The organism is Fischerella sp. JS2, from assembly GCF_032393985.1.
Taxonomy (GTDB): Bacteria; Cyanobacteriota; Cyanobacteriia; order Cyanobacteriales; family Nostocaceae; genus Fischerella.
In genome coordinates this window covers 6,805,244-6,862,914 of record NZ_CP135918.1, presented here as the reverse complement: position 1 = coordinate 6,862,914, position 57,671 = coordinate 6,805,244, and the positions used below count along the sequence as shown (strand labels likewise).

At 37.9% G+C, this 57,671-nt stretch carries 49 protein-coding genes (1 of these 49 cut by a window edge); 9 read left to right on the top strand and 40 right to left on the bottom strand.

The window, feature by feature from the left end; translation table 11 throughout:
- Positions 1–44: 44 nt before the first annotated feature.
- The 27 genes from RS893_RS29405 to RS893_RS29275 all read right to left on the bottom strand — a co-directional run bounded on the left by RS893_RS29405 (position 45) and on the right by RS893_RS29275 (position 32,393).
- Entirely contained in the window at positions 45–1,256 is a 1,212-nt protein-coding gene (locus RS893_RS29405) for a glycosyltransferase (RefSeq protein ID WP_315789087.1), read from the bottom strand.
- Between the two features lie 25 nt (positions 1,257–1,281).
- Positions 1,282–2,448, bottom strand: coding sequence for a glycosyltransferase family 4 protein (locus RS893_RS29400; protein ID WP_315789086.1), 1,167 nt, complete (start codon positions 2,446–2,448; stop codon positions 1,282–1,284).
- An 11-nt stretch (positions 2,449–2,459) separates the two neighbouring features.
- On the bottom strand, positions 2,460–3,614 hold the full coding sequence (locus RS893_RS29395; protein WP_315789085.1) for a glycosyltransferase family 4 protein: 1,155 nt from the start codon (positions 3,612–3,614) through the stop codon (positions 2,460–2,462).
- A 27-nt stretch (positions 3,615–3,641) separates the two neighbouring features.
- Complete coding sequence (locus RS893_RS29390; protein WP_315789084.1) at positions 3,642–4,376, bottom strand: class I SAM-dependent methyltransferase; 735 nt, start codon at positions 4,374–4,376, stop codon at positions 3,642–3,644.
- 83 nt (positions 4,377–4,459) lie between these two features.
- Positions 4,460–5,728 carry a hypothetical protein gene (locus tag RS893_RS29385; RefSeq protein WP_315789083.1) on the bottom strand — a complete coding sequence of 423 codons (1,269 nt, stop codon included), beginning with the start codon at positions 5,726–5,728 and terminating at the stop codon, positions 4,460–4,462.
- Positions 5,729–5,880: 152 nt separating this feature from the next.
- Positions 5,881–7,125 carry a glycosyltransferase family 4 protein gene (locus RS893_RS29380; protein WP_315789082.1) on the bottom strand — a complete coding sequence of 415 codons (1,245 nt, stop codon included), beginning with the start codon at positions 7,123–7,125 and terminating at the stop codon, positions 5,881–5,883.
- Positions 7,126–7,174: 49 nt separating this feature from the next.
- Positions 7,175–8,338 (bottom strand): acyltransferase, encoded by a 1,164-nt coding sequence (locus RS893_RS29375; protein WP_315789081.1) that lies wholly within the window; start codon positions 8,336–8,338, stop codon positions 7,175–7,177.
- A gap of 79 nt (positions 8,339–8,417) precedes the next feature.
- Complete coding sequence (locus RS893_RS29370; RefSeq protein WP_315789080.1) at positions 8,418–9,542, bottom strand: glycosyltransferase family 4 protein; 1,125 nt, start codon at positions 9,540–9,542, stop codon at positions 8,418–8,420.
- A 104-nt stretch (positions 9,543–9,646) separates the two neighbouring features.
- Positions 9,647–10,687, bottom strand: coding sequence for a glycosyltransferase family 4 protein (locus RS893_RS29365; protein WP_315789079.1), 1,041 nt, complete (start codon positions 10,685–10,687; stop codon positions 9,647–9,649).
- 35 nt (positions 10,688–10,722) lie between these two features.
- Positions 10,723–11,910 carry a glycosyltransferase family 4 protein gene (locus tag RS893_RS29360; RefSeq protein ID WP_315789078.1) on the bottom strand — a complete coding sequence of 396 codons (1,188 nt, stop codon included), beginning with the start codon at positions 11,908–11,910 and terminating at the stop codon, positions 10,723–10,725.
- Between the two features lie 39 nt (positions 11,911–11,949).
- On the bottom strand, positions 11,950–12,873 hold the full coding sequence (locus RS893_RS29355; protein ID WP_315789077.1) for a hypothetical protein: 924 nt from the start codon (positions 12,871–12,873) through the stop codon (positions 11,950–11,952).
- 299 nt (positions 12,874–13,172) lie between these two features.
- A complete protein-coding gene (locus RS893_RS29350) occupies positions 13,173–14,996 on the bottom strand; it encodes an ABC transporter ATP-binding protein (protein ID WP_315789076.1) in 1,824 nt (607 codons plus the stop codon).
- Positions 14,997–15,045: 49 nt separating this feature from the next.
- On the bottom strand, positions 15,046–16,614 hold the full coding sequence (locus RS893_RS29345; RefSeq protein ID WP_315789075.1) for a hypothetical protein: 1,569 nt from the start codon (positions 16,612–16,614) through the stop codon (positions 15,046–15,048).
- Positions 16,615–16,631: 17 nt separating this feature from the next.
- Positions 16,632–17,699 carry a non-hydrolyzing UDP-N-acetylglucosamine 2-epimerase gene (gene wecB / locus RS893_RS29340; protein WP_315789074.1) on the bottom strand — a complete coding sequence of 356 codons (1,068 nt, stop codon included), beginning with the start codon at positions 17,697–17,699 and terminating at the stop codon, positions 16,632–16,634.
- Between the two features lie 26 nt (positions 17,700–17,725).
- Positions 17,726–18,511: a glycosyltransferase gene (locus tag RS893_RS29335; protein WP_315789073.1), complete on the bottom strand. Its 786-nt coding sequence runs from the start codon at positions 18,509–18,511 to the stop codon at positions 17,726–17,728.
- Between the two features lie 119 nt (positions 18,512–18,630).
- The gene (locus RS893_RS29330) at positions 18,631–19,629 is read right to left on the bottom strand and encodes a hypothetical protein (RefSeq protein WP_315789072.1); all 999 of its coding nucleotides are present in this window, start codon (positions 19,627–19,629) and stop codon (positions 18,631–18,633) included.
- Between the two features lie 42 nt (positions 19,630–19,671).
- On the bottom strand, positions 19,672–22,665 hold the full coding sequence (locus RS893_RS29325) for a N,N-dimethylformamidase beta subunit family domain-containing protein (protein WP_315789071.1): 2,994 nt from the start codon (positions 22,663–22,665) through the stop codon (positions 19,672–19,674).
- 127 nt (positions 22,666–22,792) lie between these two features.
- Positions 22,793–24,088, bottom strand: a complete 1,296-nt coding sequence (locus RS893_RS29320; RefSeq protein ID WP_315789070.1) for an NAD(P)/FAD-dependent oxidoreductase — start codon at positions 24,086–24,088, stop codon at positions 22,793–22,795.
- Between the two features lie 4 nt (positions 24,089–24,092).
- Positions 24,093–25,088: a GDP-mannose 4,6-dehydratase gene (locus RS893_RS29315; protein ID WP_315789069.1), complete on the bottom strand. Its 996-nt coding sequence runs from the start codon at positions 25,086–25,088 to the stop codon at positions 24,093–24,095.
- A gap of 111 nt (positions 25,089–25,199) precedes the next feature.
- Positions 25,200–25,559 carry an EamA family transporter gene (locus RS893_RS29310; protein ID WP_315789068.1) on the bottom strand — a complete coding sequence of 120 codons (360 nt, stop codon included), beginning with the start codon at positions 25,557–25,559 and terminating at the stop codon, positions 25,200–25,202.
- A gap of 10 nt (positions 25,560–25,569) precedes the next feature.
- Positions 25,570–25,965: an EamA family transporter gene (locus RS893_RS29305; protein WP_315789067.1), complete on the bottom strand. Its 396-nt coding sequence runs from the start codon at positions 25,963–25,965 to the stop codon at positions 25,570–25,572.
- A 65-nt stretch (positions 25,966–26,030) separates the two neighbouring features.
- Positions 26,031–27,167: a DegT/DnrJ/EryC1/StrS family aminotransferase gene (locus RS893_RS29300; RefSeq protein ID WP_315789066.1), complete on the bottom strand. Its 1,137-nt coding sequence runs from the start codon at positions 27,165–27,167 to the stop codon at positions 26,031–26,033.
- A gap of 83 nt (positions 27,168–27,250) precedes the next feature.
- Positions 27,251–27,862, bottom strand: a complete 612-nt coding sequence (locus RS893_RS29295; RefSeq protein ID WP_315789065.1) for an acyltransferase — start codon at positions 27,860–27,862, stop codon at positions 27,251–27,253.
- The gene (locus RS893_RS29290; protein WP_315789064.1) at positions 27,849–28,862 is read right to left on the bottom strand and encodes a Gfo/Idh/MocA family oxidoreductase; all 1,014 of its coding nucleotides are present in this window, start codon (positions 28,860–28,862) and stop codon (positions 27,849–27,851) included. Before RS893_RS29290 ends, RS893_RS29295 begins: the two co-directional genes overlap by 14 nt.
- Before the next feature lie 31 nt (positions 28,863–28,893).
- Entirely contained in the window at positions 28,894–30,204 is a 1,311-nt protein-coding gene (locus tag RS893_RS29285) for a nucleotide sugar dehydrogenase (RefSeq protein ID WP_315789063.1), read from the bottom strand.
- 272 nt (positions 30,205–30,476) lie between these two features.
- The gene (locus RS893_RS29280) at positions 30,477–30,905 is read right to left on the bottom strand and encodes a hypothetical protein (RefSeq protein ID WP_315789062.1); all 429 of its coding nucleotides are present in this window, start codon (positions 30,903–30,905) and stop codon (positions 30,477–30,479) included.
- Between the two features lie 168 nt (positions 30,906–31,073).
- The gene (locus RS893_RS29275) at positions 31,074–32,393 is read right to left on the bottom strand and encodes a glycosyltransferase family 4 protein (protein WP_315789061.1); all 1,320 of its coding nucleotides are present in this window, start codon (positions 32,391–32,393) and stop codon (positions 31,074–31,076) included.
- A gap of 1,911 nt (positions 32,394–34,304) precedes the next feature.
- On the opposite strand from RS893_RS29275, the gene RS893_RS29270 reads away from it, so the two are divergent.
- On the top strand, positions 34,305–36,470 hold the full coding sequence (locus RS893_RS29270) for a GumC family protein (RefSeq protein ID WP_315789060.1): 2,166 nt from the start codon (positions 34,305–34,307) through the stop codon (positions 36,468–36,470).
- A 9-nt stretch (positions 36,471–36,479) separates the two neighbouring features.
- On the opposite strand, the gene RS893_RS29265 is transcribed toward RS893_RS29270, so the two are convergent.
- Positions 36,480–37,499 carry an aldo/keto reductase gene (locus RS893_RS29265; RefSeq protein ID WP_315789059.1) on the bottom strand — a complete coding sequence of 340 codons (1,020 nt, stop codon included), beginning with the start codon at positions 37,497–37,499 and terminating at the stop codon, positions 36,480–36,482.
- A 130-nt stretch (positions 37,500–37,629) separates the two neighbouring features.
- Positions 37,630–37,971 (bottom strand): cytochrome c6 PetJ, encoded by a 342-nt coding sequence (gene petJ, locus RS893_RS29260; protein ID WP_315789058.1) that lies wholly within the window; start codon positions 37,969–37,971, stop codon positions 37,630–37,632.
- 135 nt (positions 37,972–38,106) lie between these two features.
- Between petJ and RS893_RS29255 the strand changes: the two genes are divergently transcribed.
- Positions 38,107–38,895, top strand: coding sequence for a histidine kinase (locus RS893_RS29255; protein ID WP_315789057.1), 789 nt, complete (start codon positions 38,107–38,109; stop codon positions 38,893–38,895).
- A gap of 631 nt (positions 38,896–39,526) precedes the next feature.
- Here RS893_RS29255 and RS893_RS29250 read toward each other — a convergent pair.
- The 4 genes from RS893_RS29250 to RS893_RS29235 form a co-directional block, all read right to left on the bottom strand.
- Entirely contained in the window at positions 39,527–39,709 is a 183-nt protein-coding gene (locus RS893_RS29250; RefSeq protein WP_009458661.1) for a YqaE/Pmp3 family membrane protein, read from the bottom strand.
- 160 nt (positions 39,710–39,869) lie between these two features.
- Positions 39,870–40,271 (bottom strand): phage holin family protein, encoded by a 402-nt coding sequence (locus RS893_RS29245; RefSeq protein WP_315789056.1) that lies wholly within the window; start codon positions 40,269–40,271, stop codon positions 39,870–39,872.
- Between the two features lie 381 nt (positions 40,272–40,652).
- The gene (locus tag RS893_RS29240) at positions 40,653–40,994 is read right to left on the bottom strand and encodes a 2Fe-2S iron-sulfur cluster-binding protein (RefSeq protein WP_315789055.1); all 342 of its coding nucleotides are present in this window, start codon (positions 40,992–40,994) and stop codon (positions 40,653–40,655) included.
- A gap of 342 nt (positions 40,995–41,336) precedes the next feature.
- On the bottom strand, positions 41,337–42,725 hold the full coding sequence (locus tag RS893_RS29235) for an alpha-amylase family glycosyl hydrolase (RefSeq protein WP_315789054.1): 1,389 nt from the start codon (positions 42,723–42,725) through the stop codon (positions 41,337–41,339).
- Positions 42,726–43,090: 365 nt separating this feature from the next.
- Here RS893_RS29235 and RS893_RS29230 point away from each other — a divergent pair, with 365 nt between their 5' ends.
- Positions 43,091–45,829 carry a CHAT domain-containing protein gene (locus RS893_RS29230; RefSeq protein WP_315789053.1) on the top strand — a complete coding sequence of 913 codons (2,739 nt, stop codon included), beginning with the start codon at positions 43,091–43,093 and terminating at the stop codon, positions 45,827–45,829.
- A 90-nt stretch (positions 45,830–45,919) separates the two neighbouring features.
- Here the strand turns inward: RS893_RS29230 and RS893_RS29225 are convergent, their stop codons facing one another.
- The 6 genes from RS893_RS29225 to RS893_RS29200 all read right to left on the bottom strand — a co-directional run bounded on the left by RS893_RS29225 (position 45,920) and on the right by RS893_RS29200 (position 52,573).
- A complete protein-coding gene (locus RS893_RS29225) occupies positions 45,920–46,369 on the bottom strand; it encodes an SRPBCC family protein (protein WP_315789052.1) in 450 nt (149 codons plus the stop codon).
- 18 nt (positions 46,370–46,387) lie between these two features.
- On the bottom strand, positions 46,388–46,576 hold the full coding sequence (locus RS893_RS29220; protein ID WP_315789051.1) for a CPXCG motif-containing cysteine-rich protein: 189 nt from the start codon (positions 46,574–46,576) through the stop codon (positions 46,388–46,390).
- 52 nt (positions 46,577–46,628) lie between these two features.
- Complete coding sequence (locus RS893_RS29215; protein ID WP_315789050.1) at positions 46,629–48,272, bottom strand: radical SAM protein; 1,644 nt, start codon at positions 48,270–48,272, stop codon at positions 46,629–46,631.
- 53 nt (positions 48,273–48,325) lie between these two features.
- Positions 48,326–49,165 (bottom strand): Rpn family recombination-promoting nuclease/putative transposase, encoded by an 840-nt coding sequence (locus tag RS893_RS29210; RefSeq protein WP_315789049.1) that lies wholly within the window; start codon positions 49,163–49,165, stop codon positions 48,326–48,328.
- A 201-nt stretch (positions 49,166–49,366) separates the two neighbouring features.
- Positions 49,367–50,842, bottom strand: coding sequence for a pitrilysin family protein (locus RS893_RS29205; RefSeq protein ID WP_315789048.1), 1,476 nt, complete (start codon positions 50,840–50,842; stop codon positions 49,367–49,369).
- A 156-nt stretch (positions 50,843–50,998) separates the two neighbouring features.
- Positions 50,999–52,573, bottom strand: coding sequence for a pitrilysin family protein (locus RS893_RS29200; protein WP_315789047.1), 1,575 nt, complete (start codon positions 52,571–52,573; stop codon positions 50,999–51,001).
- Positions 52,574–52,723: 150 nt separating this feature from the next.
- Between RS893_RS29200 and RS893_RS29195 the strand changes: the two genes are divergently transcribed.
- A complete protein-coding gene (locus tag RS893_RS29195) occupies positions 52,724–53,338 on the top strand; it encodes a TetR/AcrR family transcriptional regulator (protein ID WP_315789046.1) in 615 nt (204 codons plus the stop codon).
- On the opposite strand, the gene RS893_RS29190 is transcribed toward RS893_RS29195, so the two are convergent.
- A complete protein-coding gene (locus RS893_RS29190; RefSeq protein WP_315789045.1) occupies positions 53,335–53,772 on the bottom strand; it encodes a DUF4332 domain-containing protein in 438 nt (145 codons plus the stop codon). The genes RS893_RS29195 and RS893_RS29190 overlap by 4 nt on opposite strands.
- A gap of 322 nt (positions 53,773–54,094) precedes the next feature.
- On the opposite strand from RS893_RS29190, the gene RS893_RS29185 reads away from it, so the two are divergent.
- The 5 genes from RS893_RS29185 to RS893_RS29165 form a co-directional block, all read left to right on the top strand.
- A complete protein-coding gene (locus tag RS893_RS29185) occupies positions 54,095–54,316 on the top strand; it encodes a hypothetical protein (RefSeq protein WP_315789044.1) in 222 nt (73 codons plus the stop codon).
- A gap of 350 nt (positions 54,317–54,666) precedes the next feature.
- Positions 54,667–54,963, top strand: a complete 297-nt coding sequence (locus tag RS893_RS29180; protein WP_315789043.1) for a type II toxin-antitoxin system HigB family toxin — start codon at positions 54,667–54,669, stop codon at positions 54,961–54,963.
- Between the two features lie 108 nt (positions 54,964–55,071).
- Positions 55,072–55,500, top strand: a complete 429-nt coding sequence (locus tag RS893_RS29175; RefSeq protein WP_315789042.1) for a transcriptional regulator — start codon at positions 55,072–55,074, stop codon at positions 55,498–55,500.
- Between the two features lie 184 nt (positions 55,501–55,684).
- Positions 55,685–57,067, top strand: a complete 1,383-nt coding sequence (locus RS893_RS29170) for an aminopeptidase P family protein (RefSeq protein ID WP_315789041.1) — start codon at positions 55,685–55,687, stop codon at positions 57,065–57,067.
- A gap of 503 nt (positions 57,068–57,570) precedes the next feature.
- A protein-coding gene (locus RS893_RS29165) for a phosphate-starvation-inducible PsiE family protein (protein ID WP_315789040.1) crosses the window boundary here: on the top strand, positions 57,571–57,671 show its beginning. The gene runs 352 nt beyond the window's last position; 101 of the gene's 453 nt are visible here — the first part of the coding sequence; its start codon is at positions 57,571–57,573; the stop codon falls past the right edge of the window.

Below are 57,671 nucleotides of genomic sequence, written 5' to 3'. Positions count from 1 at the left end.
CATCAACACTAGTTTATGATGGCTACTCAGAGCTTATATAATTTTTATCCATTAGAAGCTGAATTACTACTTATAGCAAAATATTCCGTCAAAGAATTCCTACTAATAATAGCTTGATAAACTTGTACTAATTTTTCAGCAGAGCGATCCCAAGTGTAGTTTTGGAAGATAAATTCACGAGCGCGATCGCCCATTGCTTTTGCTTGTTGAGGATGACTCAGGCAATGAATTAAAGCATCTGCGATCGCATCACTATTGATATCAACAACATAAGCAGCTTGAGCTATTGCTGCTTCTGGAAAATTGCAACCATTGGTAATTACACAAGGTAATCCTGAAGCCATTCCTTCTAAGACGGACATACTAAAGCCTTCTGAATAAGAAGGAGCAACATATAAATTAGCAGCAGCAAGTGCCGCAGATTTTAGATTTCCTGTCAGCATCCCCGTAAAACTTACAGCATCTAAACATTGTGCTTGACGAAAATACCTTTGAACCGTCGTCATGAACCCGATGTTATCAGGACCTGCTACAACTAAGTGTGTTTGAGGAAACTTGTCATGAACTTTGGCAAAGGCAGGAGCAAGCAAGTCTAGACCTTTTTTAGGATCAATGCGACCAAGAAAGAGAATCAGACTTTTGTTACGTGTAATCGGAAACTGCTGATAAAAAATTTCTGGTTCTGGTAGGTATTCAAATTCTTGGCGGTGAATTCCGTTAGGAACATTAACAATTTGCTGAAATCCCAGAGATCTGACATTACTAGCTTCTAAGCTTGCTATCACGTGGATTGCATTAGCATTTTGTAGGGCAGCTTTCTCTAACAAATTATAATATATTTGCTTTTTCCGGGCTTTGTAAGATAATGCCCAAGGCTCTAGCATTCCATGCGGAGTTACAACATAGGGAATATGCCGATATTGACACATCCAATCAACTATTAAAACAATTGGTGCAAACACTGTGTGACAATGAACTATATCATACTCATGAATGTGTTGACATAACCAAATAATTAAAGGAATACTAATAACAAAATCTTGACGATTCCAACATGGAAAATATATGATTCTATAGTTTTTTTTATCTATCCACTTCTTCAAAGGAACAGAAATCTTTTCTAAATTATTCGCATCTGTGGTAACTACATCAACACTAGCATCAAGCTTTCCAATTGCTGATGCTAATTCTTCCACTGCCTTGGGAATTCCACCATAATTAAAACCGATATAAGGTGTAAAAAATAAAATTCGCATTGCTTAAATAGTATTTAGAATTTAATTAATTCAAAATTTTTATAGTAGAAATTGCTTTAAAAATACCATCAGCAAAACTCTGGGGACTAAATTTAGTTACAATCTTTTGACTCAATTTTCCCATTTTATTTCTTACATCTGGAGGCATTCTATGAATAGTTAATAAAGCTTGAGTCATTTCTTGAGTCCTCTCTGGATCGAATAACAAACCATTGTCATTATCTTTGACAAGTTCGTAACTAGCTCCCACTAAGCGGCTGGATACGATTGGTAAACCAGCAGCACAAGCTTCGTTCACCACTAAACCCCAAGGTTCTTGTAAAGCAGGATGTACAAAGGCATTCGCTAAACCGTACCAATCTCCTATTGCCTGGTAATTAATAAAACCAGGTAAGTGAACGCAGTTATATAATTTTTTTTCTAGTATGAGATTACGGATAGCTGCTTCTTCTTCTCCGTTGCCACATATTGCTAAATCCCACGCTTGAGCTTCTCCTATTTGTTGGCGATAAATAGCAAAAGCCTCCACAAGGCGGTAAACATTTTTGCGTTTAAGCAAGCGAGTCACAACTATAAAATATGGTCTAGCAGGAATTTTTGGTTGTCGCCGCCTTGCAGCAGCAGTATCAAACCTTGCCAGCTGAGCTTGCTTTGCAAAATAATCGTTGTCAACAGCATCGTAACCCAAAAAAATCCTCTCTTGAGGAAAACCTAACTTGATTAGATAGTCACGATGCATTTCACCTCCTACCAGTGCTGCATCAAACTTACTGATATATAACCAAAATTTTAGTTTTTCCTTCCACCACTGCCGCTTTTCATCATCCCACTTAGTTTCGCTCATCACAATTGTTGGTATTCTGTGGCGCTGGCACCAAGAAAGCGCTGTACGTGATATACTAAATCCCCAACCAGGAATAACAACGACATCTGGTTGGAGATTATCTAAACAAGAAGGTAGTAAAGCAGCAGCTTGTTCTTCTGTATAAATGGCTGTGCTAGCTTGGGGTAAAATAGTTTTCAGAGGAAATGTAATTTCCTGCTCCAAGTATCCCCAAGGATGCTGTAAAGTGTTGTCTGTAGCTTGAATTGCTGTCAAACTCCAACCTTTTTGTTGACAAGCCGAATAGACAGCACGTAATCGAGCAGCATGGTAGCTGCCAATATTAATAAAAATGACTACTATATGCATCGATTTTTTACCTAAGCTATGCCAAGAGCAACAAGGGTTTCACTTGCCATTCTCTGTAAGGAAAAGTACTTCTGAAAATCTTGCTGTCCATTTGTAGCTTGCTGTTTTAGCCAAGATAGTTGATTAATCGAGTTGATTAATGTGTTACCAAAGGATTCAGGACTAGCATCAGTTGCAACACTCACCCACAAAGCATGTTCAGCAATATCAGACGCACCATTAAAATTGGTAACTACAGCAGGTATTCCCCTTCCTGCTGCTTCTATTAGTGCCAGTGGTAGACCCTCAAAATGACTTGTCATCGCATAAATATCCAATACTGATAGATATGCTTCTGGATGCTCCTGCCAACCTGTAATGTACCATGTATTTTCAGGAGCGTTTTCACGCAAATATTTGTCTAAATTTTGTCTCTCTGGGCCATCACCTATTAATAGTAAACGACTTCTCATTCCCTGTTTGATAGTCCATAACCATGCATCTATTAGTAATTGAAGATTTTTTTGCAAAACGAATTGACCAGAGAAGCCAATAATCGGTAATGGTTCTGACCATTTGCTAGGAAGAGATGGATGAGATGTAATAATTTCTGAAAACTCACAACCATGATTAACTACTTTAGTAGGGCGTGGATAGCTGTAGTAGTTTTCAAATTCTTTCTGACTATCTTTAGAAACAAGAATTAAAGAATATGGATGTTTTTTATACCATTTACGAAGTAATTTGCCACGAAAATTACCTAATAGACGTTGATGCTTATGGGCTGTCATGGGCATATGGATAATGCCACCTACAGGTGCGACTTGAGACATCAAAGCACCAGCCACATAATCAAGTCCATCCTCGTCATATTGCTGATTGACTAAAATGGCATCAGGCGAAATCTGCTGGCATGACTTGGCAATTTCTAACTGTTGATTTTGATCAACAATAGATTGCACAAATCGCAAAGGTCGGGAACGCAATCCTAAAAGATTTTTCCGATGTACATGCGCTCCCTCAATAATCAGCAATTTTGCCCAATTATCCATATAACTAGCTGTCGAGAGCAGTACATGTACTTCACAGTCAAGTAAGCGTAAACCTTTAGTGAGATATATTAAATAACGTTCCCCACCACCCCGATCACTGGAATTGGAACTAATCAAAAGTAAACGCTTATTCATTGCTTATCTTTCCAGATTGTAAATGAGTCAATGTGGTAATACAAACTCATAAATCATTGTCTTTGCAAATATCTCTGGTCTGATGCCTAAGTTGATAAAAAATGGCGTGAGACCGAAAAAAACTTTTGTATGTAAGTTTGATAATTCCTGAGCAGTCACAGCAACACCTATAAAATTATCTAGAATTAAACCATGTCGCTCTCCCAACTCGCACAAAGTACAAGGATCAAACCAACATACATGATCGACATTATCAATGTATGGTGAACCATTCAATATATTTTTAAGGACAACATTGATATACCAAGGATTAGGAACTGATAACACTAATCGTCCTTCTGGTAATAGCATTTTGGTAGCACTTGCCAATAGATTTCCAGGTGTGTCTAGATGTTCTAAAACTTCTCCACACACAATTACATCAAATTTTTCTTCTAGTGGTGATTGAGTAATATCAGCACAGATAATGTTAAATCCCATTGATTGTAATTTTTTTACATCATCCTCAAGGATATCCACACCTAAACAAGTTTTAGCATGCTGACACAAATTTTTATGCAACCAATCAGGGCTATGTATTGCCTCAATAGTATGTTCTACAACACCAATATCAAGAACATTTCTTCCTTTAACTAAATTACATAGATAATCAATTCGACTATTAATTAATTTTCCTTTTCTTGCTTTAGTAAGAATTTCTTTCCGAAATTGCATTACTTCAGATGAATTAGGATCTTTTGATAATTGATACCAACGTTTCATATTCTTTAACTATATTTAACTAAAAAATATTGACAGTGAATTGGAATGCTCTAGTGTTCAAATTTTAACTGATATTTCTCCATTCATTGTAAAAAAAATAGATGTTTTATTTTGGAATAATGAACAACTAAACTCAGAAAAATTACTTGAAATATCGCCTGTTGTATAAATGCTCCTATACCATGTGTTAGACCGATCATTGCTGGGCTAATTAATCCTAAATACAAAAGTCTACTAAAAATACTTTTATAGTAAACAGCAGATATCCAAAGATTTTTAAAGATGTAACCGATGAAAGCAAAAGTGATACAGCCAAAGTATCCATATTCTGTAAAAGAATCAGCGATACCAGTTGGTGTAGTGCCGTTGGGAATTCTATAGGCATATAGATTTAGTAGTAATTCATCATATTTTTCTCGAAAATTAAATTGCAGAGATTTTTTAAATTCAAAACCTACAAGTTGTCCAGGTACATACTGAAATACAATCCCATCCCACCATCCACCACCATAGCCATACAAACCAGTTTTATCTACAACGTCCATAAATAATGCTGCATTTCTGAGTTCTAATATTTCGCCTTTTTGTTGTATGGCAAATGCATTTTGAGCCGAAGAAATTACCGCTTGCCAATTTCCACTAAAAACTAAATTCCAAAAATCACCACGTAAGGCACCAAATAAAGGAATGAGAAAAGCCATTACAGATATGCCTGTAATCACTAACCATCTAGGAGGTATGCGACGGTGAACAAGCCACAATGAAAGACCTATTATAATCGCCAATGTCATTGTGGGTTGACGACGGCCTTTCAGAACAGCATCTATAAGAGGTGAGGCAGAGATAACTGTACAAATAATATTGATAGCATTGGGACGCTTCCAAGCTTGTAATAGGAAAATCCCAAAAGCAATATTGCCAACTTGGGCTAGAAAAAGATATATAGTGGCTGGTCCTGTCCAGTTACCATTTGCTGCGATGTCAGGAGTGGTACGAGAAAGTAAAAAATTAAAAAACCAGCCCTGCGCCATCAGGGCTATTCCTCCCCTAAATAATTTACGTTCATCGACAATGATATTTAGCTTTGCCAACCATTTTCTATTTGGTTTAAATTCATAACCTATCAAACAGGAAGCAGCACATAGGCACGATACTAACAATACTCTTTCAAGAGCTACTTGGTTAACTGGGCCAGGATTATCAGTTAAGGCAAAAGCTTGAGGCAGCACAAAAGAAAGAAACATACTACCCATGAAGAATGGGTATTGATAAATTCGCTCTACGCGAATTACTCCCCAGCCTATCAAACACAGGCAAGTAATAACTAGTAGATTCAGATATGTGTGAGCCATGAACGTGGGGATTTATATCACATAGGTATAACTCCAATTATTACAGAGTATTTGAAATAAGTTCTCTTTTGTAATACACCAAAAATACACGTCATGGTTTAGAAAATTATTTTTTAACTAGCAATTTAAATCAATATGCGAGTTCAATAAAACTAATTAACTAAAATATGCCGTAGTTTTTCTTCAGACTCTTGAAAGAGATTTTTTAAATATTCTTGAGTATGAGCTCTTTTTTCATAGTTCTTGCCTCTTGGATAAAGCTCCAGTAAATTATTAGCGATCGCATCTTTATCTCTGACAGGTACAATAAAACCATCTATTCCTTCTCGGACAATAGAACCTGAATTATAAGTGGTAATGATAGGTACACCAGAAATCAAAGACTCATAAGTTACCATTGCTGAACCTTCACACAGAGAAGGCAGCACAAATACATCAGCCCAAGCATATAAATCTGTAATTTGTGAACGGGGTACTCTTCCCATAAATTCGCACACATCGCTATACTCAGTAGCACGCTCTGGTTTAATTTCCAAAGCGCCTGCAACTTTGCAAGTAAAAGGTATTTTTCCTTTAATTTGTCTGAGAGCTTCTAGTAAATAAGGAATACCTTTTCTAAGGCTAACTGTACCTACAAATAATATTCTTAGACCGTCTCCTCGTTCTTGGGGAGATTGGTTAATTGGTTGATATTGGTCTGTTACTTCATCTTTCAGTCTGCCTAACGGTACTATAGAAATTTTGTTAGCATCAACACCTCTAGCTAAAAGAGAGTCTTTGACAAAACTAGAACCACAAATAATATGATCAGCTAAGTCTTGTTCACAATGCTCTCTTTGCAAGAGTTCTAAATCATGATCACCAACTGTAAAGGGTGACAATGACCATCCTTGCCAATATTCTTCCTCTTTCAGGAGTATAGGATGCACAAATTGCCAATCAGCAAAAGTTTGATCAAGAATACAGCGAATACCTTTATCTTTCGCATATTCAAATAACTCTAGACAAGCGCTGTTGAATCCATAAATAACATTGACGTTTTCTAAACCATTTTTAATTATCTGTCGGCAAAATTCCCTTCCTCCCCAGACACATACTTGTGATGCATTTTGAAGTGAAGTATTCTTCCAAGCTTGGACATATTGATAGCCAAATTTAGGAAAGTGAGTAATTTTTGCATCTTTGAGGTCTGGCTCGTATCTATCTAAACCTTTTTTGAGAGAACTGGGCAAATTATTGTAAATTATAGGATTACGTAAGAGGCTGGTAAACCCACTATGACCAGAATAAAAATCGGTGTAAAGCCTATCTAAAATCCCCCAGCGATGAAATAACAGAGGTTCTTGATAGTGTTTTCTAGCACCTAGTTGTGCTACTAAAACTTTAGTATTTTTCATAAAAATTTTAGTAATTATATTTATTTAGTGGATAGATAATAAAATATTTTTATTTTACAAAATTCTGCAAAAACTTTGGATATTTTAAAGTCCATCTTTCAACTAATAAAAATAACAAGTATCCACTTATGATTGATACAAAAATAGCTAATATTGTAGGTATTAAAGTCTTAAAACTCTCTCCTGAAGGAGATAACAAAAATTTGAACATAAGTATGCTGGGTACGTGAATAGCATACAATGAGTAACTAAAAGTTCCAATTCTTGCCAGCCAAATACCAACAATATTTTTCCAAAATAACTGCCCAGAAAATGTTGTACTCCACCATATTAAACCTCCAAATACTAAGGTAGAGGTGAAATAACTAAGAGGTTGATATCCTGATAGTAGTGCTGGAACAGTTAATATAGCTCCTACGATGGAGAGTAACCAAAAATTTTTGGGTATAGAAGCTCTACCAGCTTCTATTTCAGCTAAATAAAATCCAAATCCCCAAGTAAACCAGTAAGGTAAGAAAATAGGTACACCATTATTACGATAAGGCAATTTGTTTGAAAAACCAAAAGTAATGTCGAAAAGTATGTAAATTACACTGACTATCAAAGTAACACTGATAGCTTTCGTTGCCCCAAATTTGCGAGATATATAGTACAACAAGGGGTAAATTGCGTAAAAGTGCAATTCTAACGCCAAAGTCCAGAAAACACCATTGCTACCAAACGGTGCTGCTGCTAATCCTTGCAGAGATAATAAACTCATTATGAAGGCAAAAAATGAGTTATCTTGACCAGGGTGAACATACGTTGGGTGATATGTAATTAGATATGCATCAATTATTGCTGTTATACAAAGACTGATAAAATAGACGGGATATATTCTCCACAAACGACGAGCTATAAATTGTTTAAGCTCAAGTTTCGTATTAGGGTTTTGTGATAAAGTTAATGCATTTTTACGATGAATACAGTAACCACTAAGAACAAAAAATAATGCAACAGCTAATCCACCAAGAGAAAAAGGTGCTGTTGCATATCCTAACCAATTATTAATATCTAGGGATAATCCATATTGTCTCCATGTTTCACTCAATCCTATCCATAACATGGCTCTAGCATGATAAATAACAACTATGAGTGCTGCTAATCCTCTAAGAGAATCAATTGAATTGAGACGAGCAATATTTGATTTAGCTGTTGTGCTGTTTTTGTTCATAAAGTGAGAGTTAAATTTAATTAGATCAGCTAATTACAGCACTATAAATTTTTTATAAAAGCTACCAAAATATTCATACTTATTGTTTACATAAATTACTTAGAATGTTTTCGTAATTTTCAGCAACTTTCTCTGGGTCATACCGTTCTAGATAAGCTGAATATATTGTTTCTGGACATACTGCATTTAGCTCTACTAACTTTGCCATTTTCATTAAGGCATCAGCAAAGTCGCTAGGGTTAGTAGACTCTACTATTCTGCCTAGACGAGAATCAGACAAAATCTCTGGGAATGCTCCTACGGCTGTAGCAACAATTGGTCTACCACCACCCAAAATTTCCAAAGCTGCTAAACATTGCCCTTCTCTGCGAGAAGTAAAAGCAAAAATGTGACATGATGCTATTGCTGTTTCTACTTCATCATTAGGAATATTCCCATAAAAAATAACGGATGATTTTATACCTAAATCTTCAGCTATTTGTTCTAATTGCTCACGCAAATGTCCATCACCGAAAAGATGTAAGCTAAGTGTTTGTTGCTGTTGGATTTTAGATTCATAAAATTGGAAATATTTTTTTTGTAATTTGCTAAATGTATTCAGCAACAAAGGAATATTTTTATCTTCTACAAGTCTACCCAAAAAGCCAATTTTTAATTCCTGTAGTGGGGGAAACGGTCTAGGTAAAAGAGGTTTGTGAGGTATGAGTGGAAGAGATTCGATTTTTCCTTGATAGCCAATTTTATATAAATCATCTATAAATATAGATGATTGTACTAGAATTAAATCAAAAAAACTTAATGCCTCTATAATTTTTATGATTTCAGAATCATGAAATATTTCTGCTGGTCGGTAGGCCGTTATGTAAATGAACTTTGTATGATTACTAGCTTGTAATTTCAGTATTTTTAAAATACCAATAGGAAAGAGCTTGTTCAGAATAATAACATCAGCTTGTTTGATTTGTTGAAGACCAAGAGGCAAAAGCAGCCAATCTGGTATATGCCATTGACAGCCCCATCGCCAAGGAGAATGGATAATTTTTACTTTTGCTTGTTTGATTGCATCCAGAAGAGGTGATTTTTGTCCCCAACAGACTAGACGACAATCATAATCTTTAGACTGAAGATAACACAGAAGGTTTTTACAGAATGTTTCAATTCCTCCTAATGGAGCAAATCCGCCACAATAAAAGAGGATTTTCATAAAAAAATTCAATGGAGAAAAATGTATACAGACTAGTCTAAAGCTTATAAATTAATAGCCAATAAATATAAAAGATAATAACTGAGTTTTAATGACACTTTTAATTATCTGTTATTCAAAATTTGCTCAAAGAATCGTAGGTATTGATTCCCGATGGTGCTGACAGCAAAGTCATGCGATCGCATGTATGCTTTCTTGGCCAAATTTTCTTGCAAATCTGGACACTCCCTGACTTGCATCATACATTCTGCTAACTGTTGGGCATTACCATTTGCAAATACCATACCGTAACCTTCTAGAACTTCTCCTAAACCACCTTCGTGTGAACCAATCACAGCTTTTCCGCAGGCCATTGCTTCTACTGCTACTACGCCCATAGGTTCTGGCCATCGCGATGGCACTACAACAACACCAGCAGCATTCATTGCTTGCACTAATGTCTCACCTCGTAAGAAAGAATGCCAACGCAGTTGAGATGCTATTTCCAAAGTTTGGGCTAATTTCTGCCAATCATTCACAGCAGGTCCTTCCCCATACAAATCTAGTTGGTAAATCTTACCCCTCTGTTTACAAATTGCCAAAGCCTCAAGTAAGGTATCAACACCTTTTTCACTGTCCATCCTGCCAAAAAAGGCAAAATCATTGTTAATTGCAATATTAGGTAAAGGACGAAAACAATCTTCTATTGGGTTATAAATTACAACTCCTTTTCTACTGCCAATTTTTTGTTCAACAGCACGGCTGATGTATACATGACTAGTTGCTAAGGGTAATATTGCTCGTCCTATAATGGGTCGAAGCATATACCGCCAATTCTGATAAGACACAATTAAATCAGGAATGTAAATTTGATGTATCCAAATAATAGGTTTACGAAATAACAGCCACGGAACTATGTGTCGGAAGCTATAACCGTTTGAGACGATAATGTCACTGTTGTTTAGTAAAGCATTCCACTTTGCAAAAGTTGGACAACGGATAACTGGAAAGTTAAAGGTAGTATCTTGGTGAGCAGGTGCAGGGGTGTCAGTAACAACAATGACGGAGTGTCCTTGCTTAACCCAGTAACTAGCCAAAGTATAACTAACTTGGGCAATACCACCAATAACAGGAAAAAACTGACCAGAGTGTAAACAAATCTGCATTGTTTAAGTGAGAAAGCTTCTGCTAGTTCTGTGTCCTACCATCCACGCATATCCCGCAGCCAGTAGCCAAGATTAGGCGATCGCCCAATCAATCTTCTAATTGCGGAACGCAGACGCGGAGGTAAGAGCTGAAAACGATGTACAGGGGGTTGGAAAGGAGTCGGTTGCTGACCTTTTTTACTCCTTTCAATTAGCTGCATAGTAGAGATGTGGTGAATAAGGGTTTCATAGCCTTGCCACATGACTGCTTCATTAAAATTGGATCGTGCTTGTTCAATTACGGCTGCATTAAAAGTTGAATAATTTTCACAAGCGTATAGTACTTGTTTGGCTAGGGCTTGCAAATCGCCTAATGGTGCGAACAATCCTGTTTGATTAGCCTTAGCAATTTCTTTTGTGCCAGTGTCAATATCCCAAGCAACTGGCACACATCCCATACTCATCGCTTCAATCGTAGACATGCCAAACGGCTCAACACGACTCAGCATCAGCAAAACCTTTGCTGATGCTGCTGTAGAAAAAATGAGGTCACGTTGCACATAACCATAAACATGAATCAGTTCTGAATTAGGCAATTGTTCAATCCTAGCTTTAAATTCTGGTGTGACATTACCAAACCAGTGCAACTTACCTGCAAATCTCAACTTCATCAGTTGTTTCCACAAATTGAGGGCATCAAAAGCCCCTTTGGTTGGATTTTCACCACCTAGAAATATCAGTTCATCTTGCCGTATAAGATTTGCATCAGGTTTTTCTGGAAAGACTGTGCCGTTATGAATGACTGACAACTTGTTAGTTTGTTTTAATTGCTGGCGAAATTTACTAGCTACAGTTTCGGATACAGCAATGATTGCCTCTAAATTGTCTTCTTCTTCTAGGGCTTTACGCCAATATCCAGGAGCAGTGTCGTGGACGACGAAAACGCATTTGACGTTTGGGGGTAAGTAGGGAATAATTACCTCAAATTCTCCACAAGCATTAAAAAATAATACATCTTGTGGATTCTCCTTAAGCCATTGCAGCAAGACTTGTGGTGTTTCTGGGGCATAGCCGTACAATTCTAAAGAAGCTACTCGGAAATTATCACCAGTGATCCAAGTGGGTGGAACAAGCATGAGCAATGTTGTTTCATATCCAGCCCTAGCAGCTTGCTGACAACAAGACAAAGCAACAGGTGCAATTCCTCCACCGCGATCGCCAGGAATTAGCCAACAAAGTTTCATATAAAAGTATATTTAATGTGTATATTTAATGTTTTATGCTTATACGTGTAGCTGTTTAAGAACTATTGACTGTCCTATTTTTCGCATTGCAATTCGTGTCCCGCTTAAATAGTGACCACAGTAGTGGATGAAGCTGCAAGTTTTTTCATCATACAGGCGTCCTGTATTGAATTCATCATCAGGTAATATCACTAAATCACTCTGACTCGCAAGCGCTGCGGTAATTGTTTGCTCTGCAAAATGATGATGCATGGGATATCCTGGTGTTGACAGCCATTTCTCCACAATATCAAAGTCAATTAATTGATGATTAATTAGGCAAAAACCTGCACACAAATGTGGTTTTATATCTACTCCAAAATATTGTTTAATTTTTTCTGAAGAAATGCTATAGGGATATTTTTCAGGGTCTTTTGCAAAGACGTTTATAGGCTGAGGATTATTTACTAACTCCCGCAATTTATGAAGTGGCTTAAAAGCAAGGCAATCTGTATCGAGCAGAATGATTTTGTCAGATTGGGACAACATAAAAGCATCAATTAGTTTTGCTCCAAAGACATTAATGCGACGAAATTCTTGGCAGTGTATCAATCCACGCTTTTCTAGTTCTGGTTCAACTAGCTGGTCACGCTCTTGCCTTATAAATATCTTTGCTTGTGGTAAATGTCGCTTTATTCTTTGAATAACTTCGTCGTTAACACTAACATCAGTATGAATAACTAGGCTAACAGGGGCTTGATAATGGTAAACAAATGACTTGGCTGCATATAAAAGGTCTAAATGATGTTTAGCACCAGTTAACATATGTACTTCAGTAACATTTGGAGTGCCGTAGTTAGCTGTGGTTACTGGCATTGTTTGTTCTATATCTATAGAACGCTTCCTTAAATAGTAGTAGTGTGGAAACAAATACCAAAACTGCCCTGTTTGCAGAGTTTTAATTAGAGTTCTAAGTTTACTCATTGTCATATTGTTTAATTTCGAGGTTTATAACAATATTTATAGAAGTGGAATATAAAAAATAGAAAGCTTTATTTTGGTTTAGCAATCCAATTTTCCCAAATAACTTGGCTAACTTCAGAATCTTGAGCAATTTCATAGTCAGACCTCTTAATTTAATACCATTTTGAATAAAATCGCGTAGCTCTACCAGAGTTTCTAAGTTTACTTATCCAGGATCTCGAATACTCTAAAGGTACTTCAGGATTTGAGAAAAAAGTTTTAGTATTTCGCAGCAATTTCATTGATTAACCTAAAATTAACTAACTAGTTTTAATGATTGAATTATCTGAAAATGATTGAGATTGGTAGAGCGAGTAATACGTCCCTCGATTCACTAATAGCTCTTGATGCGTACCCTGCTCTACTAATTTGCCATCTTGAAGCACTACTATTTTATGAGCTTTCTCAATCGTAGAAAGACGATGAGCAATGACAATGACAGTGCGATCGCGGCTGACTTCTTCTATTGCTTGTTGCACTATTCTTTCTGATTTAGAATCTAAAGCACTGGTTGCCTCATCTAAAATCAGAATATCGGGGTCGCACAATATTGCTCTGGCGATCGCTATTCTCTGTCGTTGACCACCAGAAAGTCTAGTTCCTCTATTGCCAACTATTGTGTCAAAGCCTTGTGGTAAATCTTGAATAAATTCATAGGCATAGGCTTTTTTAGCAGCTATGATGATCTCAGATTCGGTTGCATCTGGGCGACCATAAGCGATATTCTCTTTGATGGAAGCATTAAATAAAAACGTATCTTGACTGACCATCGCGATCGCTCTTCGCCAAGAACCAATCTGTAAGTTTCTCAAATCGATTCCATCGATGCGAATATTCCCACTCTCAGGGTCATAAAAACGCATTACTAAGTCTACTAATGTAGATTTACCACTTCCAGATGGTCCAACAATTGCGGTCGTTGTTCCTTTCTTAACTGTAAAGTTGATATTACACAATGTTGGTTCCGAGTTGTTCGGAAAAGTAAAAGTCAGGTTTTCTAATACTAACTCTGACTGCAAACCTTGATAGTGCTGCTGGCCATCTGGTAACTCAGAATTAGCTGTACTAGACAAAAATTCCTGAACGGCCTCAAAACTTCCTTGTAGTAAGGAGATTTCTGAACGTAAACCATTTAGATGATTTACCCTTGGCAAGGTTCGTAATAATGTCAAAGTGTAAGTCAGCAAAATAGGTAAAGTTACATTTCCAGCATTAGAAAACAGACTTACTCCTGTAATCAAAATAATTAATAAAACCGAAATTCCGACTGTTTCTGTCACAGGTGCGACAGCTGAATAGAATCTAAATGCTGTTAACTCTGCTTTATAACGTTCTTGTAGTGCTTGCTTGGTTTGATGTAGTTCCCTTAATTCTGCATTAAATGATTTGACGACTCGAATACCACTAATAATCTCAGTCATCAAAGTAGAAAAATTTTCAATCGCATCAGCTGATCGGCGACCATAAACCCGAATCCCAGCAATCACTGCTCGTAGAGATAGAGCAACTAAAGTCAAACTGACAACAGTAACGATTGTTAAAGCTGGAGATAGTATAATCAAAAAACATAAAAGTAAAGTGACTGCTACTATCTCTCGTAATAATTCAAGCCATCGAGAAAAAAATTGCTCACTGCGTTGAGCCTGTTCATTTACATAGCTGAGAAGTTCTCCTAAACCTGTACGTGTATAGAAAGGAAGCTCTAACTCCAAGAAACGTTCAACACATTTCTGTCTAAGTATAGTACCGCTCCTCAACATGAAATCATTGATATTGATATGTGAGAAGTAAGAGCTAAGATTTTTAATTATCGTTATAAAAAATAAACTTAAAACGACAGATAGCAGTTGCCATGATTCTGGAATATTTGTATATAAATTAACTAAACTATTGAGTAGTCCAGATGATTGAGTATGTGTATTTACCTGATTGTTACCTAATACTTGAGTTAAAGGTAGTACCAACGCTGTGCTAGTGACTTCTAATACATATACTAAAACCGATAATATTAGAGCTTTAGTAGCTAGCCATTTATGAGGCTTAATAAATTCATAGGCAGCATTGATTACTTTATTTTTAAGCATTTTGAATTTTTATTACAACTACTTGAGCAAAATATTTATTTTTAATTAATCATTTTTTAACTTGGCTATCAACTAATTGCCAACGGAATTTATTGGAATCAAAACTTAATTTTGGTGCATTGGAATTTGCAGTGGTATGAACAGCATATGGATCTTGCAAAATCCAATTCATATCAATTAACGTTTTACAACATAATCTATTACGCTTGGCTCTGAGAGCAATATTAATTGCCCAATCATCAAAAATACTAAAACCCACGGTACTAGCCATTGTCGGCCAGGCAGCTTCAATATCAGGATTATGCTTAAGTTGAATATCACCAACAATATTGTTTGTGGCTAGAAAGGCTGCTAAAGCATCTTGACGCATTACCTCGTAACGATAAGTCCCTACTACTACCCAAGTAGTGCTAACACCAAACAACCCTAAAGTCATTAGGATAACTATAAATTTGCGAGAAATCTTGAATCTGTGTTCAAATAAATTACACCAAATCCAACCGAATGCAAGTAGCATCAGTGGAATTAAAGCATATTTTTTCCGAGTATCGAGAGTATAACCACCAGCAACAACAAAAATAAAAGATCCTCCCAACATTAATGAAAGTAAGTAAACAAATAGTTGGCTACTTAAATTTTTGTGATCTTCTAAAAATTGACTTTTTTGTTTGAAATATATAAATAAGCTGACAATAAAAATACTTAATAAAAGAATAAACGCTATAATATTAATCCAGTTCCAAGCAAAAAAAATCAAGTTGCGTGTATCTGAGTTCAACCAAGGTTGAAAAATATATATATTTGTGTACTGATAATAATAAGTTGAAAAAACAGCTTCTGGATTTATAGTGAGTGAACGCCCAAGAGTCTTGTTAACATTACTAAGATTAACTGTCAATTTGGATAAAATCAGAAATGTCAATCCTCCTAAAAAGGGAGCCAACCCAGATACTCTTGTTTGAATATTTTGAACAATAGATTTCCATCGAAATCTATTTTGATATTGCTCAAGCCAGATAACCACACCACTGAGCATAAATGCAAATACAAGATTTTCATATATTAACTGAGTAATGAAAGTTAAAAGATAGCTAATAATAAATATGTATGGTTGCGATTTAGCATTTTTGGCAAAATTTAGTATTAGTAATAGATTCCCCAGAAATAATGTTGTAGACAGCATAGTCGTATAGCCCATAATCTGTACAACTGACTGATATCCCCAAGGGAAAAGACCCATTATTAATGCTAAAACTAATGACAGACTTGTTCTTTTTAGTAGAATTTGGCTAACTCTAAAAAATAAACAGACTGTGAAAATATGAGTAAAAACTAATAGAAAATAACAGAAAGTAGGGTGAGTTGTGTTAAAACCATTGATTGCTTGACCTAAAAGCCGCATTGTTCCCCAAGATGAGAACCAGCTACTAAAATAGGCAAATACACCATCTTTAAATATCAAAGTGAAAACATGTTCATCGCCAATGAGTGGACCTCCACCAAGTACAGGAAACCATGCAGCAAGTACTGTAGCGATGATAATAATGTAGGGAATCATATTGATAAGTTGATGGTTTGACACTTTCAACGTCTCTTGATTTTGCATATTTTTAATCATGTAAATCACTTAATTATTTAGTTTCTCTCATTGAGGAGAACTTCTGTAATTTTAGTTGCAGCATTACCTTCACCATAAAACAGAGGTGATTGGGATGGTGGAATAAAGTTGGCGATCGCTTCTTTTAAAGTCTCTGGTTGCACAAGTTTGTTCCAACCAGCTTCTACTGTCTCTTTCCATTCAGTCTCATTACGCATGGTAAAACAAGGACGACCCAAGATATAGGCTTCTTTTTGCATACCACCAGAATCTGTGATTAAACCTTGACAGTTACTTTCCAGCACCAACATATCTAGATAACTGACTGGTGGTATTGCTAAAATTTTGCTACTTTCAAGATAAAAATCTAATCCCTGTTTCTGAACTTGTGCCTGTGTTCGTGGATGGATGGGAAATACCACAGGTAAATCTAGTTCTGTCAAACTTTTGAGAATAGAACTGAGGCGATCGCGATTATCTGTATTACTGGGACGATGGATAGTTGCTAAATAAAATGTCTGCGGATTTAACTGGTATTTACTGAGAATATTAGAAGAATTGTTGGCTTTTAATTTAAAAGTCAAAATGGCATCCATCATCACATCTCCGACTAAATGGATACCTTGGACAATTCCTTCTTTTTGTAGACATTCTATAGCAAGAGGAGTTGGTGCAAATAATAGTTGTGCCAGATGATCTGTCACCACACGATTTACTTCTTCTGGCATTTCTCGATTAAAACTGCGTAGTCCAGCTTCAATATGAGCTAAGGGAATATATAATTTTGCAGCTACTAATGCACCTGCTAGCGTAGAGTTAGTATCGCCATAAACACATATCCAATTAGGTCTGTTTTGTAATAATAACTCCTCTATTTTTTCCATCATTCTACCTGTCATTGCCCCGTGATTGAGGCTATGAATATTCAAATGATAGTCCGGTTGTGGCAAATCTAGATCTTTGAAAAAGATATCAGACATGCGCGCATCAAAGTGCTGACCTGTGTGAACAATTATTTCCTCAATTCCTACTTGACGGAACGCACAACTAACTACCGACGCTTTCACAAATTGTGGTCTTGCACCTAAGATTGTTACTATTTTCATAATAATTTTATTTGTGTTTTACCTACTTATTTATATTTGTAGAGGATAACTCTACTTGGTTGTGCCACAAATAAACGTCTGAATGTTAACTTGCCAATATACTTTAAATGACTCCAAATTACTTTCACTACGCGTAGTTTTGATTGTCCATAGATGCGATTACTTAACTCTGTAGGTAATTCAACTACTTTATATCCACACAACATTGCTTCAGCAACAATCTCTACTAACCCTAAAAAACCTGGATAAGTAATGGGTATTTTCTCAAGAATTTCACGTCGGTAAGCACGAAACATACTAGTATAGGTATAAAGTTTTTGTGGCAAAACTATTCTATATATTTGTGATAAACCTTTACTAAGAAATAAACGCCAAGAAGGGACATTTTTAACACGACCTTGAGGATGATAAGGAGATGCGGTAACGATATCTATACCAGGACGCATTAAATCTAAAAGGTCAATTAGATATTTGGGATCATATGTGCAGTCACTATCCATAACACAGATGATATCGCCTTTTGCTGCTCCTAATCCGGTTTGGGTTGCGACTGAAAGTCCTTTATTTTTGGGATGGCGGATGATCTCAGCGGCTTGTCCAAGGTAATTTTGTAATTGTAGATAAGTATCGTCAGTACTACCGTCATCTATACAAATTATTTCTACCAATCTACAGTCACGTATTTTTTCTACCACAGGTAACAATTTTGTCTTGAGTGCCGCAATACCTTCAGATTCATTGAAGCAGGGAACAATAATGCTAACTGAGCATCGATTTTCTTTTCTGTCACCATCTACATTATCTAAATACATGAGTTTTGCTCCCAAGAATTTTAGGATAAAAAATCCTCTCTTGCATTGACACAATCGGCAAAAGAGGATTTTTTTAGATTAGAAACAATTTTTAAAAAAACTTTGTCAACCACAAGTTCTTATAACGGAGAAAATGCAATCTTATCTACTGCAAATTCTCGGATAAAAGTCATTTCTCCAGTCTTAGAATCAATGGTAAATAAAGAATTTGTTCCATCTCGTTTTGGTTTTGCTAAGGCATAAATTTCACCTTTAGAAGAAATAGCTAAACTTAACAAATCATTTTCTAATTTTTCTTTGTTATATCTTAATACTGCCACAGATTTAATTTTTGCTTTTCCAGTGACTACTGAGCGGTCAGCTAGGTCTATCTGAATCAAAACAGTAGAACCCTGTGAACCCAAATTAGTAGCATAAATTGTACCATCGGGAGCCAGGGCAAGATTACTATAGCGTTGGGCAAAAAACAAGTCTGGTAGCGAAAGTTTTGCACCAGGAAATATTTCTCCTGAAGTAGGTTCAACACCTACAAATTCAAAGGGTGTAATTCCACCACTTAGACTGACCAGACCCAAGTAATTTTCTTTTGTCGCTACTAGACTTTCTAATGTAGCATTTTTGGTAGTAAAGCCAGTTAGCTCCAGTGCTGTTTGTAATTTACCAGACTTCGCATCAAGTATGAGCAGACGGCTAAAATTACCTTGCTGCTGACTTAATACAGAGCTAACTACTAATTTGCCATCGAATGAGACAGTAAAAGCAGTAATTCGCTCTATCGGTTGAGTAGCCAGAGATTTTGTCTTGTTTCCAGATGTGGTTGTAGAATCTCTAGCATCATTGTTAACACTTCTAGAGGTAACATTTGTGGAAGGAATATCAACTAGAGTAGTCTGCTCACCAGTGACTGGATTGGCAGTAACTAAAGAGATACTGGGGGTGGTTTTAACATCACTTACAGTATCCGGCTTGCTTAAGCGTACACCCAGAATTTGATCGGATGAAATTTCAACAGATGGAACTTGCCCAACAGCTTTTCCTGCTAAATTAGCGATCGCACTAGCTGCGGCACCAGAGATCATCAACTGTGCAAATCTTCGGCGTCTAATTCTTAAATACATAACTTTAGATCCTGTCGTAGTAGTCGTAGTGGCATCAAAGATTTAAGGCACAATGACGTTTGGATCTGGAGTTTGGGGTTTAGCACCTAAGTCTGCCAATACATTGACAGCTATCTGCTTAGCACGAGGATCTACAAGACTAGGACTGTTACCGCCATTATCTAAACCGAACATCCAATGAATAGATCCGGTAGAAAATACTTTTGCCCCGCTAGCAGCAGTGTAGCGGACTGCATTTGAGACGTTGTAATTAGTACCAGCTGGTAAATCTTGGTCAGTTGACTGTGGACTCACCACCGACTGAGACAGTACTACTAATCCGCTTGGTGTTGCACCATTATTTATCACTGCATCCCACTCAAAACCCACCAGACTGGTCAACTTATCACCGTTACTCAGCCCAGTATTAGCATAATAAGGGTCGCTGCTATTGCTAACTACAAAATCATATCCAGAGTAAGTAGGATTATTGAAGTTAAAAGTATTGTATGTAGAAACATCATCGCCAGTGTACATGACACCCAACAAAGCATTTTCTGGACGGTTTATTAACCGGAATTTATTTGTAGGTGATACGGGATCAGAATTATCTTTGTAGCAAACCATAGTCCGGTTAGAGTCTTCAAAGCGTATACACCAATAAGCGGCATTAGCAGTGAAAAATCCTAAATTTACCTTCGGACTACCATCCCGTGCTTGTTCAATGGTATCCCTTTCTTGTGTTGACCAGTATTCGTCGTGACCTACTGATAGAAATACCTTGTGCTGCCGTAACCTCTGTACGTTACCTTGTACATCCAAGTTAGTCACGTAAGAGATATTGTAGCTTTGAGATTCTAGCCAGCGCACCATATGACGTTCAAAACGAGTCATCATGTCGTAATACCACGCGCCGTTACTAGTTGTTTGAATAAAGGGTCGGTCAAAGGATACCTTCACAGCCTTCTGCCCATTTAGACTATTCCAAGCGTATAAGCTATATTGACCCATCGCGTTATAAGCTTGGAAAGTAGTAAAACTACTTTGAAATACGATGTCAGCATTACTGCTATCATCACGCACTACAAACCAGATCGCTGATTGCTTATTGCTTGTTTGGTCAATTAACTTAGCAATGTACAACCCAGTAGTCCAATCAGAACCAACAGCAATGGTATAAGAAGTAGACCAGTTACACTGAACTCGGCCAGTATTAGAGTCTAAAGTACATGGATCTTGGGTGTTACCACTGATAGCATCACTACTTGATATCAACCTACCACCCAAACCACCGTAGTATCCCAAACGATACACTTCTACTTTGAAACTACCAGCTTGGGCTAAGGATACTTTAATTGGTAGCGATTCACCCTTATTAACACTAGTAGCTGTGGCATAACCCGAAATTTCATCTTGAGCGTAGTTAGAGTTAGGTATCTGCCAATTAGTAGTTCCTGGTTTGGCATTCTCTATATAAATAGGATTGGGATTTGTAGGTGTTGCTTTGGCTTGGAAGTTAGTAGTACCGATACCGACTGCCGTAGCCCTAACAATCACTGCATTATTTGGACCACTAGGTATTGACCCCAAAGTCAGGACCGTGCTAGCTTGACCACTACTATTTGTGACAGCACTAGTAGGCGAAACTGAACCACCGCCACTGGTAACAGCAAAGTTAACCGTTACTCCTGAAAGAGGATTACCATCCGGATCTTCGACTCGCACCACTAAAGGATCGGGTAAAGTAGTTCCTACAGAACCAGTCTGGTTATCGCCACTGACCTTATTAACTGTACTACCAACCGCTAAGACCACATCACGAAAATAGTTGCTATTACGGTAGGAATTAGTTGGGAAAGAGCCTACAGTGCCATAAACGCCGTTATTGCCGTCAGCAACTGAGCTAATTACCCCGTTAACAATAGAGTTTGCTAGGACATCGTAAGAGATGGGAAAGTATGCATTGGCGTTGACGGAAACTACATAGGTCGTATTTGGGTCAATATTAACTGGTGTACTCAGCACCTGCTGTTGCCAACCGGAAGCAGTCTCATTTTCAAAAGTAACTGTTGCTAACGACTGACCATCTGCTGTCCAGATTTTGCCTACATGGGTTCCTGTTTCACTGGCCGCTTTCCAGTAGCGAATAGCACTAATTTGACCACCCTTGGTACTACTAAACTTCATACCTAATTCATAAGAAGTATTATCCGTGACATTTGGACTATCAGGTGTTTGATTGGTAAAAACAGTATAAATATTAACTCCTGGTGGATTACCAGTGGCAGTAAAAGTAACTGTACCAACACCTGATGCAGTTGCATTTACAGTATTGGTGATGGGGATAAGCGCACCATTGGGTGGCGCTCCCAAAGTCAGCACAGTACTAGCCTCTCCATTGGCATTGGTAACAGCACTGGTAGGCGAAACCGAGCCACCGCCACTACTAACAGTAAAGTTAACCGTAACTCCTGATTGAGGATTACCATTACCATCATCGACTTTTACTACCAACGCATTTGCTAAGGCTGTTCCTGCTGTGCCAGTTTGATTGTCACCACTAACCTTAGTAATCGTAGGAATAATTACAGGGGCAAAGACTATATCACGGAAGTAGTTGCTGTTCTGGTAGGAGTTATTTGGGAAAGTACCCACAGCACCGAAAACACCATTAGCGTTATCAGCAACTGAACTGAGATTTCCATTTGTAATTGAAGATGCTAAGCCATTATTGGTGACAGCAAAATGACTGTTACAGTTAACCGAAACTATGTATACTGTGTTGGGTTGAATATCTAAGGGAGTACTGAAGGCTTGTTCTTGCCAACCCGAACCTGTTTCGTTGGCAAAAGTAACAGTCGCCAATGGGCTACCACCTGTTACTGCCCAAATATTGCCGACATGATTACCTGTTTCACTGGCTGCTTTCCAATACCGAATTGCAGTAATTTGACCAGCTTTATTACTTTGGAATTTCATTCCTAGTTCATAGCCCACACCATCGCTAATATCTGGATTACTAGGTGTCTGATTTGTAAAAATAGTTTGATTAGCCATTGTTGTGTAAGTCGCAAGGTGTTGATTAAAGCTTTGTCACAATAAATTCTTAGATATGCAAAGTGATGTTACATTCTTAACAAGAAGAAAATTTTATTAAGACAAAATTATACCCAGTGTTTAATTTTTAGAAGTGAAACTGACTCACAAATTCATCCACATGATGTACCACTGTATTGTTATTAAGCGTGTCATTGAGAAACTGTGAGGTATTCAGCACATAAAAATCTTCATGTTCCGTCAATACTTTGGGGACAAGCTGAGAATAATTCAGCACCTGTAACGGTTGCATTTTCATAGCCCGGTTAATGTGTGCTGATACAATATTTTCAACCTGCAAGTCTGGGAACATCAGACGCAGTCCTTGGAAGAACAAGTTACGCAGTTCTTCATCTGATTTTTTTAGCAACGGATCATCAGAATGCACATATTTTGGGAAATAAGTTAGATGCAGTCCTGCTGTTTCTTGGCGAGAAACTAGGTTACTCATTCCCAACACACCAGTAAACGGAATTTGCTGATCAGCAACATTGACAATGTAGTAGGGAACTAATGCTTTACGGGTAATCAGTCCCATACAGATTACACCCAGGTATTCTACTGTTGCACCATCCCCAGCAATCTGCACTAAATCTTTCGCTGCTACCTGTTGCAAAACATTTACAGGTGCTGTAAATATGACTTTATCAAAATGTTCTTTTTTGCTGTTACTTTCTACCCAAATCCCTTTTTCTGAGTGTGGTGCAATATATTCCACAGCCACACCTGTACGAATTTCGCCACTGGCAGCGTGAATTAAATTAGCCAAACGATCAAAAACCGTTTTATATCCACCTGCAATATAACCTAGTTGTTCTTTATGCAATGAGGAATCACGCGCCGAAAATAGACGTTTGATGTAAGACCAAATAAAAACCGCAGAGACACGTTTGTAGTTTTCTCCCAGTTTTGCTAGCAGTAACGGTTTCCACAACTTTTCGTAGGCATTCTTCCCAGAGATTCGTAATAGCCAATCTTCTACCGGAATTTTTTCTAGTCTTTGCCAGTTATTTATCCGCGAACCGTACAACAGAGTAAAAGCTAATCGTAGCTTACCTATAAAAGTAAGGGGAGGAAACAAGAAAAATTCTAAGGTGTTACTGATGGAATATAATTTTTTATTTATGTAACACCCTGTTAATGTAGCTCGCCAACGCAATTGATCTGCCAGTCCAATATCTTTAATAAACTGAATTAGATATTTATCTGATGGCAGAATCACATGATAAAATCTATCCCAAACAAAAGCACCAAAATCGTGATAAGTGGCAAGTCCACCAAGTTGTTGACTGCTTTCAAAAACAGTGACTTTATGACCTTTTTGTGACAGTCGATAGGCTAGTGATAACCCCATTATCCCGCCACCAATAATGCCTATCTTCATGCTTCTAATATTTATAAAGACCCAAACTACGCTGCCAAGAAATAGTACGAGATAATCCTTCTTCTAGTCCTACTTGTGCTTTCACACCCAGAAGTTTTTCACACTTAGTACTATCAGGAACTCGCCGTCTAACATCTTCGTATTTGCGACCGGTGAAAGATTCGTAGGGAATGAACTTAAGTTTGAGTTCACCAGGAGTATTACTCAGTCGTTTAATAGTTTGGGCAAGTTCAAGAATGGTTATTTCATGATTACTGCCAATATTAAAAATTTCGCCATTAGCTTCTGGTTTGATAGTGGCGGCGTATATTCCTTCTACAGTATCGCTGACAAAGGTAAAGCTACGAGTTTGCATTCCGTCACCATGAATGGTAATTTCACCATCATTTAATACTTGTTCAATAAATACTGATTGAGGGCCTCCCCACCATGAGAGGTGATGGCGTGGGCCGTAGGAACCAAAAAACCTGAGCAGGACTACAGGAAAACCATAGCTATCTTGATAGGCGAAGGCAAGATGTTCATCAAAGAGTTTGGAAACAGCGTAACTCCAACGGGCAACTTTTGACGAACCAAGCACAGAATCATCGTCTTCGCTGAAGGGAATTTTGGGGTTTCGTCCGTAAACATCGGAGGTGGAAGCCAACACACATTTACAATTTAACTGTCGTGCTAGCTCCAACACATTATCTGTACCTTGATAGTTAATTTTCAATGTATCAATGGCTTTGCCGTAGCGGGGAATTTTGAAGGCGGCCAGGTGAACGATGCAATCAATATCTGTAGCTAAGTTATCAAAGGTACTTTTTTCAGTAATATCTTTTTGCAGAAACTGAAATTGTTTATTGGTTAAATGATGCCCAATATTTTCTATTTTTCCCATTGATAGGTTATCGATACCAATCACCTCATGACCGCAAGCGATTAGTTTATCGAGCAGATGGGAACCAAGAAAACCAGCAACGCCAGTCACTAATATTTTTCTAGGAATATTTGTCATATATTTTTCTCTTGTATTAATTTTATGTCGTTTACAAAGATTAATAACTAGCCAAATAATTTAGATGAATGCAGAGAATTAATGGCTATAATATCCTAAAAATTTTTCTAGCTATTTCTGTACAACAAGAATGACACCAGTGATAATAATTGCAATACCAAACCACTGACTCAGAACGACTTTTTCTCCTAAAAAACGATTAGACGCTAAAGGCACTAAGGCAAACGTTAAACCAAGAGCTGGAAATGCTTGACTCAGAGGAATTGTTCGCAGGACTAACAGCCATAAAATAGTCACGATGACATAGCTAGTAAACCATATCCAAAAGAAGGGCGAAAGCAACAAATTTTTAGAGGATTTTTGCTCTAAATTAGAGGATTTGGGAGCTTGGAAAGCATATTTTAGTGATAACTGTCCAACTGTACCTAGAATCACCACTGTTATTAAAATTAACCAAGGAATTAGGTTCATTTGCTGTTACCTAATGATGATGCTGTTTTGATTTTTGAATTGGCAATGCGACTAGTAAAACTCCTATAAAAATTAGTACAACACCAATAATACGAACCGAAGTAATTTTTTCATCAAAAAAGTAATAAGAGCCAAATAAAATTCCTACATAGTTTAGACTTGTTAAAGGATAGGCAATACTTAATTTCACTACTCGTAAAGCAAATACCCAATTCACAACACCCAGGCTATATGTTGTCAAAGCAAGTGCCAATTGTTGAATGAATGTCCAGGAGAAAAATCCAGCATTCAAATTGCTCATGGTGTGTTTCATGAGCAGTTGTCCCACAATTCCAAAAGCAATACTGACAAATAAAGTTGTGTAAGAAAGTATTTTTAAACGGGATGGTAATGATTCTGTTGTCATTACATATACTCAGCAGAAGTTAATAAAAAAAGCGTGTAAAAACAGGCTATCAAAGTAAATTTAATTTACTGGAAACAGTAGATATCAGCTAAAGCTTGACTAACAGTTTCAGTTACAATTTGTTGTGCCGTTGGTTCCAGTTCGGGGAACATAGGTAAGGAGAGGACTTCACAGCTAAGTTGTTCACTAACTGGGAAGGAACCAGAAGTGTAACCTAAGTCAGTATGAACTTCTTGCAGATGTAGAGGAATGGGGTAATACACCATGCTAGCCACACCTTTTTCTTTGAGGATTTTTTGCAAGTTGTCACGTTGACCGTTTAATACCCGAATAGTAAATTGATTCCAGACAGAGTTTCCACCTTGTACTACATCAGGTAAAATTATGCCTTTGACGTGAGCTAGTTGTTTGAGGTAGTAATTTGCGATCGCACTTCTGGCTGCATTCCACTGATCTAAATATGGTAGCTTTATTAGTAAAACAGTAGCTTGCACAGTATCCAAGCGACTATTTAGTCCCAATTCTTCATGATGATACTTTACCTTACCACCATGTCTGCGTAGATACTCAACCCGTTCTGCAATTTCTGGATCGGAAGTTGCGACTGCACCGCCATCGCCAAAACATCCTAAATTTTTGGTAGGAAAGAAGCTAAAACAACCAGCATCCCCAATTGTCCCTACCTTTTTCCCATCCCATGTTGCACCTGTAGCTTGAGCGCAATCTTCAATCACTTTCAGATTATACTTACGGGCAATTTCCATAATTGCAGTCATATTACATGGACGCCCGTATAGATGCACTGGCAAAATTGCTTTGGTACGTTCTGTTATTTTTGCTTCAATTAAGCTGGTATCTATGTTGTAGCTACTGAAATCTACATCAACAAAAACTGGAGTTGCCCCTACTATACCAATCGCTTCTGTTGTAGCAATAAATGTAAAAGGCGTAGTAATGACTTCATCTCCAGAACCGATTCGCAATGCTCTGAGAGCTAAATGTAGTGCGTCTGTACCAGAATTGCAAGAAATGACTTGTTCACAACCCAGATATTGAGCAAACTGGATTTCAAACTCTTTGACTTGAGGACCCATAATGTAACGCCCTCCAGCCATAACTGCACAGATACTTTTCTCAATTTGATCTGCAATCTTTTGATACTGAACAGTAGCATCAAATGGGGGGATGTTGGTTTTATTCATGCAGTTTTTATAAATAATAATTTATCAAATTTGTCAATTTTCCCAGTTTAATCACAAATACACACGAGACAATAGCTCTTCAATTACACAATCCTTGTAATTTGATTTTCACCACTATACTGATACTTGCGATCGCAGGCTTCACAGACAGTCATATCGTCAAATTTTTCTAATTTAGCACCGCATTCACACATCCAACCCACTTGTTTTGCTGGATTGCCATAAACTAATGCATAATCTGGCACATCTTTAGTAACAGTTGACCCTGCACCAATAAACGCATAACGTCCGATGGTATGACCACAAACAATTGTGGCGTTAGCTCCTATCGTCGCACCCTGTTTCACCAAAGTTTTTAAATAGTGGTCTTTGGTATTGCGAGGAAAAGCAGAACGTGGTGTATTAATATTGGTAAATACACAACTAGGCCCACAAAAAACGTCATCTTCTAAAGTCACCCCATCGTAGACAGAAACGTTATTTTGAATTTTGACATTCTGCCCAATTTTGACACCAGCAGCAATAAAAACATTTTGCCCAATTTTACATTTTTCTCCCATTTCTACATTTGGCATCACATGGCTAAAATGCCATATTTGTGTCCCATTACCAATTGTACACGGCTGATCTACATAGGCAGATTCATGCACAAAATAATCTAAATCTTGTTTGGAATGAGAATTAACTAACGACAAGTTGGTTCTCCTTGAGATAAATTACTTTGCCTTGAGATTCTAACGATAATTGAGCAGCTTGTAAAACTGTCAAAACATCAATTCCATTCTGGATATTAGTGACAGGAGTTTGCCTGGTTGTAATACAATCTAAAAAATGTTGGCACTCTAACTTTAAGGGTTCTGCTGGCTCTAGGTTAATAGAATTTTTTCCTCCTTTGTGAATAACTGGAATATGATGTTGCCACTCTAATTTCTGTTCATAAATTATTAACTTTTCGTTCACCGAAACATCATCAAAAACAGCTGTTCCAGCATCTCCTACTACCACCAACCTGTGTTCTTTAAAAGGGTGAAACCAACTCACAAAAATATGAGCTTTAAAGTTTTGCTCAAACTCTAGATTTATGACGCAAAAATCTTCGACTTCACCCAAACGAGAACTACCAACAGCTTGAACAGATATTGGTAGTTTGCCAATAAATCCTAAAATAGAACAAATGTCGTGGGGGGCAAAACTCCAAAGTACGTTTTCTTCTGTGCGGACTTTTCCGCAACTCAAACGATTGGAATAAATATATTGCAGTTGACCAATTTTGCCTTCAGCTACTAGGCTGCGGAGTTTGACTAAAGCCGGATGATACTCCAATAGATGGCCTACCATGAGAATTTTATCGCTTTTGTAAGCGGCAGTTTGAATGGCTAGAGCATCTTCTAGAGTTAAAGCCAGGGGTTTCTCGACAAAAACATCTTTACCAGCAGCTAATGCTTCCATTACTAAACTGGCATGAGTTGCTGCTGGTGTAGCAATTACTACTGCTTTTACATCTGACATTGACAAGACTTCATTAATGTTAGTTACACTCTCAATGCCATATTGTTCTTCAAATTTTGCTAAGGTTTCCTGATTAGCATCGCAAACAACCCGCAAAACATCTAATTCAGCAAAATTGCGAACTAAATTTTTACCCCAGTAGCCGCAGCCAATTACTGCTATATATTTATCAACAAGAGGCGTCATATTTATGAAAAATGTCTCCATTCAAGATTAATTACGCACAGACAGCATTGTTTGCATTTAATCCTTTTGCTGATAAAACATTACGAGTATCTATAATTAGGGATGAATGCTCAGCTACTAATTGATAGTCTACATTATCATGGTCTGTAGCAATAATGACAGCATCAAATTTTCGTAAATTATCTTTGGTTAAAGGTACAGATTTTAAATTAATTTCTGGATAATGACGATGACCAAAACAGGTAGGAGCATAAGGGTCATGATATTCGACTTTTGCTTCTTGATGTTGTAAAAGTTGAATGATTTTGAGAGAAGGGCTTTCCCGTTGATCATCTACATTTTTTTTGTAAGCAACTCCTAAGATGAGAATTTGAGAGTTTTTGAGAGGTTTACATTGACTATTGAGAGCAGAAATTAATCTATTAACTACATAGTTAGGCATTAAAGTATTAACTTCACCAGCTAACTCAATAAATTGCAATGAAACATCATATTCTCTAGCTTTCCATGTTAAGTAAAACGGATCAATAGGAATACAATGTCCACCCCAACCAGGGCCAGGATAAAAAGCTTGAAAACCAAAGGGCTTAGTTTTCGCTGCTTCAATTACTTCCCAGATATCTATATCCATTTTGTGGAATAGAATCTTCAGTTCGTTAACAAGGGCGATATTAACAGCGCGGTAAATGTTTTCTAGAATTTTTGTTGCTTCTGCTGTTTTAGTAGAAGATACTGGCACTGTTTTAACAATAATTTGGTTATAGAGAGTCTGAGCAAGTTCCAGACATAAGGGTGTAGTTCCACCAACTACTTTTGGTACATTAACTAAAGAAAACTTGCCATTAGCAGGGTCTTCACGTTCTGGAGAATAAGCAAGTGAAAATTCTTGACCAACTACAAAACCAGTTTTAGAAAGGATAGGCAGCATTACTTCTTCTGTAGTTCCTGGATAAGTAGTACTTTCCAAAACCACTAGCTGTCCGATTTTCAAATGACTGGCAATTGTATAAGTCGTTTCAATCACATAGGTTAAGTCAGGCTCTCTATGTGTATTTAAAGGTGTAGGGACACAAATAATAATTGCATCCACTTCCCCCAAACGACTCATGTCAGTTGTGGCATCAATTAATTCATGCTTTAAAGTTTCTGAAGCAATATGTTTAATATATGATTTACCTTGCTTAATTTGGTCAATTTTCTGCTGATCAATATCAAAACCAATTACTGAAAATCCTTTTTGAGCAAAGGCTACTAATATTGGTAGACCTACATATCCAAGCCCAATAATGCCAATTTTTGCTTGTTTATTATTAATTTTATCTTTGAGTTCTTTAAGTAACATATTTTATCACCTCAAAAGTGGATTTGATTGTATTCGTTTATTCAATTAATTTAAAAGCCGAAAATTTTATCTATTTTGTTCAGTTATGTTAAAACTAGTGATTAATAGTCAATAAATAAGTAACCACTAATTTAGTCAAACCTAAATTACATCAGCAAATATCTGTTCCATTTTGCGGAGATAGAAAATTCTGCTTAAAAGCACTAGAATTACTAGTTTGAAGGCTACAACGAGCAACAAAAAACTACTAACTACCAACAACTAAGTTTGATTTATCCTACAAACTGAAAATCTTTGATGCTGTTGTGGTTAACTAATCGTGCATGGCGGCGAGTAAACTCACCTACAGAAGGGTTTCCTTGAGGATCTATCACTCCTGTTGCGTGTTGCCAAAGTTCTGGTGGCACATTTTTTATTTCGTATGTATTATTTTCGCCTTTACAGACGTGATACCACTTAGTTGACTGACATTGCTCACACCAAAAAGCTTCTACCCACTCTCCATTTAGGGGAACTGCTGTCTGGTGTGCTACCAACATTAATGCATTCCGTCGAGGTATACCCCTTTGTTGTAATTGTCCTGCCCGGTCTGCATACAACTGATATTTTTGACTAACACTATTAAGATAACATCCATGAATTGGACAATAGATAGCTCTTCGTTTCGAGCGTTTCCGATTACGGTCACACCTTCTGTGCAATTCGGCCTCCCATGATTAATTAGAAGGTTACGTTGGAGGGACTGAGATCATAAGACCATCGAAGCCCAGCTCCTAAATAAATAACAATATTTACTTTGGCTTAATTCAATTTTTTCTAGTTCTAAAGAACAAATGCTTCGATAATAAAACAAAATTTTTTAGTTTTATTTATTTATCCAAGCTAATACTCTGCTGCAAAACTTGTAAATATTGTCGAGATACAATTTGAGGTGTAAAGTGCGATCGCATATACTGACGACCAGCCCTACCCATACGCTTTGCTAATTCCTGGTCTTGACTCAGCAGGCGAATAAACTCAGCCAACCCATGACTGTCTCCATTTTCAAAGGTGTCACCACAATTGGCTTCTGTAATCATTTGTCTCAAATATGAATACTGTGAACAAATAACTGCTATTGGTCGCCCGGATGCTAAGGCTGGATAAAGTTTGCTGGGAGCCACTAAGCTTTCCATACCCGCATCCACACTCACTAGAGACAAATCACCAGCTGTCAAAGAGTAAGGTAATACTTCTTTGTCTTGATAAGGTAAAAAGACAAAATTTTTTAGTCTTAAGCGATTTACATCCTTGATTAATTCTTCCTGTTTTGCTCCACTACCAATAAACACAAACTGAATTGGTTCATCTTGTAGTAGTTTGGCTGCTTCCAAGATGGTGTCCATGTCATGACAACGACCCATGTTGCCAGAGTAAAGCACTGTAAACTTATTTACTAAGTTGTACTTCCATGCGAACCAGTTCTCTTTTTTGGCTATGGGTATTATCAAATCAGGATCTCCCCAACTGTGAATTACAAAAACCTTATCGGCTACCTGTGGACAAATAGCAGTCACTCGCATTTTCATTGCAGGACTGAGAACTATGATTGCTTTGGATTTTTGCCAAACTAATTTATTTAGTTTCTGCCAAAGCTTTGCTAGCCAATGGTCTTTTGAGACCACATTCAGAGCGATCGCAATATCTGGATATAGATCATAGAGTATGCAGATATAGGGAATTTTCAACCAACTATGAGCTAAATATCCTATGACTGGCAAAAATGGTGGTGCTGTGGTCAATAACAATAAGTTGAAACGACTACCATTTTTCAGTAAATGAAGTACAGCGCGCAGAGTAAACAGAACTCCATTTACTGCTTTACCTCGAATACGTCCTGGCCAAAGTTGAGCAGTGCGCGATCGTTGTACTTGTACTTTACCTAAATTTTCGACAGCTGGGGCATGAGAAGCTCGAAAAGCATATCCTGGCTGACTTGTAAAAACTTCAATATCTACCCCTAAAATTCCCAATTGCCTAGTCAGTTCTTCTAACAATTGTCCTGTAGCTGCGTAATCTGGAGGAAAAAATTGAGTAATGACTGACAATTTGAATGTTTTCTCAGTTTTTATCAAATCTTCAGTTTTATCCTCCGAATAAGCAGAGCTATATAAAAATAGTTTTTGATTAATCCATTTACTGAGTGTCATCGGCTCTATCCTGTACCAAAACTTTAGTCTAGATGACCTTCTATTCAATTCATGAAAATCTACATCTTTATCATCAGTAAACTTAAGTTTTTAAATATCAAATAAACAGATCAATTAAAAACTGTTTGTTTACTCTTGAGAAATACTTTTATACATTTAGTAAAGATAATATTTTTTGTCAATACTATACATAAACAGTATTTGTTCGTAGATTCTTATTATAGACATTTATTAGCAGGTAAGTTAATGTTAATTGCATAAAAATAATGATTTTTATGTAAATTTCAACTAATCTTTAAAAAGTAAAGTTTTGCATATTTTTTTCTATATATAGACACCCAAAACAGAGACTAGCGTGAATTTTGCACAAGTAGCTAGCTAGAAAAAATATTCAAACTCAACTAGATATTTGCGATTAGGAATCAATTGCCTGAACGAAAATTTAAATCATCAATCAGAACAGCAATCTCCTGTTTTTAATCCATAAAAAATCTGCTTTTGAGAAATCGATTTCAGAAGTCAGCGTGTTTTAAAAAATAATAAACTAGCAACATAGATTTTATCCTATACAAAATAATATGTTGAATGAAACTGGACTTCAAATTAAGTCGTTAATGGGGACGAAAACAGTTTTGCTAGCTAAATATGTTGTTTACTTCCAACAGGACATAGATTAAGTACTATTTGGAATATTTTTCCAACACAAAGTTCATTTTGCTTGACCGATTTCTATACTAAAGCTGAAAATACTAGTTAGCTACTACCATCAAAGTTAGTATATGTAGTATCAATAACATAGGACATAGGCAAACAAAATTTGTTGAATAGGAACTGTTTTTTATATGATGCTGTTATTAACCCATTTGATTGATTTCTAAAACATTCTCTTAACGATGTTAGTAGCGTGCATCTTTTAAGTAGTTTGATGCTTAGCTAAATCTTTTTAAACTTTATTAAGAACAAATGTATTGATTCATATTTTACATTCCTGGAAGTCATTGTTTTGGTGTTTGTTTGGCAAAACATCTATCTGCATGAGTATGTTATCACGTTTCCAATGAGTTCTTGTATTGAAAATTTTTAAGCTCATATGTTGATCTTATTATACTTTATAATATTGTAATAAATTATACCTATATTCTTACAAAAGTAATTGATTTGCAAGCATAATTCTAAAAATCCCTTATTTTATAGACTTTTATTTTATCCCAAAAAATAGTAACTTTGTAGTTATGTATTGAAAATTACTTTAATATTTTAAATAAGTAGTATTAACGTAATTAAAAATACTTGCTTACAAGAGAAATTGTTAGTACCTCTTTAGTAATAGCATCAAAAATGTTTAAACAATATGCTTAATAGCTTGATCTCAAAATTAATACAATTTATTCCTCTTTTATCACTCTGGTGGTGTAAAACATACTGAATGATGCTTTATCAGTCTGAATCCCACCTTGTAATTAATCTTCCTTACCCGTAGATTTGACAATAAAGAGCCATGCAAAATCCTGGTAAGTCTAAATGCAGATTTAAAATTTTCCCAAACTCATAAAAGAGGATTGTATATATGACAATTAATATGAATAGTTTGATATTGACTGCAACATAAATATTAGTAAATTAAATATATATTTGTTCTGGCTAAACCTGACTAAGTACATTATCAAATACAGTATTAAGCTTAAGTAAGGCAGCACATCAGTAAGATAAAGCAATGATATACTTTATTCACAATGAAAAAATGATTGCAATTGTGTGTTATGGCAGCTATTTTCTACTGAGTGGCTAAATACCATAGAAAAATGACAACTTTAGCTACTCTACTTGCAATTAAAGCTATATTCATACCTTGATTACTTTAGACTTATATAGCAAAGTTAGACCTGGATAATTACCAAATTTTTATAAATTATGGATAATCAATCATATCAATCTTCAAGTTCTGACCGAAATCAGAACTTCTTGCCGCAGCAATTTAGTAATCATTTTCCGCCTTTTCCTTTATCTGAAACTCAAGGGGATGATTGGAATTTACGAGATTTTTTAAGTATTGTCAGGCGACGGGCACTAGTGATAGCCACAGTAGCAGCTGTTGTGATGGTAGCTACAGTATACTCATCCCTAAAGCAAAAACTAGTGTATGAAGGCAGTTTTCGGATATTAGTCGAACCTCTCAATAATGAGAAAAAGTTGCCAGAACTTGATTCCAGCAAAGGTTCTAGTCCATCCAACCCGAGTTTAGATTATGAGAGCCAAATACAGGTTCTCAAGAGTCCAGAACTGATGACAAATATTATCAGAAGATTACAAAGAGATTATCCAGACGTTAACTATAATTATTTAGTAAATTCTCTGACTATTACTCGTCTCGGTGAAACCAAGATTATAGAAGTTCGCTATCAGAGTGATGATCCCACTAAGGTAAAAACTATACTAGACCAAATTGCTAAGACTTACTTAAAATATAGCTTAGAACAGCGACAAACTAGTTTGCGCCAAGGTCTAAAGTTTGTCAGAGAACAACTGCAAGTGATGCAGAGGCGGGTTGATCAACTGCAAAAAGAACAGCAGGTATTTCGTCAAAAGTACGATTTTGTTGATCCAGAAACACAGGCGCAGCAAATAACTGCTCAAGCTGAGAGTTTATCTCAAAAAAGACAAGAGATTGATCAGCAGTTAGCTGTAGCTCGCAACAATTTAGCCAGCTTGCAAGGGAAAGAGGGAACCCAGGCTGCACTAAATGATGCACAATTGTATCAAGAATTACTTAATAAGTTGCGGGAATTAGATGTCCAAATAGCTACTCAGTCAACTCTTTTACAAGAGGAAAACCCTACTGTCCAAAATTTAAAACAAAAACGGGAAAGCCTGTTACCATTGTTGACTCAAGAAGCACAGCGCTTTATGGATACAAAACTGGCTGAGGCGACAACACAACTTCAGGCTTTAGAGGTGCAGAGTCAAGAACTTGCTAAGGTAGAGCAACAACTCGAACAAAAGCGCAAGCAATTACCTGTTTTAACAAGACAATATACTGAATTACAACGGAACTTACAGGTTGCAACTGAAAGTTTGAATCGTTTTCTCAACACCCGTGAAACTCTAGAAATTCAGGTAGCACAAGCTGAGTTGCCTTGGCAATTAATTCAAGCGCCTACTCAGCCAGAAAATCCTGCGTCAGTAAACATCAAACGTAGTTTAATATCGGGATTGTTGGGTGGTTTGGTCTTAGGAATTGGTCTGGCTTTACTACTAGAGAAATTGGACAGTACTTATCATAGTGCTTATGTTCTCAAGCAAAAGATTAAAGAGCCTTTGCTAGGATCTATACCTTTTGAGAAACATCTACAAATCAATCAACAGCATACTTCTTTACCAAGAATTTTGGCAAAGGCAATACCAGATTCCTTACCAAAAGATATCTCTGAACCTAGTGCGATCGCTCCTCAAGATACTAGTAGCTACAGCACAGAGTTCTTAGAAGCTTTACGCGTACTGCATACAAATATTCAACTACTTAGTAGCGATCGCCCAATTAGATCTATAGTTATTACTTCAGCTGTTGCAGGAGATGGCAAATCTACAGTTGCATTCCACTTGGCCGAGATCGCCTGTGCAATGGAACAGCGAGTTTTACTTGTAGATGCTAATTTACGCCAACCCGTGATTCACGAGCTAGCCAATTTAAGTAACTTCTGGGGGTTGAGTAATTTAATTACTACCAACTTACCAGTGACAGAAGCAATTCGACCAGCACCGTTTATGAAGCAACTTTCTGTACTGACTTCTGGGCCAATACCGCCTGATCCAACAAAGTTGCTCTCATCAGAAAAGATGAAACGATTGATGGAAGACTTTGAAAATAGCTATGACTTAGTAATTTATGATGCTCCGCCTTTACTTGGACTAGCTGATGCTAGTTTATTGGCACCTCATACAGATGGCATTTTGTTAGTAGTGAGGATGGAAAAAACAGACTCTTCAGTACTAAAGCGAGCATTAGATAGTTTGAAAACGTCCCGCATGAACGTTTTAGGTGTCGTTAGCAACGATCATAAGCAAAACTCAGCCTATTAAGCCATCAAGCTACCTGCGGTATTCATCACCGCAGTCTCCAATTAGGTGATATAAATCTTGTGACTTGTTAGATATGACATCTATATTATGTATATCTTCAGGATCAAGGCAGAACGTAAAAACCTTGGCGTTATCTGCTATGTGTTCCGACACCCCAAGCTTAGCGCCAACAATTACACCACCCACAGCAGGCTTGTCTAATATATAGCGCACCGCCACATTAACAATACTGACTTGATGCTTCTCAGCAATTTGTTTGAGAGTGGAAAGTAAGTCTTGGAATAACTTCCAACCACCCCAGGCATCGATCATGTTTTTGTATTTTCTTAGACTAGCAGTAGAAAGTTGAAAAACTCCAGGTTCTGGTTGTGCCAAATATTTTTCTGATAGCAAGCCACCGCAGACACTACCGTAAGTAAAAAGTTTTATATCATGCTCTTGACAAAAGCGGATCATATTAACTTCTGGTCGGCGGTCAACTAAAGAAAATTGCACCTGATTAGAAACGATTTTGATCCCTGCATCAATAATAATTTGCAGATGTTCCGTATCGAAGTTAGTTAAAGCTAAATGTTTGATTTTGCCCTCAGTTTGTAATTCTGCCATATATTTAAGGGCTTCGAGATAATTTGGGTCTCGATATTCCCACCAGTGAAATTGCATCAAATCTAGCGAAGTCACATTCATTCTTCTGAGGGAAATATTGATGTTTTCCTCAACAATTTTTCTGGTCATTTTTCCAGGACGAGGAACCCATTTAGTAAAAGCTTGGATGTGAGATAAAGCCTCTTGACCACGAGTTGCAATTAACTGACGTCGAAACTCGCCAATAAAATCTTCTGCTGGGCCGTAGTGATCAGCTAGATCCCAAGTAGTAAAGCCTGCATCCATATACTTAAACATACTTTGGATTGCAGCAGTCGGGTTAATACGTCCATGGGCGCCAGATACCTGCCACATCCCGTTGAGGATGCGACAGATATTTAAGTCAGGAGTAAATTGCAAACGACTTGACGTGGGTAGAGTCATGCGATTTTGGATTTTGGATTGGTTCTAAAGATCAATGATGTTGTTGGTGAATTCGTGAGGGGGTTTATTCATGCAGGAGGTTTAATTTTGAGGCTTCCTGCGAGGAATTATCGGTCATTCTAACTCTTTATTAACGCCAACCTTTTTCAGCCTGTTGTAAAACATAGGCGGCCACATCTTGTATTTGTTGCTCACTCAGACGGTCTTTGTAGGCTGACATATTATTTTTGCCATTGGCAACTATGGAAGCGATCGCTTCTGTTGAATCCATACTATATTTTTTTAGTGCTTTAAGCTTTAAGTTTTTACCTCGCCGGACGATATTACTACCGTTGAGATGACAACCAGCACAATGAACATCAAAGATTTTTGCGCCATTGGTTGTATCTGCGGCTAACGCTGGTTGATTAAAGCTAATTATCAACAGTGTAAATATCAATAGTGCTAATTTTATAACTGTTTTCCCACACATATAATACTACTTTGGTTAGTGATTTTCTATCCTTAGGAAGTACTGCTTTAAAATATCTTACGCCACAATCATAGTGTGACATAGTCAGCCTACGAAATTCTATCCAAATTAGTTAAATCTCAATTTATCTAGAAAATGCCTAACAATATCAAAGAACAAATTAGAACAGACCTTCAACAAGCTAAAGAAACCGGACAGTTGAGGGCAGAGCGAATTCGTGAAATTGTAAAAGCGGCTGTTTCTCAAGTAGTTTCTGAATTCCAAGAAGGATCTACTGAGCTTCGTTCCATTGTTAGAGATGCGGTCTCAGTTGTAGTTGAAAACTTACAAACAAAAGGCAGCGAGTTTAAAGAAAATGTCACAGCTTCAATTGAAGGAGCGCTAGAGGCTGTAAATACTAAAAGACATGAGTCTATTGCAAAAACTCAAGCCCAAGTGAAACAGCTACAATCTCAATTAGATGAGGAAGAAAATAAAATCCAGCAAGAAGTTGATGGAATTTTAGCAGAGATCCAAGAAACTAATAATGTCAATTCTCCTGAGACTAAAACTGCTATTGACTCTGCTATAGATACTATCAAAAATAGTGACGAATTAGCTTTGCTGAGAAGAAGATATGCTCAGCTGCAAGCACAGTTAGCTATTGTCAAAGCTAATTTAGCCGCACGCTATGGTGGACGTTCTGAAGAAGTAAAAAGTTACTTAGATGATGCAAAAAACTGGTTCCAACAAGCTCGTCCCCAAGCAGAAGCAGCAGTTGCTCAAGTGCAACAAAAACATGATCAGTTAGAAGCAAAGATTGGCGAAGCAGGTACTTCACTAGCTAAAAAAGAGCGTCAAATCAGAATAATACTCAGAGATTTATTGTTATCTGCTGCTGATTGGTTAAAAGAAAAAGAACCTGTTGATAAAGTTGGTAAATAACAATAACAATTATGATTCGCCAGTACTTCTAGGGTGGGCATTGCTCATCCTATTTTTTTATGAGAAAAAGACAGTTAATTAAAATGGACTTTAAACTATCAGTCTTGCACTTTAATTTAAGCGTACTCACACCTAAATGCAAGATGAACTTACATTTTCCTAGACACAAATGAAGATGAAGCGTGCTTATCTAATACCAATTCTGTATGAAAATGCGCTGGCGCAATTAATAAAAACGAACCACAAAGAACGCAAAGAACACGAAGAGATATAGAGAGAATTTAACGCAGCTTCACAAAGAAATGGTATAAGAAAGAAGTATTAGACCTCTTGCATGAATCCTAAAAATCACCCTCAATCCCCTGTCAACAGGGAGAAGATTTAGTTCCCTCCCCTTAAACGCTTAGGGTTAGAGTGGGGTAAAAAATAATTGTACAAGAGGTTTATTAATAGTCGTTCTACTAAATTTATGAAAAAAAAGATTACTGACTTTTTAGAAAACTCAGGAATATTGTTTTTTGAGTAATACTAAAAACGAAGTTTTTTAAAATATAAAAAATAAAGCCCGCCGAGGCGAGCTCTATTAATATAGCATGGCTTGGCAATTAGATTGGGAATTTAGTGTCAATAACTAAGATACGGTGTTTAATCTTTCTTCGTATTTAGCGATCGCCCATACACCGTGAATAGCACCAGGAAGCCAACCAAGAAGAGTAAGGAGAATGTTGATGACTAAAGTCGTACTTACTCCATATGTCAAGAAAATGCCCAGAGGAGGTAAAAAGAATCCAAGGAGATAACGAAGTAATTTCATGGTGTTTCGACTGCTGTTGTTTGTAATTTGTTTATTTCTGTTGATAATCTTGCGAAATTAACCGAATTTATGTACTCCTTCTCAGGAGTTAACTTAATTCGATTTTGTGTTTTTGACAGACACGATCGCGTTCACATCTGTCCTAGTTTGATGCTAATAATTAGCTAGAAGGCAACTCCGCTTTGGGTTTTGCTTCTTCACTGCTTGTAAGAGCCAAATTTCTCTCAGCAAAGTATCTGTTGATGAAGGTGCTAGCTAAAGACAGAACTACAGGACCAAGAATAAAAGCTATCAGTCCATGTGCCGAGAAACCAGGCACTAAAAATGCTGCAAGAGAGAAACAGATACCATTAACAATGAGTGAAAATGCTCCTAAAGATAAGAAGTTCAGTGGTAAGGATAAGAAAGATAGAGCTGGTTTAACAGATCCATTAACTAAACCAATAGCTACCGCAGCAATTAAAGCTGCTGGAAAGTTAGCAATATTAACACCAGGAACAACTAAATCGACGATTAGTAAGCTTAAAGCTGTGACTAGGGCAGCTAACAAGTTTCCTGTCATTGTTTTCACCTAAAAAGCAGAAATAGAGGTTTTTATGTTCTAATACCATCTTCAGCTATGTGTTAGTTATTAACCTCTCTAACAGGGTAGATTTTACTTATGCCATTAGGCTGGTATCACAAGACAGAATTTATAAATTTAAAGGTTTAAAGTGGGTAATAATAATTCACTTTTTCCAATAAAATCACAACTTATTTCTTAAGATTTTCTTAATTTTTTTCTTCTAAATTGAAATTAACCTCACCCTTTACCCCTCTCCTTGCTAAGGAGAGGGGTATCCTCTCTTGACGGGGTGAGGTTTTCATGGCAAAGCTCGTGAAATTTTTTCATCGCAACTGCCAGCTACCTCGTTTCTTAAAAGAATAGTTATTTTCAAACTTCTTACTCAGACTTGCTTGCATCAGATTGAAAATAAAGCGAATTTTTATATAAAACTTGTTCCTGATGAGTCTCTAATATGCAATCAGATAAAGGATAAGCAACACAAGTGATAGTGTAACCAGCCGTTATTTCATGCGATCGCAAAAACTTTTGCTCACTTTGGTCAACTTCCCCATCAATAATCTTAGCAACGCAGGCAGAACATTCACCTTGTTTGCATCCAGATGGTAGACGGATACCAGCTTCTTCTGCCATATCAAGGATATATTGATCATCAGGTACTGCGATCATACGGTCTAAACCGATTGCAGAATTGACCAGCCGAACTTGATAAATTGCCATTTGCTTTTCTAATTTGAGAACCACATTTTGTTATTTTCTACTGATTTGGACTGTTGGACAAAATACAATTGCTCCATACACATAAAAGCTACTAAGACAGTAATTCCCCATTGCTTTAGGTTAAGAAATATACTCAAATAACGATACCAGACTGGGAGATAAATATATTACAGCGATCACCTAAACAAAATTTCTGCCGATGTCAGACTCCTACAAAAGGGACAAATAGCTATTTTAAGTAGCCAAACATGGACAACAAGATGAGGCAGTGAAATACTGTCGTCGTACCATTGCTCTTGGTTTCGACTAATCGGCGTTGCTTACAATTGTGTCACTAATGGTTTAAACCTGACATTGATTAAAAGGTTCACGGATAAAGTAGAGTGCATCTCGTCCTTGAACTTCCATGCCACCTCTATTGTTGGTTGCCCAACGAGTTATAAATTTTTTCCCGTTATTGCGACGTTCAATAGCAACGGTAAAGTTATTGCGGAGTTCTCGATAACATCCCTCTAAATTTGTTAAGGTTAAATCTAATGCTGGTACATTGAATTTACTTGCTCCTTTGTTGACAACAAAAAATCCTTCGCTACCTCGTTCCATCAGCAACACCGTGGGACTATCAATCGCTGCTAAAACATTTTCTTTAACGTTTTTCCCCTCTTTTCCTCGTTGACGCATAATCTGGCGAAACTTCACGCCATAGGGGATAAAAGCAGCATCTGCATTATCCCAATTGAGTACTAGGGGAGTACCGCTTTCTCTAGCTAGTACATAAGCCGTTGCTAGGTAAGAGTCAGAGCGATCGCTATACGGGTTGATCGCACTAGAGTTAATCTCGCGGATAGTATCGTGGTTTCTGCCAAAGGTAACGCTACGGGGATCATCGACAGCTTTGGGAACTCGCAGCGATCGCAGATCTCCACCAAAAGTGAATGCATTTTTCAGCGAGTTGTACAGAACAAAGTCTGTAACCGCAGCAATCGAGTTGTAATCTTTGGCACTCGTGTCACTATCTGTGATCACCTCAAGATAATTCCATGTTTTACTTTGGCTTTCTTTGTTGATGTATTTGATGTACTCGTTGACGACATCTGCTGGCATATGCTTGGCAGCATCAAACCGAAATCCATCAATTCCTAGATCAAGTAGTTTCTTTAAATGGGCTTTTTGAATTTTTTTAACATTATTTGTGTATATTAGGTCAGGCAGTCCTCCCAACCAACAATTAATTTCTGAATTTCTATTGCCATCACTATAATTAATGTCACAGGGTTTTTGACCTGGATTACTTGGCACAGTATGAAAATCTTTTATAGAAAGACCTGGAAATTGAGTTAAATTTTCAAAACTATCATTGCCATCTAGATTAGCCATGTGATTAAAAACAACATCAGCAATGACTTTGATATTACAACTGTGGGCTTGATTAATGAGTTTTTTTAAATCATCTTGTGAGCCTCTCCCTGCAATCACGCTGTAGTCTACAGGCTGATAACGCGCCCACCACTCTGGACTGGGATTAGATTTCTGTGTGGGAGGAGTTTGAATATGAGAATACCCTTGATCAGCTAGTTTGCAGACAAACTTTTCAATTTCACTATAGTGCTGATTAAATGCATGAAATATAGCAGTAGGCTGTTCGACTGCAAACGTTTTCACAGGACAAGCAAATATTGTGAAAAGAAGAACTGCACGGTTAATAACGAATTTTTGGAAATGCATAGTCATAAGTGATTTGAAATTTTTGAACTAGGTTTAATACCTAACTCATCTTTCAAGAAGAATATAAATCCTATGCTTATAGACAATCACATATAACAGTTCTTTTTTGAGATTTGAGTTTTTATGCATGCAATCATTAGCGCGATCGCATATTAAATCTCTTGCATAATCAGGCGATCGCTGAGTGTTTATACAGTTTGGAAAAAACAATGCCACACATGAATAATTATGAAACCCCTCCTCAACCGTAGCGCGTAGCGCTACGGTGTACACATCAATGCACATAGCTAAATTATGCGTTGGCTTTGGGAGTATTAAATAATCAATTTGGTATACTCCTGTTTGTACAACCTTCCCAAAAATTTGTTGCTGTGTCTTTTCGCCAACGTCGTTTGGATGCTAGCAGATGGCTAAGAAGAATCTCGCTGGCTTTAGTGAGTACACTTTTGGTTATCTTTGAGTTTAATCTCAACCCAACTATACAAATTGCTGTTCCTTTGGCTCAGGCAAAGAGTTATTCTAACCAGCTAAACGCCCAATCTTTAGTTGAACAAGGTCAAAAACTCTACGAGGCTGGAGATTACACTCAAGCAGTGAAGATTTTACAACAGGCAATAGAGGCTTTTCAAGCTAGTGGAGATCAACTAGGGCAAGCTATGGCGTTTAGCAATCTTGCTTTAGTCGTGAAGCAATTGGGACAGATACAAACTTCCTACAATTACATTACAAAAAGTCTAGAAATTCTTCAGACTCACAGGAATTTACAAGTCCTCGCCCAAACCCTGGAAATTCAGGGAAGTCTGCTATTGGAATTAGGCAAAACTCAGCAAGCTTTGGATAGTTGGAAACAAGCTGTTCGTATTTACACGCAATTAGGGAATGAAGTTGGTAGAGTTCGCAGTTCTATTAATCTTGCCCAAGCTGAACAGACTTTAGGGCTTTACCGTCAAGCCCAAACAAATTTAGAGCAACTAGTTGACTATGTTGTCAAACAACCAGATTCTGTGATTAAAATAACTCTCCTCCGCAGTCTTGGTGATGTTTTGCAATTAGTCGGTGAGTTAGATAAGTCTAAAGAAGTTTTGCAAAAAAGTCATGTTCTTGCTCAAAAATTGCGATCGCCTGACCAATTAGCAGCAACATTACTTAGTATAGGTAATATTCACCGTGTTTTAGGTAATAGAGCTAGCGAGCAGCAAAATACTCTTAGTGAAGAAAGGTTGACGCCTTTACACTGTAGAATCTTGAATGCACAGCAATCCATCTCTGATAAAGCTTCTAGGGCTTATCAACAAGCTGTGCAATATTACGAGCAGGCGGCTACTCTATCTAAATCGCCAGTTGGGCAAATTCAGGCAAAACTCAACCAATTGAGTGTATTACTAGAAATGCACAATTGGTCACAAGCACGGCTGTTATCTGCTGATATCCAACCTCGGTTAACCCAACTTCCTATGAGCCAAACAGCAATTTTTACCCAGATTAACTTGGCTCAGAGTTTAGTTTGTTTCAAACAAGCCACAAACGCAGATATACCTGGATGGCGAGAAATTGCTCAAGATTTCGCAACCGCAATCAATCAGGCTAGAAGTATTGGTGATCAACGTTCAGAGGCTTATGCTTTGGGTGCTTTAGGGGCATTATACCTAGAAACAAAAGACTTAAGTAATGCTCAAAAGCTGACTGAGGAAGCTTTCAAAATCGCTCAGACTATGCAACTAGGAGATATTGCTTATTTGTGGCAATGGCAACTAGGATACATACTCAAGAGCAAAGGTGATATCCAAGGTGCGATCGCATTCTATGACCAAGCATATAATACTCTCCAATCTCTTCGCAACGATTTAGTTGCTCTCAATCCAGATATCCAGTTTTCCTTTCGCGATCATGTCGAACCTGTCTATCGGCAATATGTGGATTTACTTTTGCAACCCCCCCCTGTTTCCCCCGGACAAAAGGGGGGAGTTCAAAAAAACTTACAGCAAGCCCGTAATGTGATTGAAGCTTTGCAGTTCACAGAATTAGAGAACTTTTTTCGGGAAGCCTGTTTGCAACCTGTGCCAAAACAGATTGATGAGGTCGTTGATAAAACTGACACTACAGCAGCAGTCATTTACCCAATTATTTTAAAAGACCGTCTTGAAATCATTCTCAAGTTACCAACACAGAGTGAGCTTTATCACTATACAACTAATCAACAGGCAAACGAAATTGAAAAAAATTTAGAAAAACTACAGTACTTGCTTACACAACCCGACCGTATTAATGACGTCAAAAAAATCTCAGGAAAAGTATATAACTGGTTGATTCAACCACTGGAAAATAAACTAGTAAACACAAATATTAAAACATTGGTATTTGTTCTGGATGGTTCTTTGCGAAACATTCCGATGGCTGTTCTTTATGATCAGCAAGACCAAAAATTTTTAATTCAAAAGTATGCTATTGCTCTAGCTCCAGGTTTGCAGTTAATTGACCCCAAACCGTTGCAAAAAAGAACATTTAATGCTTTAACTGCTGGAGTGAGCAAAGAACGTGAAATTGAAGGTCGCACCTTTTCTCCTCTGACAAATGTAGAAGTCGAATTGAAGACTATTCAGTCAGCAATTCCTAAAACTGAAGAACTTCTCAATCAGACTTTTACTAGAAAAAATGTGCAAAATCAGATGCAAGCATCACCCTACACTGTTGTTCACATCGCAACTCACGGTGAGTTTAGTTCCAATGCTGAAAAGACTTTTATTTTGACTTGGAATCAACTTTTGAAAGTCAAGGATTTTGATAAATTATTGCGCTTAGGTAACTCTAGTAAATCTCGTGCTATTGAATTACTTGTTTTGAGTGCTTGTCAAACTGCTTTAGGAGATAAACGAGCGACTTTAGGACTTGCTGGAATCGCAGTCAGAGCAGGCGCACGCAGCACAGTAGCAACTTTGTGGTCTGTTGACGATGAGTCTACAGCCGAACTGATGAAGGAATTTTATCATGATTTAGAAAATCCTAAGCTTACTAAAGCGGAGAGCCTCCGCCTTGCTCAACTCTCTTTATTAAAGAAAGCTGAAATTCCCTATGTGTGGGCCCCCTATGTTTTGGTGGGGAATTGGTTGTAGAGACCGGGGAACTCACCGACCCCTGGCGGGGATTAGAGGCAATAGGGAGGTAGGAAGGTCACACCTGGGGAGCATCTGTCTCCTCCCACCTCATCTTCCCTCACACTCTCGTCTCGTGATGTGATGGCGATAGCGAAACATTGCTTCTAGTTGCACATTAACCAACCAACCACCCAAAAATTCGACTGGATCTCCACCAGGTAAAGAAAAAGAAATTTCATCAGTTAACCTAGTTTTACCATTTTCCGTTTCAAATCGATGCCGATGCACCCAATAATCGAAGGGGCCAGATATTTGTTCATCAGTAAATAAATGATATTCTTCGTATTCGGTATGACGTGCCAACCAACGCAAAGGCAATGGCCCCAAAAAAAGCCGAAATTCCGTCACAGCACCTACACCCAACCCTCCCTCGCGACGCATGACTTGTACAGGTTGCCAAGGTGGGGTAAGCAGTTGCAAAACATCTGGCCTTTCATGAAATCGCCAAACCACTTCTACGGGTGCATTAATCACTGAGGAGTACTTATAGTCCAGCATTGAGAACAACCTCAAAATTTAGCCTTCATATTCAGTATCAATCTCAATTTCCAAAGTCTCTTCATCGACACGAATATATAAAATATTGGGACAACAGCAAACCTGACAATCTTCCACATAAGATTGCTGTCCCCCTGCACTCAAGTCAATAAAAGTCAGACTTGGTTCCCCACAATAAGCACAATAAAACTCTGCTGTAGTTTGCATTTATCAATTTTGAATTTGGATTGCTAATAGCTAATGAATAATCTTCTTATCATCAACCATTAACAGTTAGCAATTGCTCAGATGGTTTAAACTGACTTGTGGCTTCTGCTAGATGCTTTTGCAGAGTAGACTGTGGTAGAGACCCATGTAAATGATACCAAGGTAAGATTTGCTCACTCGACCAATTGGCATGAACATAAAAATCTAAATCAGGTAGTTTCCCTTTGAGTTCCTTAAAGGCACGTTTGTAGCTACCAAGAGAATCCCCAAAGTTGCGAGTCAGTTCTAGTAAGTGTGATAATCTGCGATCGCCCCTTGATATCAAAGCTTGGATCATAGACCAATTGTAACTTTCCGGGCGAAAATCTATCCCTTGGGGCTTGAGTTGTTTTTGTAAGAACTGCAAGCGTTTTTCTGCTTGGCGATTCACGCCAAACCATTGAAATGGTGTATGGGACTTGGGTACAAAGGTACTGCATCCCAATGTTAACCGTAAACCAGGAGCAGCTTTTTTGATTTCGCGCATCATTGTGACAGTAGCATCTAAATCCTCTGGTTCCTCACCAGGAATTCCTACCATCCCGTAGAGTTTTAAACCTGTTAATCCGCCTGCTTTAGCATTGATTGCTGCTTGGATAATCTCGTGATTGTGCAGCTTTTTATTAATAATTTGCCGTAATCTTTCTGATCCACTTTCTACAGCAATTGTCAAAGATTTAGTATCTCGTTTCGCTAAAGTTTGTGCTAATTGTACCGTAACAGTATTAGTTCGCACCGAAGCAATACTCAACCGGACATCATCGTATTTTGGCTGACTAATGTAATTTAATAAATTCTCAAATTCAGGATGTTGAGTTACTGAAGCACCCAGTAATCCCAGCCGATTTGTCACAGCTAGACCTCTCTCAATTGCTGGGATTAATGACTCTTCAATACTCGCAGTTCTAAAAGGTAAAGTGAGATAACTTGCCAAACAGAAACGACACATTTCTGGACAGCTTCTGACCACTTCTACCATGTAAATATTTTCCCAAGCTGCCTTTTCGGTTACTACCGTTGAAGCTGATAAAATATTGCCACGATAAGTTTGCTTTTGCACTACAGCCGGAATTTCTGATGCGATTGGATTAATAGATTTAATTCCGCCATCAACGTCATAATATTCCACTGCATACAAACTCGGAACATAAATTCCTGGTACTTGTGCTAGTACTTTTAGTTGAGTTTGCCGATCTGCATTTCTCACTGCTTTATAAGCATCAATAAAATTACCAAGCAGATTTTCACCATCCCCCAAAAGAATGACATCAAAAAAATCAGCAAAAGGTTCTGGGTTAGCAGTGAGGACAGCCCCACCACCAAAAACTATGGGATGATGAGCATCACGATTAACTGTGCGGATAGGAACATCTAAAGATGCCAGCAAATTCAAAATATTCACATAATCTAATTCCCAAGACACAGAAAAACCGAGTAATTCTGCTTTTTTGGGAAGTGATTCATGCACATCAGTAAACAGGCGGCTCACCTGTACATCTGCACGCATAGCCAAAGTCGCCCATACTATTTGATAGCCAAGGCTAGTGATACCCACAGTGTACTCGTTAGGAAAAGCAAAAATAGTGGGAATAGCGTTAGTTTCAGGGGTAGCGGGTGTGAATAAAAGGCGTTCAGCAGAAAAAACAGATGATGTCACAGGTAATAATTTCAGGAAGATAATGTTTATCTATATCTAATTTTGTGCCTATACTAATCTAACTTGCTGAACCAAGTTTCTAAATCTGCTTGAACCTGAAAATCTAGCAACGCTTCACCAAGATTTTCTAATTGTTCTAAAGAGAGATTTTCAATTCGTTCTAGTATTTGTTGCGGTAATTCTCCCACACGCCGAGTCAGTTGACGGAGAATTAGCGATCGCTCTCCTTCTTGTCGTCCTCGTTGTTCTCCCCGTTGTTCTCCTTCTGCAAGGATTTCTTGATAAATTACTGACTCGCGCATCATACCCTCCCGAAATAAGTTTCTAATCAAGTCTTTTTTATATTTTAACCCCGCTAAAATTTGGGTATAAGCGGAAATTTCTGCCCGTTGTTGTGGTTCAAGTTGATTAACTCGTTCCACAACTTGTTTTAATAACGCTTGGGGTTGAGTAGTTGCTGTCAGTGGTGCTAATGGTAATAAAGCCTGGTTATTGAGGAATAGTTCCGGGTTTTCTTCCCAGATACGAATTACACGATATTCATGACGGGTGGTTTCAAGATTGAAAGCGGTTTCACTGACTGTTTCTGGTGTCGGAGGAAGCAATAATACGACAACTTGCGTAATCGGTAGACGATATAACCGATATAACCTTACCCAATAATCGAGCATCCGCAGGGGTAGAGGTGGTATGGATTCAAGTTTGGTTTGAAACTCTAAATGGAGAATACGTTCTTGTAATTGTAGAAATGTGACGTAATCAGCACGAATCGGTTCGATACTCAATTCGGTTTTCAGGACGGTGACAGCAGTTTGTGGTGTTCCTAATACCCAACTAGCAAAGGTGACGGGATGTTTTTCCGACAGGAGTTTGCACAGGTTATCAAACGACATTGACAATGGATAATAATCTCACAAAGCATTGAGATTATCTCGTAGATTGTGGTTAAAGGATCGCCTGAGTTGAAGTTGAGTATATTTACCTCAACTTTATAAAAATTAACTCTTAAATCATGCAGAGACGCTGCAATGCAACGTTTCTACATGATTTAAATATCAATGTATTTGTCTTATGCGAAGCGTATTGAAATCAACCTAACTTTGTGCTTGGGGTAATCGAGGAATAGTCACATCTATTGATGTTACTTGTTTAGCTAACTGTGTCAAAGGTGGATTAATTGCCGTTTGATTCCCCACAACCAAAGTTACTAACGCATCTGGTTTCAAGTATTTCTGTGCAACTCTTTGGACATCAGCTGCTGTGGTTGCTGCTACTGCTTTTTGATAGCGGAAGAGAAAATCAGAAGGATAGCCATAATATTCATATCGCATCAAGCGCGATAAAGTTTGCGCGGGGTCTTCAAAATTGAACACAAACGAATTGAGAGTAGATTCCTTGGCATAAGCCAATTCTTTAGGTGTGACTGGTTGAGTTTGTAAACGTTTAATTTCTGTTTGCAAAGCCTTCACAAACTGTACAGTTGCATCCGATCGCGTTTGTCCACCAGCAATGAATACACCAGGATAATCATAACGCGGACTCCAGTAACCGTATACAGAGTAAGCTAAACCTTGACGCGATCGCACTTCATTAAACAAACGTCCACCAAAACCATTTAATACCCCATTTAACACATCCAACGCTGGGTAGTCAGGATTGTTAAATTGTCCTCCCAAATGACCAATGAGAATGCTACTCTGAGTCAGTTGTGGCTGATTCACAAAAAATACACCGCCACCTTTGGCTGTAACTTGTGGTAACTGGGGTTTAGTAAAATTGGGATTGAGTTTCCAGTCACCAAACTTTGCTTGAATCAAGGATTTCATCTTTTTAGGATCAAAATCGCCCACAATCCCCAAAATCATATTGTTGGGATAAAAATACTGTTGGTAAAACTTCACTAAATCTGGACGAGAAATTTTAGCCAACGTCCCATACTCTGTTGTACGGGCATAAGGACTTTCCTTACCGTAGACTAATTTCTTAAATTCCCGTTGGGCAATTTCATTAGGATCATCATTGCGGCGGGAAATCTTACCCCGCTCTTGCGTCTTTGCTAGTGCTAGTTTATCCTCAGCAAAAATAGGTTCACGCAGGATCTCAGCAAACAACCCCAATACAGTTTCGACATCTTCACTCAGTGCTTCAAAACTAGCAGTACCACTAGTTTCACTAATATCAGTCTCTACCGAAGCTGCCCGTTGTTCCAACATCTGATTTAACTCATCAGGCGTGTGAGAACGAGTTCCCCCAGTCCGCATCACCGTCCCTACCATCTGAGCTAAGCCTACTTTATCTAATGGTTCAAAGCGATCGCCAGTACCAATCAACGCTGCACCATTAACTAACGGTAATTCGTGATTTTCCATCAAATAAACCACCATACCGTTATTCAACTTATACCGCTCATACTTCGGTAACTTAATCTCAGCTAATGGTGCAAACTCTAACTCTGTATAGTGCTTCGCTGCTGTTGCCGCCCAAGAAAAATTAAAAGTTAAAAGTACCAAGGCAAAAGCAGCAACCACTGCATAAACTAATCCCTTAAATTTCAAACTTTGGATTTTCATCTGCTTTTTGCCCGTTCTTTTATACCTCTTCATACCTTACTTTGTGTCCTTTATTGTCAAAACCAGCTAGTCAATAAATAGGGGTGTAGGGGAATAAGGGTGTACCTTTTCCCGTGTCTCCCTTGTCTCCCTTGTCCTCCGTGTCCTCCGTGTCCCTCATCCCTGTTGTGACAACAGCTTACCAATTGTGCGATTTTCGGCAGTAAAAGTTGCCTTTGCTACTCGCTGAACATCCGCAGCCGTCACAGCTTCCAATTTGTCCAACTGCTTAAATAAATTTCGCCAAGAACCAGTTTTCACCTCATACTCCAACAACTGCTGCGCCATGCCCATATTAGAATCAAGCGATCGCAACAATTCTGCCCTCGCTTTAGTTTTGACTCGATCTAATTCCATAGTTGACACAGGTTCAGTCTTGAGTTTGTCAATTTCCTGGCGTAAAGCGACCGCGACTTCATCAACCGTATGACCCGGAGCCGTGAGAGCATAAAATAACATCAAATTCGGATACTTATCACCGGGAAAACCACTAAAACCTTGGGCAGAAAGTGCTAATTGCTGTTTTTCTACTAAAGATTTATACAGACGTGATGTCCGTCCATCACTGAGCAAACTACCAATAATTTCATACACAGCATCATCTGGATGGGTCAGTGCCGGACGATGATAACCTTCCAAATACCAAGGTTGAGAATTTAACTTGACACTCACTTCTCGCGTTTGTTTTTGTGGCGGTTCTACTGGCAGTTTTGCCACAGCTTTAGGTTTAGCTTTGTAGCGTCCAAAGTAGATTTGCGCTAGTCTTTTAACTTCGTTCGGGTTGACATCTCCCACAACAGCCATAGTTAAATTACTCGGTGCATAGTAGGCATCGAAAAACTTTTGCACATCTTGCCGTGTCAAGTTACGGATATCTTCGTCATAACCAATGATTGGACGCCTGTAGGGATGGACTTGAAAAGCTGTATCGATAAACTTTTCTAACATCAGTCCAATCGGAGAATTGTCTACCCGTAGGCGTCGTTCTTCCAAAATCACATTTTTTTCTTTATAAAACTCCCGAAACACAGGTTCAAGAAAACGTTCTGATTCCAGCGACATCCACAATTCCAATTTGTTAGCAGGAAAGCTGTAAAAATAACGAGTGGCTTCTGTGGAGGTATTAGCATTTAAATTTACACCTCCTGCCTGTTCCACAATTCGTCCCAATTCATTTTGATTGACAAGTTTGGCTGCTTGTGCTTCTACTTGCTCAAATTGCGTTGTCAATTTAGCCACTTCATCTTTGTTGCCGCCAGCTTGGGCAATTTCAATTTGGGCAGCTAGTTGATCCAACTTGTCTAGTAAGGGCTTTTCTGCTTTGTAGTCTTTTGTACCAATTCTCGTCGTACCTTTAAATGCTAAATGTTCTAAAAAATGGGCTACACCAGTTTTTTTATCTGGTTCATCAACACCACCGACATCAGCATAGGTAAGAAAAGAAACAACTGGTGCTTGATGGCGTTCTAAGACAATGAACTTCATCCCATTATCAAGACGAAACTCCGTCAACTGCTTAATCACTCGATCCAGATAGGGTTGAATTGAGCTTTGGGCTGGTAGAGTTTGAGTTTTAGCGAAAGCAACTTCTGGTGATAATCCCCACCACAAAGTCAATGCTAAAAGCAAAATGGCGATCAGACGACTTGCTTTGTATTTCAACATTGGCAATCCAAAATTGGCATGATTCATAAGCAAAATTAGAAGTAAAGTTTTGTTACTGAAAACCCGGGGTACTTGCGAGTAGAGCGTTAATCTTGTATTAAGCTTTCTGTGTTTTTTGTACTTGTCGTAAGACAATAATGCTACGAGTCCTGTTCCGGATATTTCACTATAACTGTTATGCGTGTTTTTAATTCTCCTCCGCCATCAGAGGCACAAACCCGTGGCCGTATTTTACAGGCAGCACGGCGCTTGTTTGCCTCTCAGGGATTTGATGGCACCACCACCCGCGACTTAGCACAAGCAGCAGGAGTCGCGGAAGGGACGCTATTTCGTCATTTTCCGAATAAAAAGGCCATTTTGGTAGAGGTAGCGACTGCTGGCTGGGTGGAGATTCTCACCGATCTGCTGACAGAATTAAGTGAAATGGGCAGTTATAAAGCTGTGGCACAGGTAATGCGCCGCCGGATGTGGAACATGCAAAAAAGTGCCGACTTGATGCGGGTGTGTTTCATGGAGGCACAATTTCACCCAGATTTGCGTGATCGCATCCAGTCAGAAGTGATTGATAAAATGACTGATGTTGCCGAAGCCTTTTTCCAAACCGCAATGGATAAAGGCATTTATCGCCAAATGGATGCCAAATTGGTGGCGAAAGTCTTCTTGGGAATGTTTGCGATCGCAGGCTTTTCTCACAATACCCTCATGGAACCTGATGCTTCCCCTCAACAAATGCAGCAAATGGCAGAAGGACTCGCTGATATTTTTCTCAATGGTGTAGTAGCCAAAGATTAGGCGATCGCTTGAGCTTGTTGAACCCACTGCTGTACTTGTTCAACAGAAGGACATAAATCCCGCCGTTGCATTGTCGCTACCTGCAAGCGCAAAATTTGTTTGTGTAATCTGTGAGTGGGAAGAGTCGCCAGCAAGGCTACAGAACCGACACCAGCATGAAGTAACAAGCCACAATACTGAGTACCAACGCTAGGAATCCGCGCTAAATCTGCTAATGCTACCCATTTATTGACATACTGAAGATTTATTTGCAGTTTATTGGCAAGTTTTACTTTAGCCTGAAGAGTTTGACTTTGTTCAATTAGCGCTTTTGTAGTGGCAATACCGCAGTTTTGCAGTTGAGATACTTCTTGTTGAGATAATCCTGGTAATTGTTCAATCGGCCAGTCACAGGATTTTACAAAATTAACAGGCGCTTTAGGTTTAGGAGACATTTCTACAATTTAACAATAAGTTCGCACTTACTAAATTAACGTTGATCACAAAAATCTTTCATCCATAGAGAACATCGTAATATTTGTGACCAACATCGTAATTTTCTTAATGAATGAAATAACATTTGCCACAAACAGAAAGCGATCGCAAATACAGCGCTGTAACAATTAAATTTAAGTACCGACGCAAAGATATTTATCCATATTTCAAAAAACAGAAATCGCTGTATTTCTTCACTATTCACCGTTCCCCGTTCCCTAACTTAAAAATTCCAACTCGCAGTACCTTAAAAATAAGTAAAGTTTCAAAACATCAAAATTTATGTTACATAAAAACGAACGCTGGAGAAAAATTGGGAGTATTTTCGCTGCTGCTAGCTTGGTGATCTTACCAGGGGGATTAGTTGCTTGTAACTTTGGCGGGGGAGATGAACCTCAAGAGCAACAAGAGAATAACACAAATCAATCAGAGTCAGATGACGATGATAACGATAGACAAAATAACCAACGGCAGAATAACGATGATGACGATGACGATGACTAGAAATTCAATTCAGTGAACAGTTATCAGTTATCAGGCATCTTCTGGGAACATATAAGCACCACCAAAGCCCAACACCAAATTAGTGTGGTGTTTCGCCAGTAATGAAACTGATCACTGATAACCATATTTAGATAAATAAATTATCTTACAAAGTGTTGGCGATATTTGGCAAACTAACAATTTATGAGCATAAATACTCAAAAGTGTGATATTGGTAATTAACTTCGCAATTCGCTAAGCTTATTCTAAGCCTTATTAAAATAGGGTTTTTAATCATATACAGCCAAGGATGTTCTAAGTGGAGGATTTATGTTGACCTTAGTAACAAAATCAATAGGAAGATCATACAAATGCGTATTATTTCAGAAACTAGACTCAAGCAAGCTTGTGAAAAGTACCCTGATGCAGAGTCTAGTATACGAGCTTGGATAAAGCTTGTAAAAGCGCAAGAGTGGAAAAGTTTTGCTGATGTAAAAGCTACTTCCATCTTTGCACCAGACCAAGTTAAAAACTTCGTCATTTTTGATATTGGAGGAAACAAATATAGGTTAATAACCTGTATTAACTATAAAAGGAAAGCTATATACATTTGTGATTTTCTAACTCATGCAGAATATGATAAAGATAAATGGAAAAATGACGAATAGTTTGATAGTGAATAGTTATTAAAGTTCCTATGACGACAACACAAATAAAATTGATACAACATCAATCTTAGTGACAACAGTTAAGAAAACGATTCTAAAAATGACAAAATGCGAAATAATCTCACATACACTGAGTTACTTATTAATTTTCCTCCACGCATCATAAAATCTGAAGAGGATTTTCAGAAAACACAAGCTTGTGTAGATCGCTTACTTGATAAAGGTGAACTGACTCAAGCAGAAGAAGATTATCTAGATTTACTTGGTGTCTTAATTAGTGAATACGAACAAGGACAAGATTTAGTACCAGATATTTATGGTGTAGAACTTCTTAAGGTTTTGATTGAAGAATTAAATTTAAAACAAAAAGATTTAGTTCCTATTTTCAAAACAGAATCAATCGTTTCTGATGTTCTTAACGGCAAGCGTAAGTTAACAGTTGAACACATTCAAAAACTTGGGGAATTTTTTAAGGTTTCACCAGTTGTATTTTTTCCAGCAAATCCCCATTATAAGGATTCATTAGGGGTAACCTAATTCTAATTAGCTAATTATTTCAAAATATATTTTAGAAACGGCAAGCTCCTATCATACATAAAGCTTTTTATTTGATAGAGGTCAGATCAGGTGTAGGTTGTGAGGCTTGCACCCTGTTGACTAAAGACATTTATACACCTAAAGGGCTTGTTAAACCGCAACTTATACTTAACTTTCCTCTGCCATGCTCATCCATAATACCTGCACTTCCCTTATTGAGACGCTACGCCAGCGCAGACAAAAATTAGCTACCCGTATTAATTTTCCAGCAATTCTTTGGTCAGGAAACAGCAGTCCACGCAATTTTCCAGCCAATGTTTTTCCTTTCCGGGCTAGCAGCCATTTTCTCTACTTTGCAGGATTACCTCTATCAAATGCCGCTATTCGCCTCGAAGCAGGGAAGTTAGAATTATTCATTGATGATCCTGCACCTAGTAGTGCCTTGTGGTATGGTGAAATGCCCAATCGAGAAGCAATAGCTACCCAAATTGGGGCAGATGCAGCTTATCCAATGGCAGAATTAGAGTTATATCTAGAAGGATCAGCAACAATTCCTGTCCAAGATCCAGCTACGTGGACACAACAATCACAACTATTGAACAGATGGGTACTACCACGAAATCAACTGCAAAGCATTGATTTAGAGTTAGCCCAAGCCATTATCGAGTTACGTCTCACCCACGATCAAGGAGCATTAGCCGAATTGCGAAAAGCTGCTGCTGTCACCGTTGAAGCACATCAAGCAGGTATGGCAGCAACACCAAGCGCCAAAATAGAAGCACAAGTGCGCGCAGCGATGGAAAAAGTCATCATCGCCCAAAATATGACTACTGCCTACCACAGTATCGTTACCGTTCACGGCGAAGTTCTACATAACGAACAGTATCATCACTCTCTACAACCAGGTGACTTATTGCTTGCTGATGTCGGTGCTGAAACAGAAATGGGTTGGGCAAGTGATGTGACTCGTACTTGGCCTGTAAGTGGGAAATTTTCATCTACCCAACGGGATATTTATGATGTAGTCTTGGCAGCCCATGATGCTTGTATTGCCCAGGTGCGGCCTGGTGTAGAATACCGAGATATTCATCTGTTGGCATGTACTGTTATTGCCCAAGGTTTAGTAGATTTAGGCATTTTGCGAGGAGATGCTGAAAACTTGGTAGAAAGGGATGCCCATTCCTTATTTTTTCCTCATGGTATTGGTCATTTGCTGGGTTTGGATGTCCATGATATGGAAGACTTGGGGGATTTAGCCGCATATGAACCAGGAAGAGAAAGAAGCGATCGCTTTGGTTTAAGATATTTGCGTTTAAATCGTCCTTTACACTCAGGCATGTTAGTCACAATTGAGCCTGGTTTTTATCAAGTTCCAGCAATTATAAATGATCAAAAAGTACGTTCTACATACCAATATACAGTTAACTGGGAGCGTTTATCTCAGTTCGCTGATGTGCGTGGCATCCGCATTGAAGATGATATTTTGGTTACAAATAATGGTTGCGAAGTGCTAACAGATGCTTTGCCAACAAATGCTAGTGCAATAGAGGAATTAGTTAGTGGCTAGTCTTACATCCGTCTTGAAAATGGGTGTGGGGATGTAAGGGTGTAGGAGGAGTGAAATTTTCATTCCCTCGTTGTGAACAATTGCCCGTGGAAGTCTTGCACCACGTCCAAAACTTTAGTTTAGGGCCCAAAGTACCCAAGGAGTGAAAACGAGATATAACCTTTGTCCTAGTTAGCTTTAAGCTAACAATTAGCTTTTAGCCAATTTTATTTAAGGCAAGATATTTTTATTTTTGCCACAGGTCTATATGTTGGTTTCCAACATTTATTGTGGGCAAATACAATATTAGCGGAAAACTTATTTAATTTTTATAAGCATATCTAAATCTAATGCTTTATATATATTTTTATTTATGAATAAAAATAATTCTAGTGCAATAACTTTTGTAGATTGATTCGAGTTTACAAGACCTAATAGTATTATTTTCCCCAAGGGGTTGACCCCGGAATCATAACCAAGTTATGTAATTGCTATCACCGATTATCTAGCAGAGGGTGTGGCAAATGAGAAAACTGTTTAAGCGCATTCGGCAAACAGGACAAGACGAAAACTTTATGCACCTGATTGAAAACATAGAGGTGCTTGTATCAAAAATTCTCTCTGT

Coding starts and splice junctions, on each gene's coding strand:
- RS893_RS29285 (WP_315789063.1), bottom strand. CDS start 30,204: ATGTTACTTAAAGAACTCAAAGATAAAATTAATAATAAACAAGCAAAA.
- RS893_RS29405 (WP_315789087.1), bottom strand. CDS start 1,256: ATGCGAATTTTATTTTTTACACCTTATATCGGTTTTAATTATGGTGGA.
- RS893_RS29205 (WP_315789048.1), bottom strand. CDS start 50,842: ATGAAAATCCAAAGTTTGAAATTTAAGGGATTAGTTTATGCAGTGGTT.
- RS893_RS29190 (WP_315789045.1), bottom strand. CDS start 53,772: ATGTCTCCTAAACCTAAAGCGCCTGTTAATTTTGTAAAATCCTGTGAC.
- RS893_RS29325 (WP_315789071.1), bottom strand. CDS start 22,665: ATGGCTAATCAAACTATTTTTACAAATCAGACACCTAGTAATCCAGAT.
- RS893_RS29265 (WP_315789059.1), bottom strand. CDS start 37,499: ATGACTCTACCCACGTCAAGTCGTTTGCAATTTACTCCTGACTTAAAT.
- RS893_RS29350 (WP_315789076.1), bottom strand. CDS start 14,996: ATGCTTAAAAATAAAGTAATCAATGCTGCCTATGAATTTATTAAGCCT.
- RS893_RS29225 (WP_315789052.1), bottom strand. CDS start 46,369: ATGCTGGACTATAAGTACTCCTCAGTGATTAATGCACCCGTAGAAGTG.
- RS893_RS29375 (WP_315789081.1), bottom strand. CDS start 8,338: ATGAACAAAAACAGCACAACAGCTAAATCAAATATTGCTCGTCTCAAT.
- RS893_RS29330 (WP_315789072.1), bottom strand. CDS start 19,629: ATGTATTTAAGAATTAGACGCCGAAGATTTGCACAGTTGATGATCTCT.
- RS893_RS29365 (WP_315789079.1), bottom strand. CDS start 10,687: ATGCAGATTTGTTTACACTCTGGTCAGTTTTTTCCTGTTATTGGTGGT.
- RS893_RS29275 (WP_315789061.1), bottom strand. CDS start 32,393: ATGACACTCAGTAAATGGATTAATCAAAAACTATTTTTATATAGCTCT.
- RS893_RS29180 (WP_315789043.1), top strand. CDS start 54,667: ATGCGTATTATTTCAGAAACTAGACTCAAGCAAGCTTGTGAAAAGTAC.
- RS893_RS29255 (WP_315789057.1), top strand. CDS start 38,107: ATGCCTAACAATATCAAAGAACAAATTAGAACAGACCTTCAACAAGCT.
- RS893_RS29200 (WP_315789047.1), bottom strand. CDS start 52,573: ATGAATCATGCCAATTTTGGATTGCCAATGTTGAAATACAAAGCAAGT.
- RS893_RS29240 (WP_315789055.1), bottom strand. CDS start 40,994: ATGGCAATTTATCAAGTTCGGCTGGTCAATTCTGCAATCGGTTTAGAC.
- RS893_RS29220 (WP_315789051.1), bottom strand. CDS start 46,576: ATGCAAACTACAGCAGAGTTTTATTGTGCTTATTGTGGGGAACCAAGT.
- RS893_RS29360 (WP_315789078.1), bottom strand. CDS start 11,910: ATGAAACTTTGTTGGCTAATTCCTGGCGATCGCGGTGGAGGAATTGCA.
- RS893_RS29355 (WP_315789077.1), bottom strand. CDS start 12,873: ATGAGTAAACTTAGAACTCTAATTAAAACTCTGCAAACAGGGCAGTTT.
- RS893_RS29385 (WP_315789083.1), bottom strand. CDS start 5,728: ATGGCTCACACATATCTGAATCTACTAGTTATTACTTGCCTGTGTTTG.
- RS893_RS29250 (WP_009458661.1), bottom strand. CDS start 39,709: ATGAAATTACTTCGTTATCTCCTTGGATTCTTTTTACCTCCTCTGGGC.
- RS893_RS29395 (WP_315789085.1), bottom strand. CDS start 3,614: ATGAATAAGCGTTTACTTTTGATTAGTTCCAATTCCAGTGATCGGGGT.
- RS893_RS29390 (WP_315789084.1), bottom strand. CDS start 4,376: ATGAAACGTTGGTATCAATTATCAAAAGATCCTAATTCATCTGAAGTA.
- RS893_RS29300 (WP_315789066.1), bottom strand. CDS start 27,167: ATGAATAAAACCAACATCCCCCCATTTGATGCTACTGTTCAGTATCAA.
- petJ (WP_315789058.1), bottom strand. CDS start 37,971: ATGTGTGGGAAAACAGTTATAAAATTAGCACTATTGATATTTACACTG.
- RS893_RS29345 (WP_315789075.1), bottom strand. CDS start 16,614: ATGATTAAAAATATGCAAAATCAAGAGACGTTGAAAGTGTCAAACCAT.
- RS893_RS29290 (WP_315789064.1), bottom strand. CDS start 28,862: ATGACGCCTCTTGTTGATAAATATATAGCAGTAATTGGCTGCGGCTAC.
- RS893_RS29210 (WP_315789049.1), bottom strand. CDS start 49,165: ATGTCGTTTGATAACCTGTGCAAACTCCTGTCGGAAAAACATCCCGTC.
- RS893_RS29380 (WP_315789082.1), bottom strand. CDS start 7,125: ATGAAAAATACTAAAGTTTTAGTAGCACAACTAGGTGCTAGAAAACAC.
- RS893_RS29270 (WP_315789060.1), top strand. CDS start 34,305: ATGGATAATCAATCATATCAATCTTCAAGTTCTGACCGAAATCAGAAC.
- RS893_RS29305 (WP_315789067.1), bottom strand. CDS start 25,965: ATGACAACAGAATCATTACCATCCCGTTTAAAAATACTTTCTTACACA.
- RS893_RS29315 (WP_315789069.1), bottom strand. CDS start 25,088: ATGACAAATATTCCTAGAAAAATATTAGTGACTGGCGTTGCTGGTTTT.
- wecB (WP_315789074.1), bottom strand. CDS start 17,699: ATGAAAATAGTAACAATCTTAGGTGCAAGACCACAATTTGTGAAAGCG.
- RS893_RS29175 (WP_315789042.1), top strand. CDS start 55,072: ATGCGAAATAATCTCACATACACTGAGTTACTTATTAATTTTCCTCCA.
- RS893_RS29370 (WP_315789080.1), bottom strand. CDS start 9,542: ATGAAAATCCTCTTTTATTGTGGCGGATTTGCTCCATTAGGAGGAATT.
- RS893_RS29310 (WP_315789068.1), bottom strand. CDS start 25,559: ATGAACCTAATTCCTTGGTTAATTTTAATAACAGTGGTGATTCTAGGT.
- RS893_RS29195 (WP_315789046.1), top strand. CDS start 52,724: ATGCGTGTTTTTAATTCTCCTCCGCCATCAGAGGCACAAACCCGTGGC.
- RS893_RS29185 (WP_315789044.1), top strand. CDS start 54,095: ATGTTACATAAAAACGAACGCTGGAGAAAAATTGGGAGTATTTTCGCT.
- RS893_RS29400 (WP_315789086.1), bottom strand. CDS start 2,448: ATGCATATAGTAGTCATTTTTATTAATATTGGCAGCTACCATGCTGCT.
- RS893_RS29245 (WP_315789056.1), bottom strand. CDS start 40,271: ATGACAGGAAACTTGTTAGCTGCCCTAGTCACAGCTTTAAGCTTACTA.
- RS893_RS29320 (WP_315789070.1), bottom strand. CDS start 24,088: ATGAAGATAGGCATTATTGGTGGCGGGATAATGGGGTTATCACTAGCC.
- RS893_RS29335 (WP_315789073.1), bottom strand. CDS start 18,511: ATGTATTTAGATAATGTAGATGGTGACAGAAAAGAAAATCGATGCTCA.
- RS893_RS29235 (WP_315789054.1), bottom strand. CDS start 42,725: ATGACTATGCATTTCCAAAAATTCGTTATTAACCGTGCAGTTCTTCTT.
- RS893_RS29170 (WP_315789041.1), top strand. CDS start 55,685: ATGCTCATCCATAATACCTGCACTTCCCTTATTGAGACGCTACGCCAG.